Source organism: Streptomyces sp. NPDC002754, assembly GCF_053592315.1.
The window spans coordinates 56,433-113,330 of the sequence record NZ_JBSFVM010000008.1; the positions used below are offsets into that span (position 1 = coordinate 56,433).

The 56,898-nt window shown below is 70.6% G+C and carries 49 protein-coding genes and 1 pseudogene (1 of these 50 cut by a window edge); 12 read left to right on the plus strand and 38 right to left on the minus strand.

The window, feature by feature from the left end:
• The 21 genes from ACWD2L_RS18950 to ACWD2L_RS19050 all read right to left on the minus strand — a co-directional run.
• Nucleotides 1-723: the 5' portion of an ABC transporter ATP-binding protein gene (locus ACWD2L_RS18950; protein WP_351334754.1), read on the minus strand. The gene continues 108 nt to the left of window position 1, outside the view; only the first 723 of its 831 coding nucleotides appear in the window; the start codon lies at nt 721-723; its stop codon lies beyond the left edge, outside the window.
• 175 nt (nt 724-898) lie between these two features.
• On the minus strand, nt 899-1,102 hold the full coding sequence (locus tag ACWD2L_RS18955; protein WP_351334757.1) for a DUF6126 family protein: 204 nt from the start codon (nt 1,100-1,102) through the stop codon (nt 899-901).
• Entirely contained in the window at nt 1,095-1,748 is a 654-nt protein-coding gene (locus ACWD2L_RS18960) for a helix-turn-helix domain-containing protein (protein WP_351334759.1), read from the minus strand. The genes ACWD2L_RS18955 and ACWD2L_RS18960 overlap by 8 nt, the downstream gene beginning before the upstream one ends.
• A 116-nt stretch (nt 1,749-1,864) precedes the next feature.
• Nucleotides 1,865-3,250 (minus strand): aspartate aminotransferase family protein, encoded by a 1,386-nt coding sequence (locus tag ACWD2L_RS18965; RefSeq protein ID WP_351334761.1) that lies wholly within the window; start codon nt 3,248-3,250, stop codon nt 1,865-1,867.
• A complete protein-coding gene (dxs, locus tag ACWD2L_RS18970; protein WP_351334764.1) occupies nt 3,247-5,172 on the minus strand; it encodes a 1-deoxy-D-xylulose-5-phosphate synthase in 1,926 nt (641 codons plus the stop codon). The genes ACWD2L_RS18965 and dxs overlap by 4 nt, the downstream gene beginning before the upstream one ends.
• Nucleotides 5,173-5,205: 33 nt before the next feature.
• A complete protein-coding gene (gene ispG, locus ACWD2L_RS18975) occupies nt 5,206-6,369 on the minus strand; it encodes a flavodoxin-dependent (E)-4-hydroxy-3-methylbut-2-enyl-diphosphate synthase (RefSeq protein ID WP_351334767.1) in 1,164 nt (387 codons plus the stop codon).
• A 7-nt stretch (nt 6,370-6,376) separates the two neighbouring features.
• Entirely contained in the window at nt 6,377-7,399 is a 1,023-nt protein-coding gene (gene hpnH, locus ACWD2L_RS18980; protein ID WP_351334769.1) for an adenosyl-hopene transferase HpnH, read from the minus strand.
• Between the two features lie 6 nt (nt 7,400-7,405).
• The gene (locus tag ACWD2L_RS18985) at nt 7,406-8,062 is read right to left on the minus strand and encodes a phosphorylase family protein (protein WP_351334772.1); all 657 of its coding nucleotides are present in this window, start codon (nt 8,060-8,062) and stop codon (nt 7,406-7,408) included.
• A complete protein-coding gene (gene shc, locus ACWD2L_RS18990) occupies nt 8,062-10,068 on the minus strand; it encodes a squalene--hopene cyclase (protein WP_351334774.1) in 2,007 nt (668 codons plus the stop codon). Before shc ends, ACWD2L_RS18985 begins: the two co-directional genes overlap by 1 nt.
• A gap of 101 nt (nt 10,069-10,169) precedes the next feature.
• Nucleotides 10,170-11,237 carry a polyprenyl synthetase family protein gene (locus ACWD2L_RS18995; RefSeq protein ID WP_351334777.1) on the minus strand — a complete coding sequence of 356 codons (1,068 nt, stop codon included), beginning with the start codon at nt 11,235-11,237 and terminating at the stop codon, nt 10,170-10,172.
• A gap of 98 nt (nt 11,238-11,335) precedes the next feature.
• Nucleotides 11,336-12,781 carry a hydroxysqualene dehydroxylase HpnE gene (gene hpnE, locus ACWD2L_RS19000; protein ID WP_351334780.1) on the minus strand — a complete coding sequence of 482 codons (1,446 nt, stop codon included), beginning with the start codon at nt 12,779-12,781 and terminating at the stop codon, nt 11,336-11,338.
• Nucleotides 12,778-12,951 carry a DUF6380 family protein gene (locus ACWD2L_RS19005; RefSeq protein ID WP_451190229.1) on the minus strand — a complete coding sequence of 58 codons (174 nt, stop codon included), beginning with the start codon at nt 12,949-12,951 and terminating at the stop codon, nt 12,778-12,780. The genes hpnE and ACWD2L_RS19005 overlap by 4 nt, the downstream gene beginning before the upstream one ends.
• Complete coding sequence (hpnD, locus tag ACWD2L_RS19010; protein ID WP_351334783.1) at nt 12,951-13,913, minus strand: presqualene diphosphate synthase HpnD; 963 nt, start codon at nt 13,911-13,913, stop codon at nt 12,951-12,953. The genes ACWD2L_RS19005 and hpnD overlap by 1 nt, the downstream gene beginning before the upstream one ends.
• Nucleotides 13,910-14,785, minus strand: coding sequence for a squalene synthase HpnC (gene hpnC, locus ACWD2L_RS19015; RefSeq protein ID WP_451190347.1), 876 nt, complete (start codon nt 14,783-14,785; stop codon nt 13,910-13,912). The genes hpnD and hpnC overlap by 4 nt, the downstream gene beginning before the upstream one ends.
• 461 nt (nt 14,786-15,246) lie before the next feature.
• On the minus strand, nt 15,247-16,032 hold the full coding sequence (locus tag ACWD2L_RS19020; RefSeq protein ID WP_351334787.1) for an ABC transporter ATP-binding protein: 786 nt from the start codon (nt 16,030-16,032) through the stop codon (nt 15,247-15,249).
• Complete coding sequence (locus tag ACWD2L_RS19025) at nt 16,025-16,957, minus strand: ABC transporter permease (protein ID WP_351334790.1); 933 nt, start codon at nt 16,955-16,957, stop codon at nt 16,025-16,027. The genes ACWD2L_RS19020 and ACWD2L_RS19025 overlap by 8 nt, the downstream gene beginning before the upstream one ends.
• A gap of 51 nt (nt 16,958-17,008) precedes the next feature.
• On the minus strand, nt 17,009-17,881 hold the full coding sequence (locus tag ACWD2L_RS19030) for a glycosyltransferase family 2 protein (RefSeq protein WP_351334869.1): 873 nt from the start codon (nt 17,879-17,881) through the stop codon (nt 17,009-17,011).
• A gap of 17 nt (nt 17,882-17,898) precedes the next feature.
• Nucleotides 17,899-18,678, minus strand: coding sequence for a CDP-alcohol phosphatidyltransferase family protein (locus ACWD2L_RS19035; RefSeq protein ID WP_351334792.1), 780 nt, complete (start codon nt 18,676-18,678; stop codon nt 17,899-17,901).
• Nucleotides 18,656-19,723, minus strand: a complete 1,068-nt coding sequence (locus ACWD2L_RS19040) for an iron-containing alcohol dehydrogenase family protein (protein ID WP_351334794.1) — start codon at nt 19,721-19,723, stop codon at nt 18,656-18,658. Before ACWD2L_RS19040 ends, ACWD2L_RS19035 begins: the two co-directional genes overlap by 23 nt.
• Nucleotides 19,711-20,463 carry a phosphocholine cytidylyltransferase family protein gene (locus ACWD2L_RS19045; RefSeq protein ID WP_351334796.1) on the minus strand — a complete coding sequence of 251 codons (753 nt, stop codon included), beginning with the start codon at nt 20,461-20,463 and terminating at the stop codon, nt 19,711-19,713. The genes ACWD2L_RS19040 and ACWD2L_RS19045 overlap by 13 nt, the downstream gene beginning before the upstream one ends.
• Complete coding sequence (locus ACWD2L_RS19050) at nt 20,460-22,226, minus strand: DUF5941 domain-containing protein (protein WP_351334871.1); 1,767 nt, start codon at nt 22,224-22,226, stop codon at nt 20,460-20,462. The genes ACWD2L_RS19045 and ACWD2L_RS19050 overlap by 4 nt, the downstream gene beginning before the upstream one ends.
• Nucleotides 22,227-22,731: 505 nt before the next feature.
• Here ACWD2L_RS19050 and galE point away from each other — a divergent pair.
• From galE to idi, 3 genes are all read left to right on the plus strand, one after another.
• Nucleotides 22,732-23,715 (plus strand): UDP-glucose 4-epimerase GalE, encoded by a 984-nt coding sequence (gene galE, locus ACWD2L_RS19055; protein WP_351334798.1) that lies wholly within the window; start codon nt 22,732-22,734, stop codon nt 23,713-23,715.
• Between the two features lie 168 nt (nt 23,716-23,883).
• Nucleotides 23,884-24,825, plus strand: a complete 942-nt coding sequence (locus tag ACWD2L_RS19060) for a cation diffusion facilitator family transporter (protein ID WP_351334801.1) — start codon at nt 23,884-23,886, stop codon at nt 24,823-24,825.
• A 240-nt stretch (nt 24,826-25,065) separates the two neighbouring features.
• Entirely contained in the window at nt 25,066-25,659 is a 594-nt protein-coding gene (gene idi, locus ACWD2L_RS19065; RefSeq protein WP_451190237.1) for an isopentenyl-diphosphate Delta-isomerase, read from the plus strand.
• Here the strand turns inward: idi and ACWD2L_RS19070 are convergent.
• Nucleotides 25,625-26,161, minus strand: a complete 537-nt coding sequence (locus tag ACWD2L_RS19070; RefSeq protein ID WP_351334874.1) for an ATP-binding protein — start codon at nt 26,159-26,161, stop codon at nt 25,625-25,627. The two genes, idi and ACWD2L_RS19070, sit on opposite strands and share 35 nt — an antisense overlap.
• 242 nt (nt 26,162-26,403) lie before the next feature.
• On the opposite strand from ACWD2L_RS19070, the gene ACWD2L_RS19075 reads away from it, so the two are divergent.
• Nucleotides 26,404-27,159 carry an enoyl-CoA hydratase/isomerase family protein gene (locus ACWD2L_RS19075; protein ID WP_351334806.1) on the plus strand — a complete coding sequence of 252 codons (756 nt, stop codon included), beginning with the start codon at nt 26,404-26,406 and terminating at the stop codon, nt 27,157-27,159.
• Between the two features lie 3 nt (nt 27,160-27,162).
• Here ACWD2L_RS19075 and ACWD2L_RS19080 read toward each other — a convergent pair.
• Together ACWD2L_RS19080 and ACWD2L_RS19085 are read right to left on the minus strand one after the other, a co-directional pair.
• Nucleotides 27,163-27,782 (minus strand): annotated as a pseudogene (locus ACWD2L_RS19080) (DJ-1/PfpI family protein).
• Between the two features lie 52 nt (nt 27,783-27,834).
• Nucleotides 27,835-28,779, minus strand: a complete 945-nt coding sequence (locus tag ACWD2L_RS19085) for a GlxA family transcriptional regulator (RefSeq protein ID WP_351334808.1) — start codon at nt 28,777-28,779, stop codon at nt 27,835-27,837.
• Between the two features lie 115 nt (nt 28,780-28,894).
• Between ACWD2L_RS19085 and ACWD2L_RS19090 the strand changes: the two genes are divergently transcribed.
• The 3 genes from ACWD2L_RS19090 to ACWD2L_RS19100 all read left to right on the plus strand — a co-directional run bounded on the left by ACWD2L_RS19090 (nt 28,895) and on the right by ACWD2L_RS19100 (nt 32,607).
• On the plus strand, nt 28,895-29,770 hold the full coding sequence (locus tag ACWD2L_RS19090; protein ID WP_351334811.1) for an SCO6745 family protein: 876 nt from the start codon (nt 28,895-28,897) through the stop codon (nt 29,768-29,770).
• A 186-nt stretch (nt 29,771-29,956) separates the two neighbouring features.
• Complete coding sequence (locus ACWD2L_RS19095) at nt 29,957-30,088, plus strand: LPFR motif small protein (protein WP_351334814.1); 132 nt, start codon at nt 29,957-29,959, stop codon at nt 30,086-30,088.
• A gap of 77 nt (nt 30,089-30,165) precedes the next feature.
• Complete coding sequence (locus ACWD2L_RS19100; RefSeq protein WP_351334816.1) at nt 30,166-32,607, plus strand: Tex family protein; 2,442 nt, start codon at nt 30,166-30,168, stop codon at nt 32,605-32,607.
• Nucleotides 32,608-32,675: 68 nt separating this feature from the next.
• On the opposite strand, the gene ACWD2L_RS19105 is transcribed toward ACWD2L_RS19100, so the two are convergent.
• The gene (locus ACWD2L_RS19105; RefSeq protein WP_351334819.1) at nt 32,676-34,313 is read right to left on the minus strand and encodes an ABC-F family ATP-binding cassette domain-containing protein; all 1,638 of its coding nucleotides are present in this window, start codon (nt 34,311-34,313) and stop codon (nt 32,676-32,678) included.
• 658 nt (nt 34,314-34,971) lie between these two features.
• On the minus strand, nt 34,972-36,009 hold the full coding sequence (locus tag ACWD2L_RS19110) for an oxidoreductase (protein ID WP_351334821.1): 1,038 nt from the start codon (nt 36,007-36,009) through the stop codon (nt 34,972-34,974).
• A gap of 75 nt (nt 36,010-36,084) precedes the next feature.
• Here ACWD2L_RS19110 and ACWD2L_RS19115 point away from each other — a divergent pair, with 75 nt between their 5' ends.
• A complete protein-coding gene (locus ACWD2L_RS19115) occupies nt 36,085-37,026 on the plus strand; it encodes an FAD-dependent oxidoreductase (RefSeq protein WP_351334824.1) in 942 nt (313 codons plus the stop codon).
• 71 nt (nt 37,027-37,097) lie between these two features.
• Here the strand turns inward: ACWD2L_RS19115 and ACWD2L_RS19120 are convergent, their stop codons facing one another.
• From ACWD2L_RS19120 to ACWD2L_RS19130, 3 genes are all read right to left on the minus strand, one after another.
• Nucleotides 37,098-38,726, minus strand: coding sequence for a BCCT family transporter (locus tag ACWD2L_RS19120; RefSeq protein WP_351334826.1), 1,629 nt, complete (start codon nt 38,724-38,726; stop codon nt 37,098-37,100).
• Nucleotides 38,727-38,861: 135 nt separating this feature from the next.
• Nucleotides 38,862-40,151: a M14 family metallopeptidase gene (locus tag ACWD2L_RS19125; protein ID WP_351334829.1), complete on the minus strand. Its 1,290-nt coding sequence runs from the start codon at nt 40,149-40,151 to the stop codon at nt 38,862-38,864.
• An 11-nt stretch (nt 40,152-40,162) separates the two neighbouring features.
• On the minus strand, nt 40,163-42,148 hold the full coding sequence (locus tag ACWD2L_RS19130; RefSeq protein ID WP_351334832.1) for a Xaa-Pro dipeptidyl-peptidase: 1,986 nt from the start codon (nt 42,146-42,148) through the stop codon (nt 40,163-40,165).
• 233 nt (nt 42,149-42,381) lie between these two features.
• Here ACWD2L_RS19130 and ACWD2L_RS19135 point away from each other — a divergent pair, with 233 nt between their 5' ends.
• Nucleotides 42,382-43,857: a M1 family metallopeptidase gene (locus ACWD2L_RS19135; protein ID WP_351334834.1), complete on the plus strand. Its 1,476-nt coding sequence runs from the start codon at nt 42,382-42,384 to the stop codon at nt 43,855-43,857.
• Nucleotides 43,858-43,893: 36 nt separating this feature from the next.
• Here the strand turns inward: ACWD2L_RS19135 and ACWD2L_RS19140 are convergent, their stop codons facing one another.
• The gene (locus ACWD2L_RS19140) at nt 43,894-45,354 is read right to left on the minus strand and encodes an MFS transporter (protein ID WP_351334836.1); all 1,461 of its coding nucleotides are present in this window, start codon (nt 45,352-45,354) and stop codon (nt 43,894-43,896) included.
• Nucleotides 45,355-45,561: 207 nt separating this feature from the next.
• Here ACWD2L_RS19140 and ACWD2L_RS19145 point away from each other — a divergent pair, with 207 nt between their 5' ends.
• Nucleotides 45,562-46,209, plus strand: coding sequence for a TetR/AcrR family transcriptional regulator (locus tag ACWD2L_RS19145; protein WP_351334877.1), 648 nt, complete (start codon nt 45,562-45,564; stop codon nt 46,207-46,209).
• A 51-nt stretch (nt 46,210-46,260) separates the two neighbouring features.
• Here the strand turns inward: ACWD2L_RS19145 and ACWD2L_RS19150 are convergent, their stop codons facing one another.
• Nucleotides 46,261-47,103: an oxygenase MpaB family protein gene (locus ACWD2L_RS19150; RefSeq protein WP_351334839.1), complete on the minus strand. Its 843-nt coding sequence runs from the start codon at nt 47,101-47,103 to the stop codon at nt 46,261-46,263.
• A gap of 43 nt (nt 47,104-47,146) precedes the next feature.
• Complete coding sequence (locus ACWD2L_RS19155; RefSeq protein ID WP_351334880.1) at nt 47,147-47,428, minus strand: hypothetical protein; 282 nt, start codon at nt 47,426-47,428, stop codon at nt 47,147-47,149.
• Between ACWD2L_RS19155 and ACWD2L_RS19160 the strand changes: the two genes are divergently transcribed.
• Complete coding sequence (locus ACWD2L_RS19160) at nt 47,322-47,981, plus strand: MFS transporter (protein ID WP_351334842.1); 660 nt, start codon at nt 47,322-47,324, stop codon at nt 47,979-47,981. The two genes, ACWD2L_RS19155 and ACWD2L_RS19160, sit on opposite strands and share 107 nt — an antisense overlap.
• A gap of 23 nt (nt 47,982-48,004) precedes the next feature.
• On the opposite strand, the gene ACWD2L_RS19165 is transcribed toward ACWD2L_RS19160, so the two are convergent.
• Together ACWD2L_RS19165 and ACWD2L_RS19170 are read right to left on the minus strand one after the other, a co-directional pair.
• The gene (locus tag ACWD2L_RS19165; protein WP_351334845.1) at nt 48,005-48,259 is read right to left on the minus strand and encodes a hypothetical protein; all 255 of its coding nucleotides are present in this window, start codon (nt 48,257-48,259) and stop codon (nt 48,005-48,007) included.
• A 77-nt stretch (nt 48,260-48,336) separates the two neighbouring features.
• The gene (locus ACWD2L_RS19170; RefSeq protein WP_351334848.1) at nt 48,337-49,806 is read right to left on the minus strand and encodes an amino acid permease; all 1,470 of its coding nucleotides are present in this window, start codon (nt 49,804-49,806) and stop codon (nt 48,337-48,339) included.
• Between the two features lie 294 nt (nt 49,807-50,100).
• Here ACWD2L_RS19170 and ACWD2L_RS19175 point away from each other — a divergent pair, with 294 nt between their 5' ends.
• Nucleotides 50,101-50,814, plus strand: a complete 714-nt coding sequence (locus ACWD2L_RS19175) for a MerR family transcriptional regulator (RefSeq protein WP_351334850.1) — start codon at nt 50,101-50,103, stop codon at nt 50,812-50,814.
• A gap of 42 nt (nt 50,815-50,856) precedes the next feature.
• On the opposite strand, the gene ACWD2L_RS19180 is transcribed toward ACWD2L_RS19175, so the two are convergent.
• From ACWD2L_RS19180 to ACWD2L_RS19195, 4 genes are read right to left on the minus strand one after another with little or no spacing between them, the layout of a single operon-like run.
• Nucleotides 50,857-53,040 (minus strand): 3-hydroxyacyl-CoA dehydrogenase NAD-binding domain-containing protein, encoded by a 2,184-nt coding sequence (locus ACWD2L_RS19180; RefSeq protein ID WP_351334853.1) that lies wholly within the window; start codon nt 53,038-53,040, stop codon nt 50,857-50,859.
• A gap of 34 nt (nt 53,041-53,074) precedes the next feature.
• Complete coding sequence (locus ACWD2L_RS19185) at nt 53,075-54,289, minus strand: acetyl-CoA C-acetyltransferase (protein WP_351334855.1); 1,215 nt, start codon at nt 54,287-54,289, stop codon at nt 53,075-53,077.
• 49 nt (nt 54,290-54,338) lie between these two features.
• Nucleotides 54,339-55,481: an acyl-CoA dehydrogenase family protein gene (locus ACWD2L_RS19190; RefSeq protein ID WP_351334858.1), complete on the minus strand. Its 1,143-nt coding sequence runs from the start codon at nt 55,479-55,481 to the stop codon at nt 54,339-54,341.
• An 8-nt stretch (nt 55,482-55,489) separates the two neighbouring features.
• Nucleotides 55,490-56,659 (minus strand): CaiB/BaiF CoA transferase family protein, encoded by a 1,170-nt coding sequence (locus tag ACWD2L_RS19195; RefSeq protein ID WP_351334860.1) that lies wholly within the window; start codon nt 56,657-56,659, stop codon nt 55,490-55,492.
• Nucleotides 56,660-56,898 lie beyond the last annotated feature (239 nt).

Consider the following 56,898-nt stretch of genomic DNA (forward strand, 5'->3'; position numbering starts at 1 on the left):
CGCACCGTCGGCGAGGAACAGCACGCGGTCGGCCCAGGCTGCAGCGGCCGGGTCGTGGGTGACCATGACGACGGTGGCGCCGAGCATGTCCACCGCGTGCCGGAGCAGGCCGAGGACCTCCGCGGCGGTGCCGGTGTCGAGGGCGCCGGTCGGCTCGTCGGCGAACACCACGTCGGGGCTCGTGACCAGGGCCCGGGCGACGGCCACACGCTGCTGCTGACCACCGGAGAGCTCGCCCGGCCGGCGCCGCGCCTTGTCCGCGAGCCCGACCTGCGCGAGCATCGCGGCCGCCCGGCGGCGGTCCTGGCGGCGCCCGGCCAGCCGCATCGGCAACAGAACGTTCTGCTCAACGGTCAGCGACGGCAGCAGATTGAACGCCTGGAAGACGAAGCCGAGGCGGCTGCGGCGCAGCTCGGTGAGGCTGTTCTCGTTCATGCCGGTGATCTCCGTGCCACCGAGGCGCACGGATCCCGCAGACGGCCGGTCGAGCCCGGCGGCGCACTGCAGGAAAGTGGACTTGCCTGACCCGGACGGCCCCATCACGGCCGTGAACGTGCCGCGCGGCAGAGCGAGGTCGACGCCCGCGAGGGCGTGCACCGCGCCGGCCCCGCGCCCATACTGCCGCCGCACACCGCGCAGTTCCACAGCGAGACCCGGCGTACCGGCCGGCACCTCCGGCCGGTTGCCCTCCGTCGCCCGCCGCTTTCCCCTGCGTAGCCTCATGGCCCTGTCCCGCCCTCTCGTACTCATCCTCGTTCTGATCCGACGGGGAGGAGTGTGCGAGAACGAACGGGTGCCTGGCGTCATACCCGGGAGCCAAGATGGAGGTGCTACCGCAGTAGGGGGTCCGCCCCCACCGACTGCTCCCTCACTGACTGCTCCACCACTGACTGTTCCCTCACTGATTCCCGCCCAGCGTGAACAGCAAGTAGATGAACCCCGCCAGCGCATGCCCTGCGAAGACGTACACGAGGACCCGGATCAGGATGCCGCGCGGGAGCTTGTCCTCAATGACCACGCGGCGGGCCGGGGCCGGGGCCAGAGTCGCCTCGGTCGGGTCAGCCGCACCGGTCGTGTCAGCAGTATCGGCGGTGTCAGCCATGACGGGTCTCCTTCAGCAATCCCGCTGACGGCCCGAGGCACAGCGCGGCCGTCGGGCTCTGCAGCAGGGTGTGGACGAAGAGGAAGTCGACGCCGCCCCGGTCGACGGCGGCGATCCGGTGCGGGGTGAGCGAGTCGAAGTGGGAGCTGTCCCCCGGATCGAGCCGGTAGGACGTGTCCCCTAGCCGAAGCCGTAGGCGGCCCGACAGGACGTACAGCCACTCCTCCCCCGGATGCACGCGTACGACATCGCCCTGGGACCCGTACGGCGCGTGGACCTGCAACGCCTGCATGCCGCGGCCGGGCGACCCGGCCTGCCGGTACGTCCAGCCCCCGGCCTCCGTGGCCTCCATCGTGCCGCCGCGCACGACCGCGTCCCGGTCGGCAGGGGTCTCGCCGAGGAGTTCGGATACGGTCGTACCGTAGATACGGGCCAGTGACAGCAGCATCGGGAGCGAAGGCTGACGCTGTCCGGTCTCCAGGCGTGAGAGGTGCGCCGGCGACAGGCCGGCGGATCCGGCGGCGGCCTCCAGGGTGAGGACCGCGCGGCGGCGCAGTTCGCGGAGCTGCGGCGCGACGGCGGGGAGTTCCGGGGGTTCCGGAACCTCCGCACCGTCCGCCTCGTCCGGCGAGAGGGCAGGGCTCATGCTGTCGATTCAGCCAGAGCCGTGCCCCTCCGGCAACTTTCTTGCCTCAGAGGCAAAAACCCGCACCAAGGCAGAAGCCCCCGAAGCCACCCGCCGCCGCAGCGGCCTCAGCACCCTCAGCGATTCGCCACCGCCTGCTTGATCAGCGTCTTACTGAAGTCCCACATCAGTCCGCCCCCACTGTGCGCGTCATCCATGACCGCCGTGAACGCCTCGACGAACCGTTCCACGTCGTCCTCGTTCACCATCAGCGGCGGGATCAGTTTGATGACTTCGAGGTGGTCGCCGGAGACCTGGGTCAGGATCCGGTGCTTCTGCAGCAGCGGCACCACGACCATCTGCGCGAACAGGCCCTTGCGCGCGGCCTGCAGCATCGTCCAACGGCTGCGCAGTTTCAGGGACTTGGGGCGGCCGAACTCGATGCCGATCATCAGGCCGCGCCCACGGACGTCGCTCAGCAGCTCGTAGCGGTCCACCAGCGCGCCGAGCCGGGCCATCAACAGGTCGCCCATCGCCCGAGCGTTCGCGACGGTCTCCTCGTCCTCCATGACGGACAGGACGGCAAGGCCCGCCGCCATCGCCTGCGCGTTGGAGCCGAAGCTCGCCGAGTGGACGAGGACCCGGTCCATGGACGAGTAGACCTTCTTGAAGATCCAGTCCTTGCCGAGTGTCGCGCCGACCGGCACGTACCCGCCCGACAGCGCCTTCGCGACGCACACCAGGTCGGGTTCGACGCCCTCCTCGTGCTGGTAGGCGTAGAAGTCGCCGGTGCGGCCGAGGCCGGTCTGCACCTCGTCCGCGATCAGCAGCGCCTTGTGCGCCCGCAGCAGCTCCTGCGCGGACCGCAGATAGCCGGGCGGCGCCTCGTGCACGCCCTTGCCCTGGATCGGTTCGACGATGAGCCCGGCGACGTCGCCCTTCTTCAACTCCCTTGCCAGCGCGTCGAGATCGCCGAGCGGCACCGGGGTGTCGGGCAGCAGCGGGGCGAAGCCGTCGCGGAAGCCGTCCTCCCCGTTCACCGACAGCGACCCGGTCGTCAGGCCGTGGAAGGCGTGCGCGCAGTACAGGATTCGCGGCTTGCCGGTCGCGTACCGCGCGAACTTCAGCGCCGTCTCCACCGCCTCCGTACCGCTGTTGCCGAAGAACACCCGGTCCAGGTGCGGGCTGTGCGTCAGCAGTTTCTCGGCGAGCAGGCCCGGCAGCGGCTGGCAGTCGAAGCGGGTCAGGTCGGCGAGCGAGGCGTCGAGGACGTCGTGCAGTGCCTTGCGTACGACGGGGTGGTGCCGGCCGAGGCCCATGACACCGAATCCGGCGAGCATGTCCAGGTAGTCGTTGCCGTCCGCGTCCCAGAAGTGCGCGCCCTCGGCCCGCTCGTAGACCTTGTCGAAGCCGATGGTGTGGAGCATCTTCGGCAGCTGGTGGTTGAGGTACTTGGCGTGCAGCTCGTACCGTTCGGCGCCGCGCTCGGCGAGCAGCGTGCCGAGGTCGAACTCCTTGCTCATGCGTTGATCTCCCTACCGGCGCTCATACCTTGCTCTCCGTTGCTCTCCTTGCCCGCGGTGAGATTCAAGCTGGTGCTGATCCGGCCCGCGATCTCCACAGGTGTCAAGCCGATGTCGGCGAGCACCTCGCCTCGTTTGGCGTGTGCCAGGAACTGCTCGGGGATGCCGAACCTCCGTACGGGTACGTCGACTTCGGCCTCGCCGAGCGCGAGCGCGACGGCCGAGCCGACGCCCGCCGCCTTGCTGTTGTCCTCGACGACGGCGACCAGTTCGTGCGCGGCGGCCAGCGGCGCGAGGTCGGGGTCGACGGGCTTGACCCAACGCGGGTCCACGACCGTGCAGTTGATGCCGCGCGCCTCCAGCAGTTCGGCGGTCTGCAGGCACACCGGCGTCATGACACCGACCGACACAAGGAGCACGCGCGGCTCCTCGGCCCGGCGCAGTACGTCGATGCCGCCGACCCGGTCGACCGCGGCGATCGGCGCGCCCACCGACTCCTTGGGGAACCGCAGCATGGTCGGCGCGTCGTCCACGGCGACCGCTTCCCGCAGCTGGGCCCGGAGTTGGTCGGCGTCGCGCGGCGCAGCGATCCGCAGGCCCGGCACGACCTGGAGCACGGACATGTCCCACATGCCGTTGTGGGAGGGCCCGTCGGCGCCGGTGACCCCGGCCCGGTCGAGCACGAAGGTGACCCCGCACTTGTGCAGTGCGACGTCCATCAGGAGCTGGTCGAAGGCCCGGTTGAGGAAGGTCGCGTACACCGCAACGACTGGGTGCAGTCCACCCGTTGCAAGTCCCGCGGCCGACACGGCGGCGTGCTGTTCGGCGATCCCGACGTCCCACACCCGCTCGGGGAACTCCTGCGCGAACTTCGTGAGCCCCACCGGGTGCAGCATCGCGGCGGTGATCGCGACGACGTCCTCGCGTTCGCGCCCGATCGCCGCGATCTCGTCCCCGAACACCGAGGTCCAGGAAGGCCCGTTGGAGGGTGCGAGCGGCTCGCAGGTCAGCGGGTCCATCACGCCGACCGTGTGAAAGCGGTCGGCCTCGTCGGCGAGCGCCGGCTCGTAGCCGCGCCCCTTCTCGGTGAGGCAGTGCACAAGTACCGGTCCGTGGAAGCGTTTTGCTCGCCGCAGGGCGGATTCGACGGCGCCCATGTCATGGCCGTCGATGGGGCCCACGTACTTCAGGCCCAGGTCCTCGAACATGCCCTGCGGCGCGAACGCGTCCTTGAAGCCCTTCTTCGCGCCGTGCAGCGACTCGTAGACCGTGTGCCCGACCACGGGGGTCTTCAGCAGCACATCCTTGCCCCAGGCCAGCACCTGCTCGTACGAGTCCGTGGTGCGCAGCGTCGCCAGGTGGTTGGCGAGGCCGCCGATCGTGGGCGCGTACGAACGCTCGTTGTCGTTGACGACGATGATCAGCGGCCGGTCCTTCGCGGCCGCGATGTTGTTCAGGGCCTCCCAGGCCATGCCGCCGGTCAGCGCGCCGTCGCCGATGACGGCGACGACGTGCCCGCTCTCCCGCTGCACCTGACGCGCCTTGGCGAGGCCGTCGGCCCAGCCGAGCGCCGTGGAGGCGTGCGAGTTCTCCACGATGTCGTGCTCGGACTCCTCACGTGAGGGATAGCCGGACAGGCCGCCCTTGCCGCGCAGCTTGGAGAAGTCCTGGCGGCCCGTCAGAAGCTTGTGCACGTAGCTCTGGTGGCCGGTGTCCCACACGAGGCGGTCGACCGGCGATTCGAAGACCCGGTGCAGCGCGATGGACAGTTCCACCACTCCCAGGTTCGGTCCGAGGTGTCCCCCCGTCCTCGCGACCGCGTGAATCAGGAACTCCCTGACCTCGTGGGCCAGTTCGGCGATCTCCTCCTCGCTCAGTGCCTTCAGGTCGCGCGGCCCTCGGATGCTTTCCAGAATCGTCACGCTCGAGCCCCCTTCCCGTCCGTCGTTAAGAACTCAAGCGACGGTGACGTCGGGAACCCCCGACGCGGCGCCGTCCTTCTCCATCTGTTCGGCGATCTTCATCGCCTCGTCGATCAGCGTCTCGACGATCTTCGATTCGGGGACGGTCTTGATGACCTCGCCCTTGACGAAGATCTGGCCCTTGCCGTTGCCGGACGCGACACCGAGGTCCGCCTCGCGCGCCTCTCCCGGACCGTTGACCACACACCCCATGACGGCGACCCGCAGCGGCACTTCCATGCCGTCGAGCCCGGCGCTCACCTCGTCGGCGAGCTTGTAGACGTCCACCTGCGCACGCCCGCAGGACGGGCACGACACGATCTCCAGGCGCCGCTCCCTGAGGCCGAGCGACTCCAGGATCTGGATGCCGACCTTGCACTCCTCTGCGGGCGGCGCGGACAGTGACACCCGGATGGTGTCGCCGATGCCCTCGGAGAGCAGCGCACCGAAGGCCACGGCGGACTTGATGGTCCCCTGGAAGGCGGGCCCTGCCTCGGTGACACCCAGGTGCAGCGGATAGTCGCAGGCGGCGGCGAGCTGCCGGTACGCGTTGACCATCACCACCGGGTCGTTGTGCTTCACCGAGATCTTGATGTCCCGGAAGCCGTGCTCCTCGAAGAGCGAGGCCTCCCACAGTGCGCTCTCCGCCAGGGCTTCCGGTGTCGCCTTGCCGTACTTCTGGAGCAGTCGCCTGTCCAGCGAGCCGGCGTTGACCCCGATGCGGATCGGTGTGCCGGCGTCCGACGCCGCCCGCGCGATCTGCTTCACCTTGTCGTCGAACTGCTTGATGTTGCCCGGGTTCACGCGCACCGCCGCGCACCCCGCGTCGATGGCGGCGAACACGTACTTCGGCTGGAAGTGGATGTCCGCGATCACGGGGATCTGCGATTTGCGCGCGATGGTCGCGAGCGCGTCCGCGTCGTCCTGCGTCGGACAGGCCACGCGCACGATCTGGCAGCCGGAGGCGGTCAGTTCGGCGATCTGCTGGAGCGTCGCGCCGATGTCCGACGTGCGGGTCGTGGTCATCGACTGCACGGATACGGGTGCCCCGCCGCCCACGGCCACCGGTCCGACCTGGATCTGACGGCTGACTCGCCGTTCAGCGATGGGTCGGACCGGTACCTCGGGGAGGCCCAGTGAGACGGGCTCTCCGTTCATGACGCGCTCACCCACGGTTCCCGGCGACGGTCTCGGACATGGCGCGGATGGACTCCTTCAGCGACCCCATGGTGGCGAGCACGGCGGTCGGCTCGTAGCCGCAGTGCGCCATGCAGTTGTCGCAGCGCGCGTCCTTGCCGCGGCCGTACGCGTCCCAGTCCGTCTCCTCGATGAGCTTCTTGTACGTCGTCACATACCCGTCGGCCATCAGATAGCAGGGCTTCTGCCAGCCGAAGAGCGAGTAGTTGGGGATGGCCCACGCGGTGCACGGGAAGTCGACCTTGCCCTCGAGGAAGTCGAGGAACAGGGGCGAGTGGTTGAGCCGCCACCGGCGCCGGTTGCCGCCCGCGAAGGCCTTCTTGAACAGCTCGCGGGTCTGCGTGACGCCGAGGAAGTGGTCCTGGTCGGGCGCCTTCTCGTAAGCGTACGCGGGCGAGATCATCATCTCGTCGACCGCGAGGTCGTCGTTGAGGTAGTTGAGCACCTCGATGATGTTCTGCGGGGTGTCCGTGTTGAAGAACGTCGAGTTCGTGGTGACACGGAAGCCGCGCCGCTTGGCCTCCTTGATCGCCTCGATCGCCTCGTCGAAGACACCTTCCTTGGCGACGGACTCGTCGTGCCGCTCCCGCATGCCGTCGATGTGCACGGTGAAGGCGAAGAACGGGGACGGCGTGAACTTGTCCATCTTCTTGCGCATCAGCAGCGCGTTGGTGCACAGGAAGACGTACTTCTTCTTGGCCACCAACTGGCGCACGATCTCATCGATCTGAGGGTGCATCAGCGGTTCGCCGCCGGCGATGGAGACCATCGGGGCGCCCGATTCGAGGACGGCGCCGACGGCCTGCGCGACGGGCATGCGCTGCTTCAGCACCCCGGCCGGGTGCTGAATCTTTCCGCATCCCTCGCACGCGAGGTTGCAGGCGTAGAGCGGCTCCAATTCGACGATGAGCGGAAACTTGTCCCGCCGGCGGATCTTCTGTTCAGCGAGATATGTCGCAACCTTGATGGATTGACGAAGCGGCATGGCCATCTGGGCTCACCTCCGAGGGAGCAGCAACGAACGGTGCCATTCAAAAAAGGCGGGTAGGACGGCACGAAGGACACGGAAAGCCGATAGTCCACCGCGAACGGTGCCGATCCTGACGAGTTCATGTTCTGGAGCGTCCACGACCACCCGGACGGCGGCAACCGGACGCCTTCCGGCCACACCGGCCGCCCGCAGGGTCGCGGCCGACTCCATGTCCACGGCGATCGCGCCGGTGCTGAGCAGGTCGGCGCGCTCGTGACCGCGCACCACGTGGTCCGAGCCGGTCAGCGGCCCGGTGTGCACGGTCTTGCCGGGCACGGCCCTGACCAACTCCTTGACCAGGAGTTCCGTGCCCGTGCACGGCGTGCTGCCGTGCCCGTCACGGGTCTCCTCGGCCACGACCAGGTCACCGGGGTGCATTCCGGGCGCGAGCCCGGCGCAGAACCCGGTGGCCACGACGGCGGCGTCGCGCAGCACCGCGTCACCGAGGGCGCGGGCCACCGCGCTTTCGGCGGCCTTGGGCCCCATGCCCGTACGCAGCACGGTCACGGGGCTCGTGGCCCCGGCCCGGCTGCCGCTGCGCAGCGCGAGGTGCTCGATGCCGAGCGCACAGGCGACCAGCAGCGGCGCGGCCTGCGGCGACCGGTCCGTCGGCGATGCGGTCATCAGCTCCCCTTGGCGGCGGCGCCCAATCCACTGAACGGCTCGCCGTTGACGTACCGGCCGAGCGCGGTCAGCGGGAACACCTGCCGATACAGGTGGTAGTTGATCGAGAAGTCCCAGGGGAAGCCGGTCCCGGTGAAGAACGGCTCGTCCCAGGTGCCGTCCTCGGTCTGGGTGTCGGCGAGGTACGTGACGCCGCGCTCGACGGCCTTCGACTCCCGTTCGCCGGCCGCGAGCAGCGCGAGCAGCGCCCAGCCGGTCTGCGAGGCGGTCGAGGCGCCGTGCCCCTTCCAGTCCTCGTAGCGGTACGAGCGCAGGTCCTCGCCCCAGCCGCCGTCCTCGTTCTGGACGGACTCCAGCCAGCTGACGGCCCGTCTGACCGCGGGGTGCGAGGCGGGCAGCCCCGCCGCGATCAGGGCGGGCACCACGGACCCGGTGCCGTAGACGTAGTTGACGCCCCAGCGGCCGAACCACGCGCCGTTTCCCTCCTGTTCGGCGAGCAGCCACTCGATGCCGCGCCGGGTGCGCGGGTCGCGTGTATGGCCCTCGATGGCGAGCATCTCGACGACGTGCCCGGTGACGTCGGCGGACGGCGGGTCGATGACCTCGCCGAAGTCGCAGAACGGCAGCCGGTTGGGGAACGGGCTGGTGTTGTCGACGTCGAAGGCGCCCCATGCGCCGTTCTTCGACTGCATCCCGAGGTTCCAGCGCACGCCGCGCTCGATGGCCTTCTCGAGGCGCGCCTTGTCGGGGTGGGCCACGCGGCGCAACGCGAGCACGACCTCGGCGGTGTCGTCGATGTCGGGGTAGTTGTCGTTGTCGAACTCGAACGCCCAGCCGCCGGGCTCCAGTTGGGGCTTGCGTACGGACCAGTCGCCGGGCCGGTCGATCTGCTCGGTGATCATCCACTCGGCGGCCCGGACGAGCGCCGGGTGGTCGGCGGGCAGGCCCGCGTCGGCGAGCGCGATGGTCGCCAGGCACGTGTCCCACACCGGCGACTGGCAGGCCTCGATCATCCGGGCCCCGTCCTCGCGCCACACGACGAACCGGTCGAGGGACGCCAACCCGGCTTTGAGGACCGGGTGTTCGAGGTCGTAGCCGAGCAGGTGGAGCGCGATGACGGAGTAGACGGCGGGCGGCTGGATACCGCCCCAGCAGCCGTCGTTCTCCTGGCGCTCGATGATCCAGCGGGCCGCGGCGTTGACGGCCGCTTTGCGCAGCCGCTTCGGGGCCACCTTGTGGTAGCCGTGCATGATCTTGTCGAGCCGCTGGAACGCGCCGTCCCAACTCGCCACCGGGGCAAGGGGCTTGGCGGGGTTCGGGTCGCGGGCGTCGGTGTGCAGCTCGTCCAGCGGGAACGGTGCGGGGCGCACCGGGCGCTTCGCGGAGACCACGGTGAGCGGCACGATCGTCTGCCGGGCCCAGCAGCCGAAGTCGTAGATGTTCAGCGGCATCCACTTGGGGAAGTAGATGAGCTCCGGCGGGAGTTCGGGGAGGTCGTCCCACTTCCACCAGCCGAACAGAGCCAGCCAGATCCGCGTGAACACACGGGACTCGGCGATGCCGCCGCGCTCGCGTACCCACGCGGAGGCCTTGGCCATGTGCGGGTCGTCCGGGGAGTCACCGGCAAGGCGCAGCGCGACGTACGCCTCGATGGTGGTGGACAGTTCGCCCGGCCCTCCGTAGAAGGTGGCCCAAGTGCCGTCCTCGCGCTGCTCGCCGCGGATGAACAGGGCGGCGGCGTCGGTGGTCGCCTTGTCCCTGATACCGAGGAACTGGCGCAGCAACAGGTCTTCGGCGTCCATCGTCACGTTGGTGTCGAGGTCGCCCTTCCACCAGCCCCGGTCGTCCTGCCGCGCGAGCAGGAAGTCCGTGGCACGCTGTATGGCTCGTCCTGCGGCGACTTGGGTCCCGGCCGCCGCGGGGGTTGTGTCGGTCAGTTGGGCAGTGGTGGCCGAGGTCGTCTGCGGTGCCGTGGCTCCGGAGCTTCCGTCGGTCGTCGCTGTCATGGCTATCCCTTCATGCAGTGGTTCTGATGCTGGGTAACCGTCGGCCGGAGCCCTGGCGGGACACCGGCCGGCGACTGCGAGTCATATGCGGCCGATAGTGATCATCTCTTTCGTACGACAACGAAGTCGGCGAGCGCCACGAACTGGGCGCGCACCGTGGCTGACATCTGGACGGAGTCCAGGGCTTCGAGGGCGACGGCGTACTGGCGCCGCGCTTCTTCGGCGGTCCACTCGCGCCCGCCGGCCTCCTCGATGAGGGCGGCGCGGGCGGCGAAGTCCGCCTCGGTGAAGGTGTCGAAGTCAACGTCCTTGGCGTCGGCGGCGAGGAGCTCGCCGAGCTGCTCGGAGGCCGGGCCCCCTGCGCCGAGGGCGGCGACGACCGGGAGGGACTTCTTGCGCTGGCGCAGGTCGCTCCAGGTCTGCTTGCCGGTCGACTCGGGGTCGCCCCAGATGCCGAGCAGGTCGTCGACGGCCTGGAAGGCGAGGCCCAGGTGGTAGCCGTACTTCTCCAGGGCGTCGGCTGTCGCGTCGTCGGCGCCGCCGAGGACGGCGCCGATGGAGGAGGCGCAGGCGAGCAGTGCGCCCGTCTTGTTGCCCTCCATCTCCAGGCACTCGACGACGCTGACGCGCTCGCGGTGCTCGAAGCCGATGTCCTGCGCCTGGCCGTCGATGAGGGCGCGGGTCGCGGTGGTCAGGCGGCGCGTGGCGCGGCCGGCGTCGACGGTCTCCAGCTCCAGGATGACCTCGTTGGCCAGCGCGAAGAGGGCGTCGCCGACGAGGATGGCCTGGGCGGGGCCGTGCACCTTCCACACGGTGTCGCGGTGGCGGCGCTGCTCGTCGCCGTCCATCAGGTCGTCGTGCAGCAGCGAGAAGTTGTGGACGAGCTCGACCGCGACGGCGCCCGGCACGCCGACCTCCGGGTCGGCGCCCGCGGCCTGCGCGGACAGCACGGCCAGAGCGGGGCGCACGGCCTTGCCGCCGTCACCGTCGGCCGGGTTGCCCGCGGCGTCGATCCAGCCGAAGTGGTAGGCGGCGACGGTGTCCATCGGTGCTGCCAGGCGGTCCACCGCCGCCTTCAGCACGGGGGTGGCCAGGGTTCGGCCGCGCTCCAAAAGCGCGGTCACGTCCACCGCGTCGGCAGCCTCTGGGGCCGAGGGCACAGGTGGCACAGTCTCTCCTTGTGTTACCGGATTCACCGTTGTCGGCGTTGTCGGCATCTCCACCGACGGAAGTTCGCTGGTCACGTCAACCGTGGGAAGTTCGTACGTCACGCTGCCTCCCGGTACAGGTGGCCGCGGGGGCGGCCGAGCGCGGCGAGCGCCGCGTCGGCGGCACTGGTGCCGCTGCGGACAGCGCCTTCCATGGTCGCGGGCCACCCGGTGGCGGTCCACGCGCCGGCCAGGTACAGGCCGGGGGCATTGGTGCGGGCCGTGGGCCGCAGCGCGCCGACCCCGGGGGCCGGCGCGAAGGTCGCCGACCGTTCCCGGGTGACGAAGAAGTCGTGGATGGTGGCACCGCGCGCGGCGGGCAGCAGCCGCTCCAGCTCCGGCAGGTACCGCTCGCGCAGGGTGGCGACCGGCGCGTCGATGTCATCCTGCGCGGCCGACTGGGAGACGGCGAGGTACTGGGCGCCCGGCAGCGTACGGGCCAGGCCTGAGGCGTCCGTACGGTCGAAGACCCATTGGACGGGCGAGCCGAGCGCGGTGAAGAAGGGCTGCTTGAGGACCTTGCGGCCGTAGACGACGTGCAGGTTGAGGATCGGCGCGGTGCCGATGTCGAGCAGCCGGCCCGCGTCGTCGAGGGCCCCCGCGGGCAGCAGGTCGTGCGCCTCGCGCTGCGGCACGGCGAGCACGACGGTGTCGGCGGCGAGAATCCGCCCGGAAGTATCCGGCCCTTCGGGAACCTCGACGGCCCAACGACCGTTGTCCGTACGGGAGATGGAGGTGACGCGTGTACGGAGTTCGGTGCGTACGCCCGCGGAGTCGAGCGCCTTGCGGGCGAGAGTGTCGTGGAGTTCACCGAGGGGCACCTTGGCCCACCCGATGTCGGCGGCGCCGGGCTCGGACAGCAGCCCGGTCTTGAAGACCATGGCGGCAAGGCCCAGCGAGGACTCGCCCGCCACTGCGTTCAGCGTCGCGACGCCGACGAGGTCCCACAGCGCCTCGATGGCCCGCTGCGTCTGACCGTGCTCGGCCAGCCAGGAGCCGAAGTCCCGCTTGTCGAGCGCCGGATCGGTGGGATCGAGGCCCTTGAGGGCGAGCGCGGCCCGGCCGACGGCGGCACGCTCGGCGAGCGACAGGTGCGGGTACGTGGCGAGGCTCTTGGCCAGGTGCAGCGGCACGGGCAGCGCGGTGCGCCGCAGTCGGCCGAGGCGATTCTTCTCGGCGTCCAGTACGGGTACGTCGAGTCGTTCCTGCAGGGGCGCGAGCGAGGTGGCGTCGACGCGGTCGAGGAACCAGCGGTAGGCGGTGCAGCAGCGCAGGTACACGTGCTGGCCGTTGTCGATGGTGAGGTCGCCGCGCTTGAAGGAGAACGCGAGGCCGCCGAGCCGCGGGCGCCCTTCGAGGAGGGTGACGTCCATGCCGCCGTCGGCGAGGGCGAGCGCGGAGGTGACTCCCGCGAGCCCACCGCCGACGACCACCGCGGTGGGCCGCGCGCGGTTCCCGGCGGCCTCCGCCTCGCGCACGTCGCCGGCCGTGGTCCCCTCGCTCATGCGCCCTCCCCCTGGGTGGTGCCTTCGGTGGTGCGTACGGCCTGCGTGGGGCCGGGTTCGACGGGTGTGGCGAACAGGCGACCGACCGTTGCATGCAGGGACGCGGCGTCGCGGCGGAGGGTTGCCCGCCGCTTGGTTCTCGCCATGTCACCCTGGCCCGCGGTGTCCATCAGGCGCGCCTCCTGGTGGTGCCGCGGGTGGCGCCGCGCACGACGGTGCGGGTGTCGAGGCCGGACAGGCCGCGTACGGCGACGTACGCCTTCTCGTGTCCGGGCAGCGAGACCCGGCCGCGCAGCACGGCCTCGGGGTCGCGCTCGATGCGGTCGAGCAGCCGGCGGTAGATGCCGGCCATGGCGGCGACGCAGGCGCCGGAGCGCCGGTCGAGCATGGGCAGGAGGCGGTAGCCCTCGGCGAACAGGGCGCGGGCGCGCCGCACTTCGAAGTGCACGAGCCCGGCGAAGTCCGAGCCCGCCGGGGGCACGGGTCCGTGGAACCCGGCGGAGCAGCCGAACTTCGCGAGGTCGTCGGCGGGCAGATAGGTGCGCCCGTCCTCGGCGTCCTCGCGCACGTCCCGGAGGATGTTGGTGAGTTGCAGCGCGAGACCGAGCGTGTCGGCGAGCTCCGGCGCACGCTCGACGCCGCGCGCCCCCGGTTCCGTGCCGAACACGCCCAGCGAGACCCGCCCGATGGCGCCCGCGACGCACCGGCAGTAGACCTTCAGGTCGTCCCAGGTCTCGTAGGTCTCGCCGCGCAGGTCCATCAGGACGCCGTCGATCAGCTCGTCGAGCCCGTCGAGCGGGATCGGGAAGCGGCTCGCGGCGTCGGCGAGGGCGACGGCCACCGGGTCGGTGTCGTCCTCCTCGACCTTGCCGTCCTGGACCCGGGCCAGCAGTGACCTGGTCTCGTCGAGCCGGTGCGCCTTGATGTCGGGTTCGAGGCCGCCGTCGCCGATGTCGTCGACGCGGCGCGAGAACGCGTACAGGGCCGACATGGCGCGCCGCTTCGAGGTCGGCAGCAGCCGGATCCCGTAGGCGAAGTTGCGGGCCTGCTGGCCGGTGACGGTCTCGCAGTAGCTGTATGCGGCGAGCACCGGCGCCGACACGGTCTGGTCTGACTCCACGGTCTTGCTCACCCCTCTCCTCGCAGAGTCGCTCCCACCTCGCGCAGCAATCGCGCTTTGGTGGGTTTGGGTGGTCCCGGAAGTACGTCGTACGAAACGACGGTGATCGCGTGGACCGCCGCTTTCCCCCCTGCCACGAACCCTGCCAGCAGCAGCTTCAATCTGCCGTGGACGCTACCCACCAGGGGGGTGCCTTCATTCAGCAGCTTCAGGGCGCGTTCGGCCTCGTACGCGACCAGCGCGCGCACCGATGCGCCCGCGGTCGGCGCGGCGAGATCGCTCTCGTCGACGTGGAACTTCTTCAGGTCTTCGGCCGGCAGGTAGATCCGGTCCCGGTCCAGGTCCTCGGCCACGTCCTGGAGGTGCTCGACGATCTGGAGCGCGGTGCAGACCGCGTCCGAGAGGCGGATGCGCTCGGGGGTCGCGGTGCCGGTGATCGCGAGGACGAGGCGGCCGACGGGGTTGGCGGACAGCTCGCAGTAGGCCAGCAGGTCGTCGTACGTCTCGTAGCGCGTGACCAGCTGGTCCTGGCGGTTCGCGGCGACGAGGCCGAGGAACGGCTCGGGGGTCAGCGAGCGGCGGCGGACGGTGGGCTGCAGCGCCTTGAGGAGTGGGTGTCGGGGCGTGCCGTCGAAGACCTGCCGCAGGTCGGCCTCGAACGCGTCCAGCATCGCGACGCGGTCGTGCGCCCGATCGGGTGACACGCCCAGGAAGCGGGCGTCCGCACCCCCGGGGGCGAGGTCGCCGTCACCGATGTCGTCGACGAGGCGTGCGAAGCCGTACACGGCCATCAGGTCGTCGCGCCAGGCGCGCGGCAGGAAGAAGGGTGCCACCGGGAAATTCTCCTCGGCGGCTTTGTCGAGGGTGGCGCTCACCGGGCTCACTGTGTCGTCAGGGCTCTCGGGGCGCACTCGGGCGTGCGCGCTCACCGGTTGCGGCCCACTTCCCCCAGGACGGCGAAAGCCCCGTGGAGCTGGAGAGTTTCCATAGCCATTGCCGTCACAACTCCCGTTCTACACTGCGGACCCAATGCATCTCATTTCGGACACGCCGCTTGACCGGCCGCGCGGCCGCCCAGCCCCACAGGGGCCGGGATGTCGCGTCTTATCGCCCCACATGCCGCGATTGAGGCCGGTACAGCTTACGTTGTACAACGCCCGCCCTCACGTCGGGGTGTTCTGCACATCACAACAACACACCGATTGACGCCAAGATTCCTTCAGGGCAAGGAAGTTGACCCGTCCTTGACCGTGATCGCCAATTACTTGGTGTCTACAGGCATATCAGAGGCCCCACCGGACGGAAGCCGGTGGGGCCTCATATGACGTGGTCCAGAGGCGGGCGGTTACTTGCCCGTGAACTTCTCGTACTCCTTGAGTACCTCGGCCGTCGGACCGTCCATACGCAGTTCCCCGCGCTCCAGCCACAGGACGCGCTCACAGGTGTCGCGGATGGACTTGTTGTTGTGACTCACCAGGAAGACCGTGCCGGCCTCCTTGCGCAGCTCGCGGATGCGGGCCTCGGAGCGCTTCTGGAACTTGCGGTCACCGGTGGCAAGCGCCTCGTCGATCATCAGCACGTCGTGGTCCTTGGCGGCCGCGATGGAGAAGCGCAGGCGCGCGGCCATGCCGGACGAATACGTCCGCATCGGGAGCGTGATGAAGTCGCCCTTCTCGTTGATGCCGGAGAAGTCGACGATCTGCTGGTAGCGCTCCTTGATCTCCTCGCGGGACATGCCCATCGCGAGGCCGCCGAGGATGACGTTCCGCTCGCCCGTGAGGTCGTTCATCAGGGCCGCGTTCACACCGAGCAGCGAGGGCTGGCCGTTCGTGTAGACCTTGCCCTTCTCGGCCGGCAGCAGGCCCGCGATGGCGCGCAGCAGGGTCGACTTGCCGGAGCCGTTCGACCCGATGAGGCCGATGGCCTCGCCGCGGTACGAGGTGAAGGAGACGCCCCTGACGGCGTGCACCTTGCGCACGCCGCGCTCGTCGCCGCGCTTGACGATCCGGCTCAGCGCGGAGGTGGCGCTGCCCTTGCCGGTCTTGGCGCCGTTGACGCGGTACACGATGTGCAGCTCGTCGGCGATGACCGTCGGGACGTGCGCATCGGAGGTCTTGTCGAGATCAGCCACGGCCGTACCGCTCCTCTGACTTCCAGAAGTAGATGAAGCCGAGCACCGCGACGAGCACGGCCCAGCCGAGGGCGAGGCCCCACACGTGCGGCGGCAGGTTGCCCTCCCGGTCGTAGCCGTCGATGAGCGCGAAGCGCATCAGGTCCATGTAGACCGCGGCCGGGTTCCACTGGAGCACGTCGGCGATCCACCCCGGCTTGCCCTTGAGCATGATCGGGATGGAGAACATGACGCCGGACGCGTACATCCACGTACGCATGACGAACGGCATCAGCTGCGCGAGGTCCGGAGTCTTGGAGCCCGCCCGCGCCATGATCAGCGCGAGGCCCACGTTGAAGAGGAACTGCAGCGCGAGCGCCGGGATCATCAGCAGCCACGACAGGCTCGGGTAACTGCCGAAGGCGCAGGCCACGATGACCAGCACGATCATCGAGAACAGCAGCTGCTGGAGCTGCTGCAGGGCGAAGGAGATGGGCAGCGAGGCACGCGGGAAGTGCAGCGCGCGCACCAGACCCAGGTTGCCGGAGATCGCGCGGACTCCGGACATCACCGAGTTCTGGGTGAAGTGGAAGACGAAGACACCCGTCACCAGGAACGGGATGTACACGTCGTGCCCCATGCCCCGGTCCGCGCCCAGGATCAGGCCGAAGATCAGGAAGTAGACCGCCGCGTTCAGCAGCGGCGTCACCACCTGCCAGAGCTGGCCGAGCTTGGCCTGGCTGTACTGGGCGGTCAGCTTCGCCTGCGAGAAGGCGAGGATGAAGTGGCGCCGGCCCCACAGCTGCCGTGCGTACTGGAAAAGACCCGGGCGGGCCCCGCTGACGGTCAAGCCGTACTTGGCGGCGAGCTCGCGCCGGGAGAGCCCGTCGTCGGGCGACGGGGGCGCGCTCACCGCGACACCGGCGTCATGCGTTGTCTCACTCACAAGAGGAACTTTCGTCTTCAAATGCACGGCCTGCCGTCAGGCACGAGCTTGTCAGATGACAGGGGGTCGGCCCAGTCGGGTCAGCCGCCACACGGTACGCCACTTCATGGGGCGCCTGGGCCCGCAGGGGGTCGTCCAGCCCTCCTTGAAGCCGCCGAGCCAGGCCTTCAGTGCCGGGCCCGATGGCCGGCGGGCCAAAGTGAGCAGCAGCCAGACGCCGAGATACACGGGCACCAGGAGCGCGGGCAGGTTGCGGCGGGCCAGCCAGACGCGGTTGCGGGCCACCATGCGGTGGTAGACCGCGTGCCTCGACGGGGCCGTGGTGGGGTGGTGCAGCACCATGTCGGCGCGGTAGTCGATCATCCAGCCCGCGTCGAGGGCCCGCCAGGCGAGGTCGGTCTCCTCGTGGGCGTAGAAGAACTCCGCGGGCAGCGGCCCGGCATCGGCGATGACCCGCGTACGTACGGCGTTGGCGCCGCCGAGGAAGGTCGTCACACGCGAGGAGCGCATCGGGTCGGCGGCGCGAAGCCGCGGCACGTGCCGGCGCTGGGTCTCGCCGGTGTCCGGGTCCGCGATGCGGAAGCTGACGATGCCGAGCCCGGGGTCGGCGGTGAAGGCGGCGCGGCACTTCTCGGCGGTGTCGGTGAGCGGCAGCAGCCCGTCGTCGTCCAGGAACATCAGGATGTCGACGTCGGAGCCGGAGGGGCCGAAGGCCTCGATGCCCACGTTGCGTCCGCCGGGGATGCCGAGGTTCTCGGGCAGCTCGATGGTCCGTACGCCTTCGGGGACGTCCGGGACCGGGGAGCCGTTGCCGACCACGACGACCTCGACCGGGTCGCCGTCCTGCTTGGCGACCGAGTCGAGGAGGGCGCGCAGCTCGGCCGGCCGGTTGCCCATGGTGATGACAACCGCGCCGACCTTCAACTGCTGTGTGCCGCCGCTCACTTGAGCCTGCTCGAAGCGAGGATGGACACGAGGTGGAGCAGGGTCTGGAGGACGGCGATGCCCGCCAGGACGGCCACACCCAGGCGCGTGAAGAACATGTCGCCCCGGACCTGGTCCACGATCGCGAGGATCAGGATGAGGAGCGTCGCCTCGATGCCCAGGATGAGCCGGTGGAACTGCAGCGCGGCCGCGGCCTTGCGGGCCAGGGCCATGCCGGAGGAGCGCATCTCGGACGCGGACTCCTTGACCTGCTCCTTGCCGCCGGCCGCGCGGGCCAGGCCCACGAGGTCCGTCTCGGCCTTGATCAGGATGGCGCCGAGCGCGGCGAGCGTGCCGAGGAACGCCCACAGCCAGTCGATCCGCCCGGAGCCGAACACGTCGGCCGCGCGCAGCCCGAAGCCGACCAGGACGGCGGCGTCGGTGAGGTACGCGCCGACGCGGTCCATCCAGACCCCGGTGAGCGAGTACTGCTTGCGCCAGCGCGCGATCTCGCCGTCGACGCAGTCGAGCAGCAGGTACAGCTGCACCGCGACGACGCCGAGGACCGCGCCCCAGATGCCGGGCACCAGGAGCGCGGGAGCCGCGAGGACGCCGCAGACGGTCATCAGGTAGGTCAGCTGGTTGGGCGAGACCTTGGTGTTCACCAGGTGGCGGTCGACACGCAGCGAGAGCTCGCGCATGTAGAGCCGGCCCATCCAGTGCTCACCGCTCCTGCGGTCCTTCACCCCTACGGGGTGAACTACCGGGCGGAGTTCAGCTACCGATGGCTTTTGCATAGTCGGCGTAGGCGTCCCTGATCTGATCGGTGGAGAGGTCGAGGTGCTCGAGGATCGTGAAGCGGCCCGGACGGGTCTGCGGAGCGAACTCCACGACCTTCACGAACTCGTCCACGGTGAAGCCGATCTCCTCGGGCGTCACCGGCAGCCCGTGCCGGCGCAGCACCTCGACCATGTACACGGACTGCTCGTGGGCACCGCGCAGGTGCATCGCGAACGCCGCGCCCAGGCCGCACTGCTCGCCGTGGCTGGCGGCGCGCTTGGGGTAGAGGAGGTCGAAGGCGTGGTTGATCTCGTGGCAGGCCCCCGAGGCCGGCCGCGAGTCGCCCGAGACCGACATGGCGATGCCGGTGAGGACCAGGCCCTCGGCGAGCACCTGGAGGAAGGCGTCGTCGCCGACGCCGCCGGGGTGCCGCAGGACCGCCTCGCCCGCCTGCCGGGCCATGGCGGCGGCCAGGCCGTCGATGTCCTCGCCCCGCTCACGGGCGCCCAGCTCCCAGTCCGCGACGGCGGAGATGTTGGAGAGGGCGTCACCGATGCCGGAGCGCACGAAACGCACCGGGGCCTCGCGGATCACGTCGAGGTCGATGACGACGCCGATCGGGTTCGGCACACCGTACGAGCCGCGGCCCGCGTCGTTGTCGAGGGTCGCGACGGGCGAGCACAGGCCGTCGTGCGACAGGTTCGTCGCGACGGCGACCAGCGGCACGCCGACGCGCGAGGCCGCGAACTTGGCACAGTCGATGATCTTGCCGCCGCCGAGGCCGACCAGGGCGTCGTAGCGCCCGGCCTTCTTGACGTCGTCGGCGAGCTTGATCGCGTCGTCGATGGTGCCGCCGCCGACCTCGAACCACTCGGCGCGGGGCAGCGAGGGCTCGAGGCGGGCCCGCAGGGCGGCGCCCGAACCACCGCTGATCGCGATGGCCAGGCGCCCCGTGGACGACGAGATCCTCTGGTCGGCGAGGACCTTGGCCAGGTCGTCGAGCGCCCCGGACCGAATGTCGACGACGACCGGCGAGGGAATGAGTCTCGTCAGTACTGGCACGCGATCTCCCGCCCCTTGGCCAGGTCCTCGTGGTTGTCGATCTCGACCCACGGGACGTCGCCGATGGGCGCGACGTCGATCTTGAAGCCGCGGTTCACGAGCTCCTGGTAGCCGTCCTCGTAGTACAGCTGCGGGTCACGCTCGTACGTGGCCTTCAGGGCGTCGGCCAGCTCGTCGGCGGCCTCGCCCTCGATGAGGGTGACGCCGATGTACTCGCCGGTGGCCTCGGAGGGGTCCATCAGCTTCGTGATCTTCTGGACGCCCTTGTCGGGGTCCACGACGACCTTCATCTCCTCGTCGCCCAGGTCCTTGACCGTGTCGAGCGCGAGGATGATCTTCTTGCCGTCGCCGCGGGCGGCGAGCAGCGTCTTCTCGACGGAGACCGGGTGCACGGTGTCGCCGTTGGCGAGGATCACCGTGTGCTTCATGGCGTCACGGCCGCACCACAGGGAGTAGGCGTTGTTCCACTTCTCGGCCACGTCGTTCTCGATGAGCGTGAGCTTCAGGCCGTACTTCGCCTCGAGCGCGGCCTGGCGCTCGTAGACGACCTCCTTGCGGTAGCCGACGATGATGCCGACCTCGGTGAGACCGATCTCCGCGAAGTTCTTCAGCGTGAGGTCGAGTACGGAGAGCTCGTTGTCGGTCCCCTCGCCCACGACGGGCACGAGCGCCTTGGGAAGCGTCTCGGTGTAGGGACGGAGCCGGCTGCCGGCGCCGGCGGCCAGGACGAGGCCGATCATGCGGGTTCTCCTTCATCGTGTACGGCGGGTGCTCCGCGCTGAGCGGAAGCGACCCAGAAGCGGATGCTCTCAGCGAGCACCACGAGTGCCACGACCACGGCGAGCGCCGTGAGCGCGACGGTGAAATCTGTGGGGGTGAACAGCGCGGCGAGGACCGTGACCACCAGTGTCCGGCCTTCGTGCCCGCCGATCGCCCGCACCAGCCAGTGCGGGGGCGCCCCGGCGTCGCCGCGAATGCGGTACACCGTGTCGTAGTGATGGTAGGCGACCGCCGCCACGAGGCCGAAAGCCGCGGGCAGGGCGCCCTGTACGTCCGCGCGGGCGGCGAGGACGAGGATCGTGAGGTACTCGGCGGCCCGGAAGATCGGCGGCACGAGCCAGTCGAGGGCGCCCTTGAGGGGGCGGGCGACCGCGAGGCCCGACGTGATGCAGTACACGGCCGCGGCGACGATCGGCCAGACGCTGCCGAAGTCCGTGAGTCCGCTCACGGCGACGACGGCGACGGCCCCTACGGCGGCGACGACCGGGGCCGCCTTCGCCTTGAGGGTCCTGCCGACCAGCTCGGCGATCGGGCCGGAGTCGGCGAGGTCGCGCAGCGCCTGTGCGGCACGGTCGGTACGGCGTGCCCTGCGGGTCAGCGAGCGCAGGACGCGGCCCGCGGTGGTGTAGCAGGCGGCGAGGGCGCAGCCGATGAGCAACATGTAGAAGGTGATGCGCGGTGTGGTCAGCGCGGTGAACAGCGCGATCAGCGCCCAGCGTTCACCGATCGGCAGCACGACCATGCGGCGGGCCCAGACGGTCCAGCCGACGGAGTCGAGCTTGCCGGAAAGGGACGCGGTGGGGCTGGTGTTGGCTTCGGCATCGTGGTTCGCCTCGTTGAACGAGAAGTCGATGACGTGCCGCCCGGTCTGAAGGACCATGGCGCCGAGCGCGAGCGCCCAGACATCGTCACCGCTCGCGTTGGCGGCACCGAGCGCGAGGCCCGCGTAGTAGGCGTACTCCTTGGCCCGGTCGAACGTCGCGTCCAGCCAGGCGCCCATCGTCGAGTACTGCAGCGAGTAGCGCGCGAGCTGCCCGTCGGTGCAGTCCAGGACGAAGGAGGCGAGCAGCAGGACGCCCGCCGCGACGAAGCCGCCGCGGGTTCCGGTGGCCGCGCAGGCGGCCGCGATCACCGCGACGAGCAGCGACGCGGTGGTGACCTGGTTCGGGGTCAGGCCCCGGCGTGCGCACCAGCGCGCGATGTACCGGGAGTACGGGCTGATGCAGTAGGTGGTGAAGAAGCCGTCGCGCGCCTTGACCGCCGTGCGCAGCCGGATCGCCTCGTCGTCGACGGAGGCGAGGGCCTGCCGCGCCTCGTTGCGGGCCTGCGGGTCGGCGGGCACCGCGGCGACGAGCTCACCGAGCTCGGCGCGGTGCACGTCTGTGCCGTCCGCCTCCAGGCTCTTGGCCACGACGTCCGGGTCGACGCCGGTCCGCGCGACCGCGCGGGTCAGCGCCTGGCGGGCGGCGGGCTGCGCGGTGAGCGCGCCGGGGATCGCCGACGCGGGGAAGCGCGGGTCGGTCAGGCCGAGGCGCAGGGCGTGGACATGGCCCACGAAGCCCGCGTCGACGACCGCGACCCGCTGCTCGCCGGGGACGGCCGCGAGCGCCTCTTCGGCGGCCGCGGGGTCCGGGGCGAACCGCACGTCGAAGCCCAGCCCCCGCAGATCTCCCTCCAGGGACGATCCGGGAACCGGCGATCCGGTGACGATGGCGGTCGACAGACGAACTCACTCCTTGGGTGCCGACGCGAGAGCGCGCCGGGCTCATGCATGGTGGGGCGCCCGGCGCCCAGGGGCTGCGCCGGGTGGCCCGTCGTCCGCCCGGAGGGCGGGCGTCGCGGCGTCTGGTGCGTGCGATCGCAAGGCGCCGGAAGGTCCTAGTAGCGGAGCTACTCGGGCCTTTCGGCAACACAGCGAGCGCGCGTGCCAGACGTCGCGACGCAGGCGGGTCACCCGGCGCAGTCCCTGGGGCGCGGCCGGGCGGCATGTCGGCAGAGGCTATCGGATGGCGCAACCAGGCGTTCGCTGCCCGTTTACCGACCGATTGGCCCCTGTCTCATGCGGTCCGCGAGGGGCTGTCGTGTGCGACATGACCTGGCCGACCGCGCGCTCATCATTGACGATCAAGTACTCGGGCCACAAACCAGGGTCGGCCCGGGTCCGTAACCGGGGGTAGCCGGTATCGACAAACCGGGACGAGCTCGGATCGGTCATAGGGTGGTGCGCCATGACGTGGCTGATCACCGGCGGAGCCGGATACATCGGCGCCCATGTGGCGCGGGCTATGACGGAGGCGGGCGAGCGGGTCGTCGTCCTCGACAACGTGACCTCGGGGGTGCCCTCGCGGCTTCCCGAGGCGATCCCGCTGGTGCGCGGCTCGGCGCTGGACGGCGAGTTGGTGGCCCGGGTGTGCGCGGAGCACGAGGTGACGGGCGTCGTCCATCTCGCCGCGCACAAGCAGGTCGGCGAGTCCGTGGAGAAGCCGGAGCTGTACTACCGGGACAACGTGGGCGGGCTCGCCGCGCTCCTGGAGACGGTCGCGGCGGCCGGGGTGCGCCGCTTCGTGTTCTCCTCTTCGGCGGCCGTCTACGGCAATCCGGATGTGGGCCTCATCACCGAGTCCACGGCCACCGCGCCCGTGAACCCGTACGGCGAGACGAAGCTCGCGGGCGAGTGGCTGGTGCGGGCGGCCGGGCACGCGCACGGCATGGCGACGACCTGCCTGCGCTACTTCAACGTGGCGGGCGCGGCGGCGCCGGAGCTCGCGGACATCGGCGTCTACAACGTGATCCCGATGGTCTTCGACCGCCTGACGCGCGGCGAGGCCCCGCGGATCTTCGGCGACGACTACCCGACCGAGGACGGCACCTGCGTACGTGACTACATTCACGTCGCCGACCTCGCCGAGGCGCACCTGGCGGCGGCCCGCCGGCTGTCCGAACCCGACGCGGGCGGCGATCTGACGCTCAACATCGGCACGGGGCAGGGCGCTTCCGTGCGGGAGCTGATCGACGTGATCGCGGAGGTGTCCGGGAACCGCACCCCCGCGATCGTCGAACCGCGCCGTCCGGGCGACGCCCCGCGCGCGGTCGGCTCCTCCGCGCTCGCCGAGAAGGAGCTCGGCTGGAGCGCGCGGCGCGATGTGCGCGAGATGGTCGGGTCGGCCTGGGCCGGCTGGTGTCTGCGGCACCCGGAGGCGGCCGGTAAGTGATCACTGCGGCGTCCTGACCTGCGTACACGCGTCACATCGTTTACGCAGGTCAGGGCACATGACAACGGTGTTCAGCGCCATGTTTGCGGATACCCCCTACCCGTAGTTCACTGTGATCGTCGCCCCCGACCAGGGCAACGCGCCGGATCGATACGTAGGGGGGGTTCGATGGGCCTCGGGCACGATCACGACCACGGGCACAGCCACGGACCGACGACCGGGACGGCCGCCGCCGCGCACCGCGGGCGGCTGCGGGTCGCGCTGTCGATCACGCTGGCCGTGATGGTGGTGGAGATCATCGGCGGCGTCGTCGCCGACTCGCTCGCCCTGATCGCCGACGCGGCCCACATGGCGACGGACGCGCTCGGCCTGGCGATGGCCCTGATCGCGATCCACTTCGCCAACCGCCCCGCGAGCGACCAGCGCACCTTCGGCTACGCGCGCGCCGAGATCCTCGCCGCGCTCGCCAACTGCCTGCTGCTGCTCGGCGTCGGCGGCTACGTCCTGTACGAGGCGGTCCAGCGGTTCGTGGAGCCGGCCGAGACGGCGGGCGGGCAGACCATCGTCTTCGGCCTGATCGGCCTGGTCGCGAACATGATTTCGCTGTCCCTCCTGGTGAAGGGCCAGCAGGAGAGCCTGAACGTGCGCGGCGCCTTCCTGGAGGTGGCCGCCGACGCGCTCGGTTCGCTCGCGGTGCTGATCTCCGCCGCGATCATCCTGACCACGGGCTGGCAGCCCGCCGACCCGATCGCCTCGCTCGTCATCGGCCTCATGATCGTTCCGCGTACGGTGAAGCTGCTGCGCGAGACGCTGAACGTACTGCTCGAATCGGCCCCCAAGGGCGTCGACATGGCGGAGGTCAGGGCCCACATACTGGCGCTGTCCGGCGTCGAGGACGTGCACGACCTGCACGCGTGGACGATCACCTCGGGGATGCCGGTGCTCTCGGCGCACGTGGTCGTCAGCACGGAGATGCTCGGCTCGATCGGCCACGAGAAGATGCTCCACGAACTGCAGGGCTGCCTCGGCGACCACTTCGACGTGGAGCACTGCACGTTCCAGCTGGAGCCCACCGGACACGCCGAGCACGAGGCGCGGCTGTGCCACTGAGCGAGCCCCTTCGCTCACACGATGGCGCCCGTTCTGGATGAACGTTCTGGATGAAGGGGACGATTCCGGGCGGCTGCCGCGGGGCACGATCACCTACCCGGCCGCGTTCGGCGTCTGAACGGCGCCTACGGTGGTCCCGCCCGGCCACGCGGCCGAGCGGGACTTGCGGGACACCGACAGCACGGGGATTGTCGGTCCCGTACGGCAGACTTGGTTCGAGGACCGAAACGAAGGATAGGTATGCCGATCTCACCTGCCCCCACGACGAACAGCTCGTCGAACGGCACAGCGGAAGCGATCTTGCTGGAACTCGTCGACGAGGACGGCAGGACGATCGGCACGGCGGAGAAGCTCGCGGCGCATCAGCCGCCCGGGCAGCTGCACAGAGCGTTCTCGGTGTTCCTCTTCGACGAGCATGGCCGGCTGCTGCTGCAGCAGCGGGCGCTCGGCAAGTACCACTCCCCCGGAGTCTGGTCGAACACCTGCTGCGGCCACCCGTACCCCGGCGAGGCCCCGTTCGCGGCGGCCGCGCGCCGCACCTTCGAGGAGCTCGGCGTCTCGCCGTCCCTGATGGCCGAGGCCGGCACGGTGCGCTACAACCACCCGGACCCGGAGTCGGGCCTGGTGGAGCAGGAGTACAACCACCTCTTCGTGGGCCTCGTGCAGGCGTCGATGAACCCCGACCCCGAGGAGGTCGGGGCGACGGCGTTCGTGACGGCCGACGAGGTGGCCGAGCGGCACGCCAAGGACCCGTTCTCGGCGTGGTTCATGACGGTCCTCGACGCGGCGCGGCCCGCGGTCAGAGAGCTGACAGGCCAGTCGGCGGGCTGGTAGCCGTCTCGGGCTTGAGGGGCAGGGCGGCCCAGATCACCTTGCCCCCGCTCGCGGTGCTCGCGACATCGCAGACGCCGCCCGCCTCGGCGGTGATCTCGCGGACGAGCAGCAGGCCGCGGCCGCCGGTCTGACCGCTGGTGGCCTCGAGAGCCGTGGGTTTGTAGGGGTGTTCGTCCTCCACGGACACCCGCACCCACTCGGGCCCCACTGCGACCTCCACGGCGAGCATCGGCGAGACCACGGCGGCGTGCTTCACCGCGTTCGTGACGAGTTCGGAGACGATCACGAGCAGCCCGTGCACCAGGTCGTCAGGGGCGGGCACGCCCTGCCGGGTGAGCAACTCCCGCACCGCGCGCCGGGCCTGCGGCACGGAGGCGTCGACCGCCTGCGTCGTGAACCGCCACACTCCCTCGTACGGGAGCGGCCCGTCCGCGGGACGATCAGGGGGCGCTCCCCCGCTGCCCTGAGGACGTGGATGGGATCCCCACCCGTGGTCGCTCATTGTCAGGTCGCCGCCCTTGCGCTCGATTGTCACCACTCTTCGAGTGTTGGGAATCACCTGCTCCGGGCCGCGGAACTGACCAGAAGTCAGCGAGTATCGACGGCATTTGATCGTTGACGGCCGCACAAGCCAGAAAGCCGCTCGCTCCTGACGCGATTACGTCCGACTTACACCTTCTTAAGCTTGTTCTACGAGCTGCCCGACACGCCGACCCGGCGATCGCCCCGGCTAGCATCCCGCCCATGTCTTCTGTGTCACCGCCGCAGCTCACACACTCCGTCGCCGAGGGCGTCGCGACCGTCGTGATCGAGCATCCGGCCAAGCGCAACGCCATGACCGACGCCATGTGGGCGTCCCTGCCTCCGCTGCTCGAACGGCTCGCGGCCGATCCGGGCGTGCGGGTACTCGTGCTCACCGGGGCCGGGGACACGTTCTGCGCCGGGGCCGACATATCGACTCTCGGCGAGGGGGCGGCGCAGGGGCTCGCGGTCGCGGCGGAGGACGCGCTCGCCGCCTTTCCGAAGCCGACGCTCGCCGTGGTGCGCGGGTTCTGCGTGGGCGGCGGCAGCCAGTTGGCGGCGGCCTGCGATCTGCGTTTCGCCGCCGACGGCGCGCGGTTCGGGGTGACCCCGGCCAAGCTCGGGATCGTCTACCCGGCCTCCTCCACGCGCCGCCTCGCCGCGCTCGTGGGCCCGGCGAGCGCCAAGTACCTGCTGTTCTCGGGCGAGTTGATCGGTACCGAACGGGCGCTGCGCACCGGGCTCGTCGACGAGGTGCTGCCCGCGGCCGAACTGGCCGAGCGGGTCGCCGAGTTCACCCGCACCCTCGCCGCCCGCTCGCAGCTGACGCAGGCCGCGGCGAAGGAGTTCGTGAGCGGCCGCACGGACCGGGACGCGCACTGGGCCGAGCAGGCGCGCGCCGGGGGCGAGACCGCGGAGGGTGTCGCCGCGTTCCTGGAGCGGCGCGCGCCGCGGTTCGAGTGGTCCGTGGGGGCCTGAGGCTCAGCCGGCCGGGCGGAACATCGCCACGATGTGCGCGGGCGCCTTGTCCGGGGAACCGGCGTCGTAGGGCGGCTGCGGGTCGTACTCGGTCATCAGTTGGATGGCCTGGGCGGTCTCGTCCCCCGCGATCCGGCCCGCGAGGGCGAGGCCCATGTCGATGCCGGACGAGACGCCTGCCGCGGTGACGTACTTGCCGTCGAAGACCACGCGCCGCCCGGTCGACCGGGAGCCGAGCCGGTCCAGTTCCTCGAGGGCGAGCCAGTGCGAGGTGGCCTCGCGGCCCTTGAGCAGGCCCGCGGCGGCGAGCGCGAGGGAGCCCGTGCACACGGACGTCGTCCAGGTGCTGGTGGCGTCGACGGCGCACAGCCATTCCAGGAGCGGCCCGTTCTCCGTCTGGTCGCTCTTTTCGGGACCGCCGGGCACGACGACCACGTCCGGGGCGCCCACCTCGGCGAAGGTCTTGTCCGCGACGAGCGCGAGCCGCCCCGTGTCGTCCCGCACCGGCCCGGTCCGCTCCGCCACGAAGACGACGTCGGCGTCGGGATGCCGCCGAGGGTCTGGTAGGGGCCGATGGCGTCGAGGGCGGTGAACCGCTCGTAGAGGGCGATGGCGATCTGCATGGCATGCCTTTCTGACGTGTCGGACGGGTCTGCCGTGCCGGGCGGGCGGTGTTCAGCCCAGTGGCGCGTGGAACCGGCGCCGGTACTCGGCCGGTGAGGTGCCGAGGGTCTTGAGGAAGGCGCGGCGCATCGCCTCCGGGGTGCCGTAGCCGCTCGACCGGGAGATCTCCTCGACGCCGCCCTTCGTGTCCTCCAGGAGGCGGCGGGCGTGCTCCACACGGACGCGCTCGACGTACCGGCCGGGGGTCAGGCCCGTCTCCGTACGGAAGGCGCGGGCGAAGTGGCGCGGGGAGAGCCGGGCGCGGGCCGCGAGCGCCTCGACGCAGAGGTCGGCCCCGGGGTGCTCGGCGATCCACCGCTGCACCTCACCGAGCGGTTCCCTGGTGGCCGTCTGGGCGGCGAGCTGCGTGCTGAACTGGGCCTGGTTTCCCGGGCGTCGGAGGAACACGACGAGGGCGCGGGCGATCCGCAGCGCCATATCCCTGCCGTGGTCCTCCTCGACCAGGGCGAGCGCGAGGTCGATGCCCGCGGTCACACCCGCCGACGTCGCCACCCCGCCGTCGCGTACGTAGACGGGGTCGGGGTCCACGGCCACCTCGGGGTACTGGCGGGCGAGGGTGTCGCAGTACGCCCAGTGCGTGGTGGCCCTGCGGCCGTCCAGGAGCCCGGCCCGCGCCAGCAGGAACGCGCCGGTGCACACCGAGACGGTGCGGCGGGTGTGCGGGGCGCGCTCGCCCAGCCACGCGACCACGCGCGCGTCCGGGTCGCGGGTGCCGTCGCCGCCGGGGACCAGGAGTGTGTCCGCGGGCGGCGCGTCGGCGAGGGCGTGGTCCGGTGTCAGGGTCAGGCCGCTCGACGTGCGGACCGGGGCGCCGTCGGGCGATGCGGTGCGCACCCGGTAGGCGTCGCCCGCGCCGGCGAAGACCTCCACGGGCCCCGTGACGTCGAGGCTCTGCACGTCGTCGAAGAGCAGGACCAGGACGGTTCGCGGCGGCATGGGGCCCATTCTTCGGGCGCCACCACGTGACCGCAATGACGAATTCCCCACCTTTCCTGCCATGGCCGGGCGCCCGGTACTGCCATGCGTACCGACTGGTCGGTAACGTGGCCGTATGACTTCGGACCCCCGCCTGCGCGCCGCCCGCCACTGCCACAACGTGCTCAACCCGTTCCACTCGACGCACTACTTCTCGCCCGACCTCGGCAAGGAGCTGGCCGCCATCGGTGTGGGCGACTCCCGAGCCGCCTACCTCGCGGCGCGCTCCGCGCCCATGGGGGCCGTCGGGGCCGGGACCGTGACCGCCACGTTCTACAACTTCAAGCACGAGCTGGTGGCCAAGCACGTGCCGGCGGTGTGGGAGGCCGCGTCCCCGCAGGCGGTGCTCGCGGCACGCGCGCGTGCCGTCGACTCGACGCTGCGCCGCCTGCTCGGCGAGGAGGCGCTCGCCTCCCAGGAGATGACCGAGGCCGCCGAACTCGCCCTGCGCGCCACGGAAGCGTGTACCCGGCACGCCCGCCCCCTGTACGCCGCCCACGCCGACCTGGACGTGCCGCAGGCGCCGCACATGGCGTACTGGCACGCCACGACGCTGCTGCGCGAGCACCGCGGCGACGGGCACATCGCGGCGCTGATCGGCGCCGAACTCGACCCGGTCGAGGCGCTAGTGAGCCACGTCGCGACCGGCAAGGGCATGGCCCCGAAGTGGCTGCTCGCCACCCGCGGCTGGGACAGGTCCGAGTACGACGCGGCGGCCGAGCGGCTTCGCGCGCGTGGACTGCTCACCGGGGACGAGGAGTTGACGCTCACCGAGCAGGGCGTCACGCTGCGGGCCGAGATCGAGCACCGGACCGATGCGCTCGACCGTGCGCCCTACGAGCACCTTGGCGAGGCGGGTGTGGCCAGGCTCACCGAGCTGGCGACGAAGTTCGTCGGTGCGGCGTTGGGTAACGGTGCGTTCCCGGCGGACCTGATCGGCAAGGCGGCGTAACGGTCCACCGGTGGCTGCGGGGTCGCTCGGCGGCACCGCCTCGGGGCTCTGCCCCGGACCCCGCTGCTCAATCGCCGCAGGGGCTTGAGTTCGGCTCAATCGCCGCAGGGGCTTAAATGCGGCGGTGTGCGGTACTCGTGTGTTCCGGCCGCTGATGCGGCCGGGACACACGAGAGGGGAACCTGTATGTTTCGCGCCATCGCCGACATTCTGCGTCAGATCGCCGGTGCCATCGCCACCGTCGTGACCTTGCCGTTCCGGGCGCTCGCCCGGCTGTTCGGCGGGGCTTCCCGGTCCGGTCGCACGCACCGTGTCTGACCTCCCTGATCCCCGAGTGTCGGTGCCACCTGCCACAATTGCCGCGCAACCTCAGTCGACATAGGCGGTACGGGATCGTGGCGACACCCACAGTTGGCACCACTGCTGGATCCGGGTTCGGATCCATCGAGAGCAGGATTGCCGAGGAACTAGGCGTACGGGAACGGCAGGTGAAGTCCGCGGTCGAGATGCTCGACGGCGGCTCCACCGTTCCCTTCATCGCCCGCTACCGCAAGGAGGCGACGGAGTCCCTCGACGATGCCCAGCTGCGCACCCTTGAAGAGCGGCTGCGGTATCTGCGCGAGCTGGAGGAGCGGCGCACCGCCGTCCTCGACTCGGTGCGCGAGCAGGGCAAGCTGACCGCGGAGCTGGAGGCGCAGATCCGCGCCGCCGACACCAAGGCGCGCCTGGAGGACATCTACCTGCCCTTCAAGCCCAAGCGCCGCACGAAGGCACAGATCGCGCGTGAGGCGGGGCTCGAGCCGCTGGCGGAGGGGCTGCTCGGCGACCCGTCGGTGGAGCCGCAGGCCGCCGCTGCCGCGTTCGTGGACGTCGAGAAGGGCGTCGCCGACGCGCAGGCCGCGCTCGACGGGGCCCGCGCGATCCTCACCGAGCGCTTCGGCGAGGACGCCGACCTGATCGGCGAGTTGCGTGAGCGCATGTGGGGGCGCGGCCGGCTCGCGGCGAAGGTGAAGTCCGGCAAGGAGGAGGCGGGCGCCAAGTTCGCCGACTACTTCGACTTCGCTGAGCCCTTCACCGAGCTGCCCTCGCACCGCGTCCTCGCGATGCTGCGTGGCGAGAAGGAGGACGTGCTGGAGCTCGTCCTGGAGCCGGAGGAGCCGGCCGCGGACGCCGACGCCTCGGCCGCGACGGCCTCGTCGTCGTCCTCGTCGTCGTCCTCGTACGAGCCGATCATCGCCGGCCGCTTCGGGGTCACCAACCAGGGGCGTCCGGGCGACAAGTGGCTCCAGGACACCGTCCGCTGGGCCTGGCGCACGCGCATCCTGGTGCACCTCGGCCTCGACCTGCGCACCCGGCTGCGCACGTCCGCCGAGGACGACGCGGTCAAGGTGTTCGCGTCGAACCTGCGCGACCTGCTGCTCGCCGCACCCGCGGGCACGCGCGCGACGCTGGGGCTCGACCCCGGTTTCCGTACGGGCGTGAAGGTCGCGATCGTCGACGCCACGGGCAAGGTCGTCGCCACGGACGTCATCCACCCGCACGTCCCGGCCAACCGCTGGGACGAGGCGATCGCCAAGCTGGCGAAGCTCTCCAAGGAGCACGCGGTCGACCTGATCGCGATCGGCAACGGCACGGCGTCCCGCGAGACCGACAAGCTCGCCGGTGAACTCATCGCCAAGCACCCGGAGTTGAAGCTCACCAAGGTGATGGTGAGCGAGGCGGGCGCCTCCGTGTACTCCGCCTCCGCCTTCGCCTCGCAGGAGCTGCCCGACATGGACGTGTCGTTGCGCGGCGCCGTCTCCATCGCGCGGCGGTTGCAGGACCCGCTCGCCGAACTCGTGAAGATCGACCCTAAGTCGATCGGCGTCGGCCAGTACCAGCACGACCTGAGCGAAGTGAAGCTGTCCCGTTCGCTCGACGCGGTCGTCGAGGACTGTGTGAACGGTGTCGGGGTGGACGTGAACACCGCCTCCGCGCCGCTCCTCGCGCGCGTGTCCGGCATCGGTGCCGGTCTCGCGGAGAACATCGTGACGCACCGCGACTCCAACGGTCCGTTCACCAACCGCAAGGGCCTCAAGGACGTGGCGCGCCTCGGCCCGAAGGCGTACGAGCAGTGCGCGGGCTTCCTGCGGATCCTCGGCGGCGACGACCCGCTGGACGCGTCCTCCGTGCACCCGGAGGCGTATCCGGTGGTGCGCCGGATGGCGAAGTCGACGGGCGGCGAGGTCGCCTCGCTCGTGGGTGACGCGGGGGCGCTGCGCTCGCTCAAGCCGGCCGACTACGTGGACGACACGTTCGGTCTGCCGACCGTCAGCGACATCCTGAAGGAACTGGAGAAGCCGGGGCGCGACCCGCGACCCGCCTTCAAGACGGCCACCTTCAAGGAGGGCGTCGAGAAGATCGGCGACCTGGAGGCGGGGATGATCCTGGAGGGCGTGGTCACCAACGTGGCCGCCTTCGGGGCGTTCATCGACGTCGGCGTGCACCAGGACGGGCTCGCGCACGTCTCGGCGCTCTCCCGTACGTTCGTCAAGGACCCGCGGGACGTCGTGAAGCCCGGCGACATCGTCAAGGTGAAGGTCCTCGAGGTCGACGTGCCGCGCAAGCGGATCTCGCTGACGCTGCGGCTCGACGACGAGAAGGCCCAGGCCTCCGGCGGTGACCGGGGCGGGCGTGGTGGGCGTGGTGGCGACCGGCGCCCGCCGCAGCAGAAGAACCGCCAGACGCAGCAGGGCGGGCGTGGCGGCTCCGGCGGTGGCGGCGGCAAGGGGCGGCCGGCGCCTGCGCCGTCGAACTCGGCCATGGCCGATGCGTTGCGGAAGGCGGGGCTGACGTAGCCCTCCGGAGTGATGTCAGCGGGGAACTGTGCACCTGCCGTGGCTGAGCGCACAGTTCCCCGCGTCCCTCATGCCTCTGTCACCTTGCCGGAGGTCACCTCGATGCGGCGCGTCGTGTGGACCGCGTCCAGCATCCGGCGGTCGTGTGTGACCAGGAGGAGGGTGCCCTCGTAGGTCGACAGGGCCGACTCCAGTTGCTCGATCGCCGGGAGGTCGAGGTGGTTCGTCGGCTCGTCCAGGACCAGGAGGTTGACGCCCCGGCCCTGGAGGAGGGCGAGGGCCACGCGGGTGCGTTCGCCCGGGGAGAGGGTGGCCGCGGGGCGCAGCACATGGCCCGCCTTCAGGCCGAACTTGGCGAGCAGCGTGCGGACTTCGGCCGGTTCGGTGTCGGGGACCGCCGCACCGAACGCGTCGAGCAGGGTCTCCGGGCCGTGGAAGAGCGCTCGGGCCTGGTCGACCTCGCCGACCACGACGCCCGAACCGAGCGTCGCGTGGCCCGAGTCGACCGGAAGGCGGCCGAGGAGCGCGGCGAGCAGGGTCGACTTGCCGGAGCCGTTCGCGCCGGTGATGGCGATGCGGTCCGCCCAGTCGACCTGAAGTGTCACGGGCCCGAACTCGAATTCGCCGCGGCGCAGTTGGGCATCGCGCAGTGACGCCACGACCGCGCCCGAGCGGGGGGCCGCCGCGATCTCCATGTGCAGCTCCCACTCCTTGCGGGGCTCGTCCACGACGTCGAGGCGCTCGATCATCTTCTGCGTCTGCCGGGCCTTCGCGGCCTGCTTCTCGCTCGCCTCGCTGCGGAACTTGCGGCCCAGCTTGTCGCTGTCGGTGGCCTTGCGCCGCGCGTTCTTGACGCCCTTGTCCATCCAGGTGCGCTGCATCTGGGCGCGGCCTTCCAGGGCCGACTTCTTGTCCGCGTACTCCTCGTACTCCTCGCGCGCGTGGCGGCGCGCGACCTCGCGCTCCTCCAGGTAGGCGGCGTAACCGCCTCCGTAGAGGTTGATCTCCTGCTGGGCGAGGTCGAGTTCGAGGACCTTGGTGACCGTGCGGGTGAGGAACTCGCGGTCGTGGCTGACGACGACGGTGCCGGCGCGCAGGCCGCGTACGAACGTCTCCAGGCGGTCCAGGCCGTCCAGGTCGAGGTCGTTGGTCGGCTCGTCGAGGAGGAAGACGTCGTAGCGGGAGAGGAGGAGGGAGGCGAGTCCCGCGCGGGCCGCCTGGCCGCCGGAGAGGGACGTCATCGCCTGGTCGAGGCCGACGTCCAGGCCGAGCTGTTCCGCGACCTCCTCGGCGCGCTCGTCGAGGTCGGCGCCGCCCAGGTTCAGCCAGCGCTCCAGGCTCGTGGCGTACGCGTCGTCGGCGCCGGGTGTGCCGTCGACGAGGCCCTGCGTGGCCTCGTCCATGGTGCGCTGCGCCTCGGTCACGCCGGTGCGGCGGGCCAGGAACTCGCGGATCGTCTCGCCGGGGCGGCGGTCGGGCTCCTGCGGGAGGTGGCCGACGGTGGCGGTCGGCGGGGAGAGCCGGGCGTCTCCCTCCTCGGGGGTGGTGAGGCCGGCGAGGAGGCGCAGGAGGGTGGACTTTCCGGCTCCGTTGGCGCCGACGAGTCCGATCACGTCGCCGGGGGCGACGACGAGGTCGAGACCGGAGAAGAGGGTGCGGTCACCGTGTCCCGCGGCGAGGTTCTTGGCTACGAGCGTTGCAGTCATCAGGTGGGTGATCCTAGTCGGGGTGGGGTTGCGCGGCGGCGGGTGGCCGGGCCGGGGCCTCCCGGTTTCGTTGTGCGGCGACGGGGCGGGCTGCTGTACCGGGGGGCACCTGACGTTTCCGTTGGGCTGCGACGGGGGGGGTGCTCGGCTGCACCGGGGCGGAGGCCGACGTCTGCGGTACGCGGCACCGGGCGCCGCCTTGCCCACCCTGCCGCCCAAGGCGGCAGATTGCCCACGGCGGGCGGCGGTCGGCAGTCGCGGGTGGGGAGCCGTTGCCGCGGTAGATCGCCCACGGCGAGGTGGCGGTCGACCGTGGCCGGTGGGGAGCCGTTGCCGCGGCGGATTACCCAAGGCGGGGCGGCGGTCGGCCGTCACGGCGGGCCACCGGGGGCCGCGCCCCGTCAGGCCGACGCCCCCGGAGGGGGCGGGTGGGTGGGAGATGGGCGGGGGAACGTGACCGGTCGGCGTCGACCGGACCACGGGGCCGAGCCACGAGACCGGGTCACCGGGCCAGGTCACGGGGCCGAGCCACGAGACCGGGCCACCGGGCCAGGTCACGGGGCCGAGCCACGAGACCGGGCCACCGGGCCGGGCCACCGGGCCAGGCCACGAGGCCAGGTCACCGGGCCACGTCACCGGAGCCGAAGGGGCCGCACCCTCAGCGTTCCATGCGCGTCACCAGTACGCTCCCCGTCGTGCGGGCCACCAGGAAGGACTGGCCGCGCGTCGCCCGGTTGTCGAGGGAGATGCGGTGGCGGCCCGGTTCCAGGACCGCGTCGAAGACGTCGTGCGTGTGTGCGCGGTGGAAGCGGTCGAGGCGGTAGGCCGTGATGCGGACGTGGCACGTGGAGGTGACCTCCACGCCCGCCTCGCCGTCGGCGGCGACCAGCCGAGTCAGACGGCGCCGCTCCAACGGGACGCGGTCCAGGGCGCTTTCGATCTGGGCGACCAGGAGGGGGATGATCGGCGCGAGCCCGTCGACGTACGCGACGTCCGACCCGGCCCGCTCGAACTCCCGCCGTACCGCCGCCCGTTGCTCCTCCTCCACTGCCCGGCCGAAGGCCACCACCCCGTACGTACGCAGCTCCTCGGGTGGTACGCCGGACGCGTCCTGCGTGATGTCCGCGCCGACGCCGATGGTCCGCAGCGCCGCCGCGAGCCGGGCGAGGACGGCGACGCGGGCCCCGATCAGCAGGACCCTGCGGCGGGGCCCCGGCGCGCCCGCCCCGTCCAGCAACTGCCCGAGCGCCGCCCGGTACTCGGTGGCGCGGAAGCGGAACGGGCCGATGCCGTGGTAGCCGTTCAGCTCCATGTCGACCCGCTCGTCGGTCTGCCAGGCGAAGTCTCGCCACACGTAATCCGAACCATCCGCCCCGTCCCGCTCGATCACCGCCGTCACCGCGCCGCACTCGATGCCCTCGCACTCCGGGCACCCGTAGATCACGCAGCGTCCGCCGGGCAGCGGCGCCTCCGCCTCCAGGAGCAGCCGCTTCACGTGGTGCGCGAAGATCGCGGGCGGGATGTCGGCGGCGAGCGGGGACACGGCGTCCAGGTCGGCGAGCTGGAAGAGCAGCGGGCGGCCGTCGACGATGAAGTCCACGAAGTCCCGGTGGACCTGGTAGTCCCCGTCCGCGAGGACTCCCCCGGCGCGCATCGCCGGTGCCAGGCCGAAGGTCGCGCAGTCGTCTGCACCCATGGGGCGAGTATTCCCACCTGTACCCGACGTGAGCGCGGTATGACGTATTCCGCCTGCTTCCGTTAGCGTCCATGAATGATCAGGGACAGCGGCAGTGAAGTGATCGTGGTCGGCGGCGGGGTCATCGGCATGACCACCGCCCTGGAACTCGCGCGGCGCGGGCGCCCGGTGCGCGTGTGGTCGCGGGACGTCGCCGAGCGGACGACATCGGCGGTCGCGGGCGGGCTGTGGTGGCCGTACCGGATCGATCCGGTAGCCAAGGTGGGCGCGTGGTCGCTGCGCTCGCTGAGGCGGTACGAGGAGTGGGCGGCGCGTCCGGAGGAGACCGGGGTGCGGCTGGTCGACGGCGTGCACGGGGACTCGCGTCTTGACGGTCTCGGCGCGTGGGCCGCGGAGGTGGCGGGCCTGTACGACAGTCCGCAGGGCCTCGCGGCGCGGCTGCCGGTGATCGACATGCCGGTCCATCTGGCGTGGCTGCGAGGTCAGTTGGCGGAAGCCGGCGTCAACGTCGAGGCGCGCACGGTGGCCTCCCTCGACGAGGCGTTCGACGCCGCGCCGACCGTCGTGAACTGCACCGGGCTCGCGGCCCGCGAACTGGTGCCGGACGACTCCGTGCGGCCGGTGCGCGGGCAGTTGGTGATCGTGGAGAACCCGGGCGTCGACACGTGGTTCACCAGCGTCGACCCCGCCTCCGACGGGACGACGTACTTCCTGCCGCAGCCGGGGCGCCTGCTGCTTGGCGGCACCGCCGAGGACGACGCGTGGTCCCTCGAGCCGGACCCGGCCACCGCCGAGGAGATCGTGAAGCGCTGCGCCGCGGTGCGCCCCGAGATCGCGGGCGCGCGGATCCTCGACCACCGCGTGGGCCTGCGCCCGTCCCGCCCGGCGGTACGCATCGAGCGCGAGGACAGGGGCGCCGGCCGGACGCTGATACACAACTACGGCCACGGCGGCGCAGGAGTCACCGTGGCATGGGGCTGCGCCGAGGAAGCGGCCGAACTGGCCGAGACCGGATGAACCGGTAACGGACGAACGGGTGGGGGCGTGGTCCGTGTTGGACCACGCCCCCACCCGTACGCACCCGTGTCTCAGTCCTCGTGGTGCTTTCCGATCGGGTCGCCCTCGGTCTCCAGGCTGCTGCCGGGGCCGATGCGGATCTCGAACTCGCCGCCGTACTTCTCGTGTCCTGCGACGACTGCCTGCTCGACGACCTCGATGCCCATCTCGCCGCGGACCATGAGCGGGTCCTGGCGCAGGTCGCGCAGGAGCGAGACGCACATGCCGATCATGACCAGGACGAAGGGGGCCGCCACCAGGATCGTCAGGTTCTGCAGACCGGTGAGCGCGTCCCCGGAACCGTTGCCGATCATCAGCATGATCGCGCCGACCGCACCGGTCACGACGCCCCAGAAGATGACGACGAACTTGCCGGGCTCCAGCGCGCCCTTCTGCGACAAGGTGCCCATGACGATCGACGCCGCGTCCGCGCCGGACACGAAGAAGATGCCGACGAGAATCATCACGAGCAGGCTCGTCACGGAGGCGATCGGGTACTCCTGCAGCACACCGAAGAGCTGGGCCTCCTGGGTGTCGGCGCCCTTGAGCGCGCCACCCTCCTTGAGGCTGATCGCGGAACCGCCGAAGACCGCGAACCAGATCAGGCTGACGGTCGAGGGCACGAGGATGACGCCACCGACGAACTGACGGATCGTCCGGCCCTTGCTGATACGCGCGATGAACATGCCGACGAACGGCGACCAGGAGATCCACCAGGCCCAGTAGAAGACCGTCCAGCTGCTCAGCCAGTCGGCGACGCCCTTGCCGCTGGACGCCTCGGTGCGGCCGATGAGCTGCGGGAAGTTGTCCATGTACGCGCCGAGTGAGGTCGGCAGCAGGTCCAGGTTCATGATCGTCGGGCCTGCGATGAACACGAAGACCACCAGGAGCAGCGCGAGCACCATGTTGATGTTCGACAGCCACTGGACGCCCTTCTCCACACCGGAGACGGCGGAGAAGACGAACGCGACGGTCAGCACCGCGATGATCGAGACGAGCAGCCCGGTGCTGACGTCGTCCATCCAGTCGGCCGCCTTGAACCCGGCCCCGATCTGCAGGGCGCCGAGTCCGAGGGAGGCGGCCGAGCCGAACAGCGTCGCGAAGATCGCGAGGATGTCGATCACGCGGCCCCAGGCGCCGTGCGCGTGCTTCTCGCCGATGAGCGGGACGAAGACCGAGGAGATGGTCTGCCGCCTGCGGCGCCGGAACGTGCTGTAGGCGATGGCGAGTCCGACCACCGCGTAGATCGCCCACGGGTGCAGGGTCCAGTGGAACAGCGTGGTGGCCATGGCTGTCTCCATGGCCTCGGCGGAGTCGGCCGGGTCGGTGCCCGGCGGCGGCTGCGTGAAGTGCGCGAGCGGCTCGCTCACTCCGTAGAACATGAGCCCGATGCCCATGCCCGCACTGAACATCATGGCGATCCAGGAGACCGTGCGGAACTCCGGCTCCTCGCCCTCCTTGCCGAGCGGGATCTTCCCGTAGCGGCTCATGGCGAGCCACAAGGCGAAGACCACGAAGCCGGTCGCGGTGAGCACGAACGCCCAGCCGCCGTTGTGCATCAGGCCGCCGAGAAGCGAGTTGGAGACGCTCTCGAGGTTGTCCGTGGCGGTGGCGCCCCAGACCACGAAGGCCAGAGTGAGCACGGCAGTGACGCCGAACACGATCCGGTCCGTGGTGGGGCGCTCCTCCGCGGTCGTTGCGGTCGCTCCCTCCTCGGGGACGGGAGTATCGCTGTGGGGTTTCTGAGGGCTTGTCACCCACTACGACCTACCACACCTGATACTCCCGTAACCCGATCAGCAGCGTGTGTCGGGCTCCCCTTCCGTCAGGTGGTAGGCCGCGCGCGCGTCGAGGAGCAGTGCGGCCAGGGCCCGTTCGGACTGCCGAAGGGGGACGAAGGCCCCGCTGCCCGACTTTTTGACGGTGAGGCCGTGCAGCGCCAATTCGTCTTTGAATTCGGCGTATTGCGTCCCGCTCAGCCGGTATCCGCACGGCGGATCCTTGATGACCTCCGCGGCTTCGGCGGGGTCGTTGTCGGCGCCACCGAGGTAGATCGGCCCGCGGTCCGTGAAGCCCTTGGCGCGGGCGGCCGTGGTGGCGGCCTCGATGGCACCCCGGTTCTCCGACGTGTACGTGAACAGACCGCCGAGCGCGGCGAGTTGGGAGTCGCGGCGGCGCTGGTTGACGAGCGCCGGGTCGTCCTCCTCGGCGGGCGTGCCGGGGTCGACGCGGCTCTCGATGAGCAGCCCGACGGAGTTCTTGACGCCGGAGACGTTGCGCAGGATCCGCTCCTGCCCGTCCCCCGCGGTCTGCTTGACCGGCTCGCCGGTCTCCGGGTCGGTCCAGATGCCGTACGTGCCCGTGGAGTACCCGGCGTCACCCGCGGCGGGACGCACGTGGTCGAGGGAGAGCGACTCGGCCTGATCGTGCACGGCGGAGTCGGTGTTGAGGTTGCGCGGCCAGAGGTCGAACAGGTCCTTGTCGTAGTACTTGGGGGTGGCCCCGTACTCGTGCAGGTCGTAGATGACGTCGGGCTGCCGGTCGCGGATGACGGCGGCCATCGCCCGCGCCTCGGCGGTCTTGAGGGCCATGTGGTCGCGGTTGATGTCGATGCCGTCGGAGTTGCCGCGGGTGTCGGCGGCGTTGCCGTCGGGGTTGGCGGTGGGCACGACGAGGAGCGTCGTACGGGACAGGAAGCGCTGCGTCGCCCGGTCCTTGGAGTAGGCGAGGTCGCGGATCTTCGTCAGGCAGGCCTCGCGGCCCGATGGCTCGTTGCCGTGCTGGGAGCAGATCAGCAGCACGGTGTTGGCCGTGCGGTGGGCTCCGACGCGGACGAGGTTCAGCGGGCGGCCCTGTTTCGTCTCGCCGATGCGGGAGACGGAGACCCGGTCGGAGGCCTTGTCGACGGTGGCGAGGAGCTTCTTCTCCTCGGGCTGGGTGGTCCAGCGGGCGCCGTCGGTCTCCTCGAAGCCGGTGCGGGGCCCGATGGTGGTGGCGCTCGCGCCGGCCGGGGCCGCCACCACGAGGGGCGCGGCGAGCGCGGCGACGGCGGCTGCCAGGGCGAGGGTGCGGGGACGTGCTCTCATCGGGTGCGCTGTCATCGGGTGCTGCCTCCCGGTACGGGGCGGTCCAGGCGGTACGGGCTGACGCCTTCGGCCGCGGACGGTTGGGGGGTGGCGGTGGTGGAGCCGGAGGTGGCGGCCGCGAAGGCGGCGGCGCCGCCGACGACGGGGACGCGGGCCGCGGTGCGGGCGAGGTCGACGGAGAGGGTCGGCTTGGTGGACGGAGGGTCGATCAGGTCCTTGTCGGTGCCGGCCACGACGAGGGCGAGCCGGTGCCCCTTCGGTACGACGTGGTCGCTCGCGGCGAGGTCGATCGTGAGGGTATAGGGCTTGCCGGGTGTCAGCGCGGTGCCGTGCTTGGGGTTCGTTGAGGTGCCGAGGTCGGCCCATCCCCGGCTGAAGACCGTCGAGTTGACGTCGGTGGTCGCGGTCGCCGTGGTCAGGTAGCAGGAGCTGTCGCCGGTCGTGCTCGGGCCCCAGCAGTTGCGGTCGGTGCCGGTGGTGATGCCTTCGCCGGCGCCCGCGTAGTCGCGGATCATGGCGGGGCCGAGGTCGACGAGTACGGCGCTCAGGTGGGCGCTGGACGTGGTCGGGGTCGCGGTGACCGTCACCTTCGAGGAGCCGGACAGGCGCAGGCCCTTGGCCAGCGGGTGGCTGAGGAACCCGGCCTTCTCCGCGGTGGGTTGCTGGAGGTGGTCGGCCCAGTCGAGTTCGCCGAGCGCCGGGTTGTCGGTGAAGGTCTCACGGCCGGATCCGGTCTTCAGGCCCAGCGTGCCGACGCCCGCCTTGTCGCCCTTGGCGGGGCGCAGCGCGGCGGTGTCGGTGGTGCGCGGCGGCCACACCTTGTCGGTGCTCCAGTGGTCGGGCGCGTGCTCGATGTCGGCCATCGGCTCGCGGTCGATTCCGTTGGCGTAGCCGAGGAGTTCGTGGTCGAACCAGCGGTGCAGGGTGTCGACCCAGGCGTCGCGGCGGGAGTCGAAGGGGTCGACGTGACCGGTCTGCGCGAGCCAGATCTTGCGGTCGACGCCGTTCTTGGCGAGCGCGTCCCACCACTGGCCGAAGTGCTTGGTGCGGACGTTCAGGTCCTGCATGCCGTGCACGACGAAGACGCTGGCGCGCACCTTGTCGGCGTCCTTGACGTAGTCGCGGTCCTGCCACAGTCGCGTGATGTCGCCGGTGCGGGGTGCTTCGTCGACAAGTCGTTTCTGTACGGCGGCGCAGCGTTCGCGGGCCGCCGGGCTCTCGACGTAGTCGGACAGCCACTCGGGGCCCGAGTCGTAGAGCGGGGCGCCCTGTTGGAAGTAGTAGTCGTACCAGGAGGAGATCCCGCCGATCGGCACGATGGTCTCCAGGCCCTCGACGCCGGTCGCGGCGACGCCGTTGGCGACGGTGCCGTCGTAGCTCTTGCCGATCATGCCGGTGCGGCCGTTGGTCCAGTCCGCGGCGGCCTTCTTGGAGCCGGTTCGGGTGGTGTAACCCTTGGCGCGGCCGTTCAGCCAGTCGACGACGGCCTTCGCGGAGCCGATGTCGTAGGCCCCGCCGACGTCGGCGCAGCCGTCGGAGCGGTTGGTGCCGAGCAGGTCGACGCCGACGAACGCGTAGCCGCGGGGCACGAAGTAGTTGTCGTAGAAGAGCGGCATCTGTACGACGTTTCCGTCCGCGTCGTACGTCTTCTTCTGGTTCTCGTTGCCGCGCCCGCAGCAGGAGTAGTACGGGCTGGCGTCCATTATCACGGGGATCTTGCGGCCCTGGGCGGCGGGTTCGTGCGGGCGGACGATGTCGACGGCGACCCGGTCCGTCTTCCCGTTGCCGTCCCCGTCGAGCCGGGTGTCGACCCAGACGGACTCGCGGACGGCGTCGGCGTAGGAGTAGACGGGCTTGGACTCGGTCGGCTTGGCCGGGGCGGCCGACGCGGTGGTGCCGGTGGCGACGAGGGCGGACAGCAGTGCGGTGACGACCGCGACCACGAGCGTTCTCCAGCGGTGGGGCCCGCGGTGGCTGCGTCTGACAGGTATCGGCATGGCGCGGAAGCTACACCGGTCAACTGGCTTGCGACAGAGGGCCGCAGGTAGGGAGGACAGGCCCATGGGGCCGAAAGGCACATGTCGGCCAGATGACGATCGTGTGGCTGTTGCGGCCATGGACATGACCGGGGTACGGGGTGCTGGATAGGGTCGTTGTGTCGACCACGGACGCGATCCGTCCGGGGTCGCGGTGGCCAACTCGATCCCGGCATCTACGACTTGGAGCTTCCGTGTACCGCAGACTCATCGCCCCCGGCGCACTCGCGGCCTCTCTGCTGCTGGCGATCCCGGCATCGGCCGCGGACTTCCGACCGGGGGCGTCGGGCATCGGTGACCCCTACTACCCGACGTACGGGAACGGCGGTTACGACGTCTCCCACTACGACCTGCGCCTCAAGTACCAGCCGAAGACGGACCAGTTGGAGGGCACGGCGACCATCCTCGCCTCCTCCACGCAGGACCTGTCCCGCTTCAACCTCGACTTCGGGCCCACGGCGAGCGAGGTCCGGGTGAACGGCAAGAAGGCGAAGTTCGCCACGTCCGGCGTGCAGGAGCTGGAGGTGACGCCGGCGGCGGGGGTCCCGAAGGGGACGCCGTTCACGGTCGTGGTGCGCTACGCCGGTAAGCCGTCCGATGTGAAGCTCTGGGGCTTCACGTCCTGGCAGCGCACCCCGGACGGCGGCGTCGCGGCCAACGAGCCGGAGGCCGCGGCCTGGTGGTTCCCCTCCAACGACCACCCGCTCGACAAGGCCACCTACGACGTGTCGGTGGCAGTGCCGGACGGTACGCAGGCGATCTCCAACGGGACGTTGCAGTCGCAGAGTTCGAAGCTGGGGTGGACGCGGTTCAACTGGCGTTCGGCGCATCCGCAGGCGACGTATCTGGCCACCTTGGCGGTCGGCAAGTTCGACATCACCACTGACACGACTGAGGACGGGCTGCCCGTCATCAACGCGTACAGCAAGGACCTCGGCGCGAACGAGGGCGCGGCGAAGGCGAGCGTGGAGCGGACGACCGAGGTCGCCGAGTGGCTGGAGTCGGTATACGGGAAGTATCCGTTCGAGGCGGTCGGCGGATACGTGCCGAACGTGCCGTCGAGCTTCGCGCTCGAGACGCAGACGCGGCCGTTCTACTCACCGAAGCAGTTCGCGAACGGGTCCAACGTGTCTGTTGTCGTTCATGAGTTGGCGCATCAGTGGTACGGCGACAGCGCGTCCGTGCGGGGTTGGAAGGACATCTGGATCAACGAGGGGTTCGCCCGGTACGCGCAGTGGCTGTGGTCGGAGAAGGAGGGCGAGGGCACGGCCCAGGAACTCGCCGACTACACGTACGCGCAGCATCCGGCGGACGACGCGTTCTGGACGGTGAAGCCCGGCGACCCGGGAGCGGAGAACCAGTTCGACGAGGCGGTGTACGACCGGGGGGCGATGGCGGTTCAGGCGTTGCGGAACGCGGTCGGCGAGAAGGACTTCTTCGCGATTTTGAAGGGGTGGCCGCAGGAGCACGCGTACGGCAACGCGAGTGTCTCCGACTTCCAGGCGTACGCGGAGAAGGTGTCCGGTGAGCGTCTTGGCGGGCTGTTCGACACGTGGCTGTACGAGCCGTCGAAGCCGGCCGCGTCCGCGGTGTCCGCCGGATCGCGGCCGGTTCAGCCCAAGTCGTGGAAGCGGATCGCCGCCACGAACGAGGTGCACGGCGAGCACTGAGAGGTCCTGGCTCAGCGCTCGCCCGCACCCGACGCCTCAGGCCGGCTCTTCCGTGGAGTGCGAGTCGGTGAGGGTGAGCGCGCCGCCCGCCGCGATCAGGCCGACCAGCACGGCGAGCACCGCGTAGGTGATGCGCTCGCCGTGGAAGAAGGACTGCACGAGGTCGCTGCTCCAGACGCCCGCGGGCAGTTGGGTGGTGACCAGGGTGGCGATCAGGGTGCCGACGACGGCGGTGCCGACGCTGGTCCCGACCTCCTGGGCGGTGTCGTTGAGCGCGGTGCCGATCGACGTGCGGTTGGCCGGCATCGCCTCGACGAGGGCGATGGCGCAGATGGTCATGACCGTGCGCAGACCGATGGTCATCACGACCATGCAGGCGGCGATGACGGCGTACCCGTGCTCGACACCCCAGGAGAGTCCGGCCAGCGCCACGGCCAGGCAGGCCGCGCCGACGAGGCAGGCGACGCGGTGGCCGAACCTCTTGGCGAGCCACTCCGAGAGCGGGGTCGCGGCGATCATGGTCAGGATGAGCGGCAGGTTCGCGAGGCCCGCCCGCACGGGGCTCCAGCCGTAGGCGTACTGGAAGTGCAGGATCAGCCCGAACATCACGCCGGCCATGGCGACGGACGTGCCGATCTGGGCGAGGGCGGCGCCGCGCACGGTGCCGTTCGAGAAGATCTTGAGGTCCAGCATGGGGGCCTTGCCGCGGCGCTCGTGCCGCACGAACGCGAGGCCCGCGACCACGGCACCCAGGACCGAGCCGAGCGTCGCCGCGGAGCCCCAGCCGTGCTCGACGCCGCTGGTCAGCGAGTAGCAGGCCAGGCCGATGGCGAGCACGCTCAGGACGGCGCCCGGCAGGTCGAGCTTGTCGTCGGTGAGGTCCTCCCGCCGGTCGGGCGCGACACCGAGCCGCACCCCGATGGCCGCGATCAGCGCGATCGGCGCGTTGATCAGTAGGAGCCACTGCCAGCTCACGTGGGCGAGCGCGGTGCCGCCGAGCAGCGGGCCGAGAATGAACCCGGACATGCCGACGACGATCATCAAGGTCATCGCGCGCATGCGCAGCGCCTGGTCGTCGAACAGGCGGAAGACGAGCGAGTTCGTGATGGGGGCCATGGCTGCGGCCGCGATGCCGAGCCCGGCCCGCAACGCGATGAGCTGCCCGGTGGAGCCGACGGCGACGACGGCCAGACTCAACGCACCGAACGCGGCGAGACCGACCAGCAGGACACGGCGGCGTCCGAGGCGGTCGGCCATCGATCCGGCCGTGAGCAGCAGACCGCCGAACGTCAGCGAATAGGCGCCGGTGACCCATTGCAGGGCGGTCGTGCCGCTGCCGAGGTCGCGGCCGATGGTGGGCAGCGCGATCGAGAGCAGTGTGTTGTCGACCATCTCGACGAAGAAGGCCAGGCAGAGCGCGGCCAGCGGGATCCAGGCCGCACGCAGTGATCCGTAGGAACGGGTGGTGATGGGCCCGGTTTCAGTGGTGGCAGTCATGACCGGCCTCCTTTCTGAACGGAGAGCGCCGTCGAGCATCGAACAGCACTCGATCATAGAACAAAGTTCGATGTTCGAACGTGGTTCCACCATAGAACCATGTTCGACCAGGAGGCAAGTTGTGCTTGGATGGATGGCATGACACCCCCGACGACCCGCTCCGCAGCCGCAGCGACCCCCCGGGGGCGCCGGCGCGCCTCACACTCGATGGAGGCCGTGCTCAACGCGGCCGTGGCCGTGCTCGACGAGGCCGGTGGTTCCGCGCTGACGTTCCGCGCCCTCGCCGCCCGGCTCGGTACGGGCGTCGGCACGATCTACTGGTACGTCCAGAACAAGGACGAGCTCCTCGACCGCGCCACCGACCACGCGATCGGCGGGGTGCTGGCCGCCGTGGAGGAGCTGCCCGAGAGCGACGACCCCATCGCCGACCTGCGCGCGATGGCCGTCGCCCTGTTCGACGCGATCGTGGACCGGCCGTGGCTGTCCGCATACTTCATGCGCAACACCGACGTGCAGGGCAACTCACTGCGGCTGTACGACCGGCTCGGCCGGCAGACGTTGCGGCTCGGTCTCACGACGCGGCAGCGGTTCCACGCCGTTTCGGCGATCACGGGTGTGGTGGTCGGCACGGCGGCCGATCTGGGGATGGAGATTCCGCAGAGCCTGCTGGACGGGGAGGTGGACAGGGACGAGTACCTCGACCAGTTCGCCGAGACGTGGCGGCAGCTTGATGCGGAGGAGTTTCCGTTCGTGCGGGGGATCGCCGACGAGTTCGCCGGGCACGACGACCGGGACCAGTTCCTCGCGGCGCTGGACCTGACCTTGGCGGGGTTGCGGCTTCAGGCCGGGGCCTGATCCCGGCGCGGCGTGGCTGCGGTCGCGGGGCGCTGCCCCGGACCCCGCGCCTCAATCTCCAGTGGGGCTTGATCTTGCCCGTCGCGCCATCGGCAAGTAGCGGAGGCGCTCCGGCAGTCTGGGCGCCGCCCATCGCACCAGCACCGCGAAACGGCGCAGGAGGCGTTCCTGCCTGGGGGTCCACGGAAGGCCGATGGCCGCTCGGACCTCCGGTGGGAGGAGGCCGATGGAGAGGAAGCTCATCGAGCGGGTGAGAGCCGGGCGGATGAGGGGCCAGAGGAGTCCGATGACCGGGTGGTGGCCCGGTGGCGGCGGCAGGTCGCGAGAGCGTGCCGTCAGCTCGGTCACCACCGCGTTGCGCTCGACCTCCTGCGCCAGCATCTTCCGGTAGTACGGCCAGAACTCCTCGACCGTCTGCGGCATGTCCCGGTCGTGGATGCCGAGGATGCGGCCGACCATCAGCCACTCCGCGTAGAACTGTCGCTCCTCCTCCGGTGTGAACGGCGTGGCGAAGTAGCGGCGCGCGTAGCGGGAGACGGGGAAGCCGGTGGCGTGCACCCAGGCGTAGTGGGCCGGGGTGAGGGCGTGGTAGCGGCGGCCGTGCGGGTCGGTGCCCTGGATGGTGCGGTGGAGTCGGCGCAGGCGGCGGCCCTCCTCGGCCGCGGCCTCGCCCCCGTAGACCCAGAGCATGACCGAGGTCAGCGAGCGCTCTCCGCGGCCCCAGGGGTCGGTGCGGAACACCGAGTGCTCGTCGACGCCCGCTCCGACGGCGGGGTGCGCGACCTGCAGCACGAACGCGGCGGGGAGGGCCAGCAGGGCGCGGATGTCGCCCGCGGTGTCCCAGAGGATTCCGCCGGGCGGGGGCGGTGGCGGGTCCGGGTCGTGCTGCTTCATACAGCAAGGGTGCATCAGAGGGTCGGGATCGCGGCAAGTGACGTCAGCGGCGCATGGTCGCGGCCGCCTTGTAGGTGTGCAGGACGGGCGCCGTTTCGATGCTGGTGACGGCCTCCAGGGCGATGCGTCGGGTCAGGTAGTGGTGCAGGGCATCCGCGTCGGGGCAGACCGCTGCTGTGGTGCTCGGCGGGTTCGCCGTGCACCAGCGGCGTGCGGCGGTGGCCGGCCGCACGCCTCTGGTCGAGCCCTCGCTGTTGCGCGGGCGTTCCTTCCCGGCCGCGCTCGCCACGTCCGTGCTGTTCTTCGCCGTGATGAACGGCGTCATGATCACGGTGGTGCTGCACGTGGAACTTGGCCTGGGCCAGGGGCCATTGGCCGCCGGGCTCACGCTCGTGCCGTGGTCCGTCGGGCTGGCCGTCGCCTCGTGGGCAGCGGGCTCCTGGCTCGTCCCCCGGTACGGAAGCCGGGTCCTGCACTCCGGCATTGCCGTCCTCGCGGTCGGTATCGGGGGCGCCGTCCTCGCCTACGAGACGGCACCCGCCGACCGATACCCGCTCGGTCTGCCGTTCGCTCTGGCCCTCGCGGGTTGTGGGGTGGGCCTGTTCAGTCCGCCGTTCTTCACTGCCGCGCTGCGCGGGGTCTCGCCGCAGGAGGCGGGGTCGGCGGCAGGTCTTCTCAACGCCGTTCAGCAACTCGGCGGCAGCGTTGGCGTGGCCCTCGTGGGCGGTGTCTATCTGACCGGAGCCTCGGCCGGCGAGACCGCGGGCGTCGCGGCACGGCACGCTCTGTGGACGGCCGGGGCTCTGCTCGTCGCCACAGCACTGGCGGCGTGGGCGATGACCGGGCGGGCGAAGGCCGGACGGCGACGGCTCCGGTGAGGGCCGACGCCGCCATCGAGGCCCTAGGACTCGTCCCCGTACCGCTTCGCCAGGTCCGAGGCCAGTTCCGAGACGCAGGTGCAGAGGTCCGTGTCGGTGGTCGGGGCGGGGCGGCACGGGACGATGTGGGCCTGGAGTGGGGGCGGGGGCGGTGGTGGCGGTGGGGCCGGGGTGGGGTGGCGTCGGCGGGCGGAGGTGAGGAGTGCCGCCGCCAGGGCCGCGGCGAGTGCGGCCAGCTGCCCGATCTTGACTTGTACGTCCCACGGAACCAGCGGCATGCCTGTGTCCTACCCGCACGGCACGGGGCCCCAACGCATCGTGTGCGTCGGGGCCCCGTGGAGGGAGGTGGGAACGGTCAGTTGCCGTCGGCCACCTTCGTCAGCTCGTCCGACGCGATGCGGTCGACGTTGCGCCGCACCCGGAACCAGCCGAAGAAGAGCAGTACTCCGACGACCGGGATCAGCATGAGCGTCTTGCGGCTGGTCTCGTCGTTCCACATGAGGACGAGGACCGCCAGGAGGAAGACGATCGTGACGATCTCCGTGACCGGGGAGAACGGGAGGCGGAACTTCGGGCGTTCCACCAGCCCCTGCTTCGCTCGGCGGACGAAGGCCAGGTGGGCGACCATGATCATGACCCAGGTGCCGATGATGCCGATCGAGGAGATTTCGATGACGATCTCGAACGCTTCGGCCGGAACCAGGTAGTTCAGGCCGACACCGAGCACGGCGACGCCCGCGGTGAGCAGGATGCCGCCGAACGGCACCTGGCTCTTGTTCATCTTGGCGGTGAACTTCGGCGCGGAGCCCGACATGGCCATGGAGCGCAGGATGCGGCCCGTGGAGTAGAGGCCCGAGTTCAGCGAGGACATCGCGGCGGTGAGGACCACCAGGTTCATGATGTCGCCCACGCCACCGACGCCCAGCTTCGAGAACAGCGTCACGAACGGGCTCTCGCCCGCGGTGTACGAGGTGGACGGCAGCAGCAGCGCGAGCAGCAGCACCGAACCGCAGTAGAACAGGCCGACGCGCCACATGATCGAGTTCACCGCGCGCGGGACGACCTTCTGCGGCTCTGCGGTCTCGCCCGCCGTGACGCCGACCAGTTCGAGGGCCGCGTACGCGAAGACGACACCTTGCATCACGAGGATCACGGCCATGGTGCCGCTGGGCATCCAGCCGCCGTTGTCCGTGATCATGTGCAGGCCTGGTGTGTGGCCGTCGACCGGGTGCTGCGTGGCCACCAAGAAGATGCCCACGAAGAGGAAGGCCACCAGGGTGGCCACCTTGACGATCGAGAACCAGAACTCCATCTCGCCGAAGTACTTCACCGAGACGAGGTTCACGGCGAGGACCACCGCGAGTGCGATCAGCGCGAGCACCCACTGCGGGATGCTCGTGAAAGCGCTCCAGTACTGGGTGTAGAGGGCGACCGCCGTGATGTCGGCGATGCCCGTCATCGACCAGTTCAGGAAGTACATCCAGCCGGCGACGTAGGCGCCCTTCTCGCCGAGGAACTCACGCGCGTACGAGACGAAGGAACCGGACGAGGGCCGGTAGACGACCATTTCACCGAGGGCGCGCACCACCAAGTACGCGAAGATCCCGCAGATCAGGTAGGCGAAGACGAGGGCGGGGCCCGCGTCGTGCAGCCGCCCGCCGGCGCCGAGGAAGAGTCCGGTGCCGATCGCGCCGCCGATGGCGATCATGTTGATGTGGCGGCTCTTGAGGGCCTTGCTGTAGCCGGCGTCGCCCGCGTCGGCGGGCGCCTGGGAGGCATCTGTGCGGGATGCGTCCGTGGCCGTGTTGAGGGCGTCCTTGCTCACGAGGGGGTGTCCACTCTGTGGTGCCCGGCGACGTGGGGGTCGCCGGGGTCCGGAACGTGCTTCGGTCCGCATCACCCCTGACGGCGTGCGGACCGAGGGGCACCTTCCCCCAAAGATCGCTCCCGACGCGGTGGCGTAGATCACATAGCGTCGCTTCTCACATGGCGACACCCCCCTGGACGTGGAACCGGATGAGGCGTATGGGGCGTTGGAGGTGCCCACTGGCTGCCGCCGACTGCTTTCACACCAGTGGTGTCTCAGCGATACTGTTGAACCCGAATCCGAGAGGCGGACATGACGACGGACATCGAGCACGACGACACGCTGACCGTCGACGAACTGGCGGCGCGCGCGGGCGTCACGGTCCGCACCATCCGCTTCTACAGCACGCGGGGCCTGCTGCCGCCGCCCGTGATCGGACCGCGCCGGGTGGGGCACTACGGCCCCGACCACGTCGCGCGGCTCGCGCTGATCGAGGAGTTGCAGCACCAGGGCATGACGCTGGCCGCGATCGAGCGCTATCTGGAGCAGCTGCCCCCCGATCTGAGCGCGCGCGACCTGGCCATCCACCGTGCGGTGGTGGCGAGTTGGGCCCCTGACGCGGTCGAGACCTTGACCCGGAGCGAGCTCGATCTGCGCGCGGGCCGGGAGCTGACCGGGGAGCATCTGGCGCAGCTCGCGGCGATGGACGTGCTGACCGAAGAGGGCGACGACACGTTCCGCTGCGATACGGGGCAGTTGCGGCTCGGCGTCCAACTCCTCGACGTACCCCTGTCGTTGGACGCGATCCTGGCCTCGCGCGAGGTACTGGTGGAGCACTCGCGGGGCGCGGCGCAGGAGCTGGCCCGCCTCTTCAGTGACGAGGTGGCGCAAAGGGCCGAGCAGGACGTGAAGTCGCTGTCGGCCCATATGCAACCGCTGGTCGTTCAGGCGCTGTTGACGGCGTTCCAGCGTTCCCTGAAGGAGGAGCTGCGGGAGGCGTTCCGCGCCACGGACCGCCTCCCGTAGACACCTGCCGAAGACACCGGCCCCCAAGGGCGCCAGTCCTCGTCAGTCCTTGAACGTCTCGCCCTTCTCGGCCTTCTCCACCAGCAGCACGGGCGGCAGGAAGCGGTCGCCGTAGCGGCCTGCCAACTCCCGTGCGCGGGCTACGAATCCGGACAGGCCGCCCTCGTAGCCATTGATGTACTGGAGCACGCCGCCGGTCCAGCCGGGGAAGCCGATGCCGAAGATGGAGCCGATGTTGGCGTCCGCGACGGATGTCAGTACGCCCTCCTCGATGAGGCGCACCGTGTCGAGCGCCTCCGAGAAGAGCATCCGCTCCTGCATGTCTTTGAACGGGATCTCCGTTCCGGGCTTGGTGAAGTGCTCGCGCAGCCCCGGCCACAGGCCGGCCCGCTTGCCGTCCTCGCCGTACTCGTAGAAGCCCGCTCCCCCGCTGCGGCCCGGCCGCCCGAACTCGTCGACCATGCGGTCGATGACGGCCTCGGCGGGGTGCGTCTCCCAGGTGCCGCCGGCCTCGACGATCGCGGCCTTCGTCTCCTCGCGGATCTTGCGGGGCAGCGTGAGGGTCAGCTCGTCCATCAGGGAGAGCACCTTGGCGGGGTAGCCGGCCTGGCCCGCCGCCTGCTCCACGGACGCGGGCTCGACGCCCTCGCCGACCATCGCGACGCCCTCGTTGATGAAGTGCCCGATGACGCGCGAGGTGAAGAAGCCGCGCGAGTCGTTGACCACGATGGGCGTCTTGCTGATCTGCCGGACGAGGTCGAAGGCGCGGGCGAGGGCCTCGTCGCCGGTACGCCCGCCCTTGATGATCTCGACGAGCGGCATCTTGTCGACGGGCGAGAAGAAGTGCAGGCCGACGAAGTCGTCCTGCCGCTCGACGCCCTCGGCGAGCGCGGTGATCGGCAGGGTGGACGTGTTGGAGCAGAGCAGCGCGTCCGGCTCGACGATGTCCTGGATCTCCTGGAACACCTTGTGCTTGAGCGACGGGTCCTCGAAGACGGCCTCGATGACGGCGTCGCAGCCCGCCACGGCCTGCGGGTCGGAGGCGGGGGTGATGCGGGCGAGCAGTGCGTCCGCCTTCTCCTGGGTGGTGCGACCGCGCTTGACGGCCTTGGCGCACAGCTTCTCGGAGTACGCCTTGCCCTTGGCGGCGGCCTCCGCGGATACGTCCTTCAGGACCACCTCGATGCCCGCGCGGGCGCACGAGTAGGCGATGCCCGCGCCCATCATGCCGGCGCCGAGGACGGCGACCTTGTTGACCTTGCGGGGCTCTACGCCCTTGGGGCGGTTGGCGCCCGAGTTCACGGCCTGGAGGTCGAAGAAGAACGCCTGGATCATGTTCTTAGCGGTCTGCCCGGTGACCAGCTCGGTGAAGTAGCGGGCCTCGATCGCGAGGGCGTTCTCGAAGTCGACCTGCGAGCCCTCGACGGCCGCCGCGAGGATGTTGCGCGGCGCCGGGTACGGGGCGCCGTTCAGCTGCTTCTTCAGGTTCGCCGGGAAGGCGGGCAGGTTCGCGGCGAGCTTGGGGCTGGCCGGGGTGCCACCGGGGATGCGGTAGCCGGGCTTGTCCCAGGGCTGCTGCGACTCGGGGTTGGCGTCGATGAAGGCCCGCGCCTTCTCGGTCATCTCCTCGCGGGTTGCGGCCACTTCGTGGATGAGGCCGTTCTCCAGCGCGCGCTTCGGGGCGTACTGGGTGCCCTGGAGCAGCACCTTGAGGAGCGCGTCGGCGATGCCCATGAGGCGGACGGTGCGGGTGACGCCGCCCCCCGCGGGAAGCAGGCCGAGCGTGACCTCGGGGAGGCCGATCTTGGAGCCGGGGGCGTCGAGGGCGACGCGGTGGTGGCTGGCGAGCGCGATCTCGTAACCGCCGCCCAGGGCCGCGCCGTTGATGGCCGCGACGACCGGCTTGCCGAGCGTCTCGATGCGGCGCAGCGAGTTCTTGATGCCGATGCCGGTCTCGAAGACGGACTGGGCGTCCTCGGGGCCCGCCTTCATCATGTCCTTGAGGTCGCCGCCCGCGAAGAAGGTCTTCTTGGCGGAGGTGTAGATGAACCCGCGGATCGAGTCCGGGGTCGCGGCCAGTTCGGCCTCGGCGCGGTCGGCGATCGCGGCGATGGAGTCCTTGAACGCCTGGTTCATGGTGTTCGCGGACTGGTTGGGGTCGTCGAGGACGAGCGTGACGATGCCGGTGTCGTCCTGCTCCCAGCGGATGGTGGTGCTCTCGGTCATCTGCGTAGCTCCGTAAGGGGGTTCGGGACGAGGGTCAGACGCGCTCGACGACGGTGGCGATGCCCATGCCGCCGCCCACGCACAGCGTGGCCAGGCCGTACCGCTTGTCCTGGCGCTCCAGCTCGTCGACGAGGGTGCCGAGGATCATCGCGCCGGTGGCGCCCAGCGGGTGGCCCAGCGCGATCGCGCCGCCGTTGACGTTGACCTTGTCCAGGGACAGGCCCATGTCCTTGACGAAGCGCAGCACGACCGCCGCGAACGCCTCGTTGATCTCGACGAGGTCGATGTCGTCGATGGTCAGACCCGCCTTGGCGAGCGCCTTGCGGGAGGCGGGCGCGGGCCCGGTGAGCATGATGGTCGGCTCCGAGCCGGAGACCGCGACGGAGACGATGCGGGCGCGCGGCGTCAGCTCGTAGCGCTCGCCGACCTCGCGGGAGCCGATGGCGACCAGCGAGGCGCCGTCGACGATGCCGGAGGAGTTGCCCGCGTGGTGCACGTGGTCGATCTTCTCGACCCAGTGGTACTTCTGGAGCGCGACCGCGTCGAAGCCGCCGAGGTCGCCGATGTCCTTGAACGACGCCTTCAGCTTGCCGAGCGAGTCGGCCGTCGTGCCGGGGCGCAGGTGCTCGTCGTGGTCGAGCACGGTCAGGCCGCTGCGGTCCTTGACCGGCACGATCGAGCGCGTGAAGCGGCCGTCCTTCACGGCGGCGGCCGCCCGCTCCTGCGACATGGCGGCGTACTCGTCGACGTCACGCCGCGAGAAGCCCTCGATCGTGGCGATGAGGTCGGCGCCGATGCCCTGCGGCACGAACCCGGTCTCGTACGAGGTCATCGGGTCCATCGCCCAGGCGCCGCCGTCCGTGCCCATCGGCACGCGCGACATCGACTCGACGCCGCCGGCGAGGACGAGGTCCTCCCAGCCCGAACGGACCTTCATCGCCGCCAGGTTGACGGCTTCGAGGCCCGAGGCACAGAAGCGGTTCTCCTGTACGCCGGCCACCGTGTCGGGCAGTCCGGCCGCGATGGCGGCGATGCGCGCGATGTCGGAGCCCTGGTCGCCGATCGGTCCTACGACGCCGAGCACGATGTCGTCGATCGCGGCCGGGTCGAGGTCGGGGAAGCGGGCCTGGATCTCGTGGATCAGGCCGACGACCAGGTCGATCGGCTTGGTGCCGTGCAGGGAGCCGTTGGCCTTGCCGCGGCCGCGCGGGGTGCGGATCGCGTCGTATACGTACGCGTCTGTGGTCACGGGAGGTGCCTTTCGAAGTGGGCCGTACTGGGGTACGCGGAGAGGTCGGTCAGGACAGCAGCGAACGCCCGATGATCTCCTTCATGATCTCGGTCGTGCCGCCGTAGATGGTCTGGATGCGCCCGTCGGTGAACGCCTTCGCGACGCGGTACTCGGTCATGTACCCGTACCCGCCGTGTAGTTGGAGGCAGCGGTCGGCGACCCTTTTCTGAAGTTCGGTCGCCCACCACTTGGCCATGGAGGCGTGCACCGCGTCGAGGGTGCCGTCGGAGTGGTCCTCGATGCAGCGGTCGAGGAACGTGCGGGTGACGGCGCACTCGGTGGCCATCTCGGCGATCTCGAAGCGGATGTGCTGCTTCGCGGCGAGCGGTCGACCGAATGCCTCGCGCTCCTTCACGTACTGGGTGGTGATCTCCAATAGGTGCTCGGAGGCGGCGATCGCGGCGACGGCGATGCCCATGCGCTCCTGCGCAAGGTTCGTCATCAGGTGGACGAAGGCGCCGTTGAGCTCGCCGAGCAGGTTCTCCTTCGGGACGCGGACGTCGTTGAAGAACAGTTCGGCGGTGTCCTGGGCCTTCTGGCCGATCTTGTCGAGATTGCGGCCGCGCTCGAAGCCCTCCATGCCGCGCTCGACGACGAGCAGCGAGAGCCCGTGCGCGCCACCTTCGGGGGTCGTCTTGGCGACGACGACGACGAGGTCGGCGAGGATCCCGTTGGAGATGAAGGTCTTCGAGCCGTTGAGCAGCCAGTGGTCGCCCTTGTCCTCGGCGGTGGTGCGGATGCCCTGGAGGTCGGATCCGGCGCCGGGTTCGGTCATGGCGATGGCGCTGATGATCGAGCCCTCGCAGAAGCCGGGCAGCCAGCGCCGTTTCTGCTCCTCGGTGCCGAGCGAGGTCAGGTACGGGCCGATGATGTCGTTGTGCAGGCCGACGGCGAGACCGGAGGCGCCCGCGCGCGTGAACTCCTCGGCGAGCACGGCGGGGTAGCGGAAGTCGGCGTTGCCGCCGCCCCCGAACTCCTCGGGCACGGCGAGCCCGAGCAGGCCCTGGCGCCCGGCGGCGAGCCAGGCCTCACGGGAGACGACGCCGTCCTTCTCCCACTGCTCGTAGTGCGGCGTCACCTCCTTGGCGAGGAAGGTGCGCACGGTCTCGCGGAACGCCTCGTGCTCGGCGGTGAACAGGCGTCGTTCCATGCTCGCGATCAACTGCCTTTCGTAGTGGGCCCGTTCGTGGGCTCGTTCAGTGCCGGTACGTCCCAGTCGCGGGCGACGTCGGAGGTGTCGGCGCCTGGCTGGGCGGGGCCCGAGTGGACGCTGGTGGGGGTGGCGGAGAAGCGGGGTGCGGGCGCCGGCTGGGTGAGGCCGCCGTGGTCGACGAAGGTGCCGCGGGCGGCGAGCTGCGGGTGGTGCGGGGCCTCGCCGAGGGTGAGCACGGGCGCGACGCAGGCGTCCGAGCCCTCGAAGACGGCGGCCCACTCATCCCGCGTACGTTCCTTGAAGCGGGCGGTGACGGCGGCGCGCAGCTCGTCCCAGCGGCCCAGGTCGCCGCGGGCGTCGGCCACCTCGCCGAGTCCGAGGAGTTCGGCGAACTCGGCGTAGAACCGCTGCTCGAGGGCGCCGACCGCCATGTGCTTGCCGTCGGCCGTCTCGTACGTGCCGTAGAACGGGGCGCCGCCGTCGAGGAGGTTGGCCCCGCGCCGGTCCTGCCAGCCGCCGGCCGCGAGCATCCCGTGGATCATCGTGCTCAGGTGTGCGGTGCCGTCGACGATCGCGGCGTCGACGACCTGTCCCGTGCCGGTGTCTCGGGCGTGGTGCAGGGCGGCGAGGATGCCGACGACGAGGTACAGGGAGCCGCCCGCGTAGTCGCCGAGCAGGTTCGCGGGGGCCACGGGCGGCCGGTCGGGGTCGCCGGTCATGCCGAGGGCACCGGTCAGCGCGATGTAGCCGATGTCGTGGCCCGCGCGCTGGGCGAGCGGGCCATCCTGGCCCCAGCCGGTCATCCGGCCGTAGACCAGCTTCGGGTTCCGGTGGTGGCACGCGTCGGGGCCGATGCCGAGCCGCTCGGCGACGCCCGGCCGGTATCCCTCGATCAACACGTCGGCGCGCGCGGCGAGTTGCAGCACCCGCTCGGCGCCGTCCGCCGCCTTCAGGTCGACGACCACGGAGCGCTTGTTGCGGTTCGTGACGTCGTACTCCGGGGGGACGCCGAGCGCCTGGCCGCCGGGGCGGTCGACGCGTACGACGTCGGCCCCGAGGTCGGCGAGGAGCATCGCGGCGAAGGGGCCCGGGCCGATCCCGGCCAGCTCTACCACGCGCATCCCGGCGAGCGGGCCGCCGGTGCGGGGGGCGCTTTCCGTGCCTGCCACTGCCATTCCGGGCCGTCCTCAGCTTGTGACACCATTGATGTAACACCAGTGATGCTATGAACCTGGGCCGGTCGACACAAGACCCTGGCGAGCAAGCGCTTAGCCAATTCTCTGGTTGCGCCCCACCGGCGTCGCGCCCTCGGGGCTCCGCCCCGGACCCCGCGCCTCAATCGCCGGCGGGGCTTGATTTGCCGCAGGGGCTTGATCTATCAAGCCCCTGCGGCGATTGAGCAGGCCCGCCCGGC

Bases quoted from the DNA above. Each gene is read 5' to 3' on its own strand.
- ACWD2L_RS18955 (WP_351334757.1), bottom strand. From the start codon at position 1,102: ATGGCTGACACCGCCGATACTGCTGACACGACCGGTGCGGCTGACCCG.
- ACWD2L_RS18960 (WP_351334759.1), bottom strand. From the start codon at position 1,748: ATGAGCCCTGCCCTCTCGCCGGACGAGGCGGACGGTGCGGAGGTTCCG.
- ACWD2L_RS18965 (WP_351334761.1), bottom strand. From the start codon at position 3,250: ATGAGCAAGGAGTTCGACCTCGGCACGCTGCTCGCCGAGCGCGGCGCC.
- ispG (WP_351334767.1), bottom strand. From the start codon at position 6,369: ATGAACGGAGAGCCCGTCTCACTGGGCCTCCCCGAGGTACCGGTCCGA.
- hpnH (WP_351334769.1), bottom strand. From the start codon at position 7,399: ATGGCCATGCCGCTTCGTCAATCCATCAAGGTTGCGACATATCTCGCT.
- ACWD2L_RS18985 (WP_351334772.1), bottom strand. From the start codon at position 8,062: ATGACCGCATCGCCGACGGACCGGTCGCCGCAGGCCGCGCCGCTGCTG.
- shc (WP_351334774.1), bottom strand. From the start codon at position 10,068: ATGACAGCGACGACCGACGGAAGCTCCGGAGCCACGGCACCGCAGACG.
- hpnE (WP_351334780.1), bottom strand. From the start codon at position 12,781: ATGAGCGAGGGGACCACGGCCGGCGACGTGCGCGAGGCGGAGGCCGCC.
- ACWD2L_RS19005 (WP_451190229.1), bottom strand. From the start codon at position 12,951: ATGGACACCGCGGGCCAGGGTGACATGGCGAGAACCAAGCGGCGGGCA.
- ACWD2L_RS19035 (WP_351334792.1), bottom strand. From the start codon at position 18,678: ATGCAAAAGCCATCGGTAGCTGAACTCCGCCCGGTAGTTCACCCCGTA.
- ACWD2L_RS19045 (WP_351334796.1), bottom strand. From the start codon at position 20,463: ATGATCGGCCTCGTCCTGGCCGCCGGCGCCGGCAGCCGGCTCCGTCCC.
- galE (WP_351334798.1), top strand. From the start codon at position 22,732: ATGACGTGGCTGATCACCGGCGGAGCCGGATACATCGGCGCCCATGTG.
- ACWD2L_RS19060 (WP_351334801.1), top strand. From the start codon at position 23,884: ATGGGCCTCGGGCACGATCACGACCACGGGCACAGCCACGGACCGACG.
- idi (WP_451190237.1), top strand. From the start codon at position 25,066: ATGCCGATCTCACCTGCCCCCACGACGAACAGCTCGTCGAACGGCACA.
- ACWD2L_RS19070 (WP_351334874.1), bottom strand. From the start codon at position 26,161: ATGAGCGACCACGGGTGGGGATCCCATCCACGTCCTCAGGGCAGCGGG.
- ACWD2L_RS19075 (WP_351334806.1), top strand. From the start codon at position 26,404: ATGTCTTCTGTGTCACCGCCGCAGCTCACACACTCCGTCGCCGAGGGC.
- ACWD2L_RS19085 (WP_351334808.1), bottom strand. From the start codon at position 28,779: ATGCCGCCGCGAACCGTCCTGGTCCTGCTCTTCGACGACGTGCAGAGC.
- ACWD2L_RS19090 (WP_351334811.1), top strand. From the start codon at position 28,895: ATGACTTCGGACCCCCGCCTGCGCGCCGCCCGCCACTGCCACAACGTG.
- ACWD2L_RS19095 (WP_351334814.1), top strand. From the start codon at position 29,957: ATGTTTCGCGCCATCGCCGACATTCTGCGTCAGATCGCCGGTGCCATC.
- ACWD2L_RS19105 (WP_351334819.1), bottom strand. From the start codon at position 34,313: ATGACTGCAACGCTCGTAGCCAAGAACCTCGCCGCGGGACACGGTGAC.
- ACWD2L_RS19110 (WP_351334821.1), bottom strand. From the start codon at position 36,009: ATGGGTGCAGACGACTGCGCGACCTTCGGCCTGGCACCGGCGATGCGC.
- ACWD2L_RS19115 (WP_351334824.1), top strand. From the start codon at position 36,085: ATGATCAGGGACAGCGGCAGTGAAGTGATCGTGGTCGGCGGCGGGGTC.
- ACWD2L_RS19125 (WP_351334829.1), bottom strand. From the start codon at position 40,151: ATGAGAGCACGTCCCCGCACCCTCGCCCTGGCAGCCGCCGTCGCCGCG.
- ACWD2L_RS19130 (WP_351334832.1), bottom strand. From the start codon at position 42,148: ATGCCGATACCTGTCAGACGCAGCCACCGCGGGCCCCACCGCTGGAGA.
- ACWD2L_RS19140 (WP_351334836.1), bottom strand. From the start codon at position 45,354: ATGACTGCCACCACTGAAACCGGGCCCATCACCACCCGTTCCTACGGA.
- ACWD2L_RS19145 (WP_351334877.1), top strand. From the start codon at position 45,562: ATGGAGGCCGTGCTCAACGCGGCCGTGGCCGTGCTCGACGAGGCCGGT.
- ACWD2L_RS19150 (WP_351334839.1), bottom strand. From the start codon at position 47,103: ATGAAGCAGCACGACCCGGACCCGCCACCGCCCCCGCCCGGCGGAATC.
- ACWD2L_RS19155 (WP_351334880.1), bottom strand. From the start codon at position 47,428: ATGACGCCGTTCATCACGGCGAAGAACAGCACGGACGTGGCGAGCGCG.
- ACWD2L_RS19165 (WP_351334845.1), bottom strand. From the start codon at position 48,259: ATGCCGCTGGTTCCGTGGGACGTACAAGTCAAGATCGGGCAGCTGGCC.
- ACWD2L_RS19175 (WP_351334850.1), top strand. From the start codon at position 50,101: ATGACGACGGACATCGAGCACGACGACACGCTGACCGTCGACGAACTG.
- ACWD2L_RS19180 (WP_351334853.1), bottom strand. From the start codon at position 53,040: ATGACCGAGAGCACCACCATCCGCTGGGAGCAGGACGACACCGGCATC.
- ACWD2L_RS19190 (WP_351334858.1), bottom strand. From the start codon at position 55,481: ATGGAACGACGCCTGTTCACCGCCGAGCACGAGGCGTTCCGCGAGACC.
- ACWD2L_RS19195 (WP_351334860.1), bottom strand. From the start codon at position 56,659: ATGGCAGTGGCAGGCACGGAAAGCGCCCCCCGCACCGGCGGCCCGCTC.